This window comes from Aequorivita lipolytica (genome assembly GCF_007997135.1).
Classification (GTDB): Bacteria; Bacteroidota; Bacteroidia; order Flavobacteriales; family Flavobacteriaceae; genus Aequorivita; species Aequorivita lipolytica.
Window position 1 is genome coordinate 1 of record NZ_VORU01000009.1, and the last position, 56,429, is coordinate 56,429.

Here is a 56,429-nt window from a genome sequence, read left to right on the forward strand (position 1 = left end):
AGACAAACCTTCGCACAATGCAGGGTGAGAAAGCAGTGGATGTATCGTCCCTTGCCGCTGGAGTTTATGTAGTTCAGATTATTGGTGAAAACGCAAGCACTGTAAAGCGCTTGATTAAAGAGTAATCACCAAATAACCAACCAAAGAAGGAAACCCCTTCAGCTTTTGCTGAGGGGGTTTTTGATTTTAGAAGATTCAGATAAAATCTTCACTAATTCTATACCTTTACATTTCAATAAATAAATCAACAAATGAATAAAGCAATTCCCTTTTTGGCACTCGCCTTAATCATTGCCGCTTGTAATGATTCCAAAGAAAAAGAAAAAACAAACTTAAGTGAAGAACAGATGGACAATACCGAAAATCCGCTACTTTCAGAAAGTACTTTGCCCTACGGAGCACCGAACTTTTCAAAAATAAAAGATGAAAACTTTAAGCCTGCAATGCTTGAAGGAATAGAACAACAAAAGAACGCGGTAGAGACAATAGCTAATTCTGAAGAGGAACCTACATTTGACAATACGGTACTCGCCCTTGAAAAAAGTGGTGAGCTTTTAAATAGGTCATCAGAAATATTTTATACCCTCGCTGGTGCCAATACTAATGAAACCCTACAGTCAGTAGAGGAAGAAATGGCTCCAAAATTTGCAGCCCAAAACGATATGATTTATTTAAACGAGAAATTGTTTAAACGTTTTAAAACTTTACACGATAAAAAGGAAACTCTAAATCTGGAAGCCGAATCCTTAAAACTTCTTGAGGAATATTATGAAGATTTTGAAATAGCAGGCGCTAATCTTTCTTCAGAAGACAAAGAAAAACTTAAAGTATATAACGAGAAGATTGCAACCCTTACTACTAAATTCGGGAAAACATTGTTAGACGCCAACAATGCTGGTGCAGTAACATTTATGAATAAAGAAGACTTGGCAGGTGTAGATGAAGATTTTTTGAAATCTAAAGAAAACAAAGACGGTAAAGGCTGGACCATTCCGTTGCAAAACACTACCCAACAACCTTTGTTGCAATCTATGGAGAATAGGGCAAGTCGCGAAAAACTGTATAAAGCCGCTTGGCATAGGGCAGATCAAGGCGCTAACGATACCAGAGAACTAATTAAAGAGCTAGTGGAAGTACGCGCCCAAAAAGCAAAACTATTAGGATTTAATAATTATGCTGAATGGAGCCTTCAAAAAACAATGGCCAAAACGCCCGAAAATGTAAACAAATTCTTTAGCGGACTTATTCCAGCTGCAACCACAAAGGCACAAGCTGAATCTGATGAAATTCAAAAAATGATAAAATCCAAAGGACAGGATTTCAAATTGGAGCCTTGGGACTGGAACTATTATGCCGAAATGGTTCGGAAAGAGAAATACGACTTGGATGAAAATCAAATAAAGCCCTATTTTGAATTAAAGAATGTATTGGAAAAAGGCGTGTTTTACGCTGCAAACAAACTTTACGGCATCACCTATAAACCCAGAACCGATATTCCAACCTATCATGAAGATGTATTTGTTTATGAATTGTTTGAAGAAAACGGAGACGCCCTTGGCCTATTTTATGCAGATTTCTTTGCGCGCCCTAGCAAGAGTGGAGGCGCTTGGATGAGCAACTTTGTTACCCAATCTAAATTGTACAATAAGAAGCCAGTAATATATAATGTACTTAATATTCCAAAACCAGCTGGTAATGAACCTGCTTTATTGACCTATGACGAAGTATCTACTATGTTCCACGAGTTCGGACATGCACTTCACGGCTTTTTTGCCGATCAACAATATCCTTCATTATCCGGAACGGCTGTGGCACGCGATTTCGTAGAATTCCCTTCACAGTTTAATGAAAACTGGGCGCTATACCCAGAAATACTTAAAAACTATGCGCTTCATTATAAAACTGGAGAACAAATTCCACAACAATTGATTGATAAAATTAAAAACTCTGGTACTTTCAACCAAGGTTATAGTTTAACGGAAAATTTGGCTGGCTCAAACCTGGATATGCAATGGCATACCATTTCACCAGATAAAAAGATAGAAGATGTAAATGCTTTTGAAAAACAAGCGTTAAGCAATACCAAACTTGATTTGGTTCATGCCGTACCACCAAGATACCGTTCCACCTATTTCTCCCATATTTTTGCTGGTGGATATGCTGCGGGATATTATTCGTATTCATGGACTGAAATGCTGCATCACGATGCATACAATTGGTTTGAAAACAATGGAGGTTTAACGCGTGAAAACGGACAGCGTTTCCGCGATATGGTTTTATCAAAAGGAAATACTTTGAACCTCGAAAAAATGTACAAAGACTGGCGCGGAAGCGATCCCAAAATTCAGCCAATGCTTAAGGCACGAGGGTTGAAGTAGAGAGAAAAAAAATAAGCCACGAATTCACGAATGATTATTTAAAACTATTCGTGAATTCGTGGCTTTTAATAGGTACGCTTTTTGAATAAACTAAGAATACCTATTGAAATTCCTAGTGTCACCCTGAGCTTGTCGAAGGGTTGAATCAATTCAGGGAATTAACTTTGGATTAATATCTAATATATTTTCAGTTAAATATTTTGAAACAAAGCCTTCGGAAAAGTACTCGTTGCCAAGTATCTTTTCTTCTGAAAGCATTTTTTTCACATCAATTTTTTCTTTGTATTCTTTTAGCATTGGGATAGAAACGGGCGCGTAGCTAAAATGCCACGGCTCATATTTAAAGCCTTTTCGGTTGCCGTTGTCTGTATAAACTTCGTAAAAGTCAAATTTTTCAGCATTATCATCTAGCCACATTTTCAATTTGCAGAAAGGTCCGTTTCCGTGAAAATTCTCAGGCATTAGCACATTTGCAGGTCGCGGAGCGTTGGCGTCAATTATATCGATATCGGTTCCCCAATGATGGCGCGAAGTGCCGGGAATGGTGGAATATTCAATAATTTTTTCAATCGCTTTTTCAGGGGGAAGACCTTCATTAGTGAATCTTTTATATTTCCCTTCAAAAATTTCCTTTTGCCGCTGAAAGCTTCGGTAGGCTGAAACCACTTCAATATTTATATTTTCTTTTGCTGCTGCGGCCTTCATTTTATTGAATGCTTCTTTCGCAGTTTTGTGCATTTTTGAGGTATAGCTATCACCCACAATATCTGGGTTTCCCTTTCCTATCAATTGGTTTCGGGTAAATCCTTCTGAAAAATTACTGAAAGAAAACTGCGGAAAAATTGCCAAACTTAGTCCTGCTATACCTGAAATTTTAATAAATTCGTTGCGCTTCATTTTATAGTTTAGTGAAGTTTTAAAATTACCATTATTTTGAAAGATAACGCCTTTTACATTCGTATTATTGATTCAAACGAAATTTTCAGCATTATTCCTCTTTTGCAAAAATTAGGAAATTATTCCGTTTCCGAAGCACTGTTAAAAGAACGTTTGCAGGAAATGACGCAGCAGAATTACGAATGTCTCGGAATTTTTGATGCTGAAAAATTAATTGGTACTTGCGGTTTGTGGTTTCAAACCCGTCATTATGCTGGCAAAAGTGTAGAGATGGATCATGTGATAATTGACGATGCATACCGAAGCCACGGTATTGGCAAAATGCTTATTGAATTTATAAGCGATTACGCCAAGAAAAAATCATGCAATTGGGTAGAGCTTAATAGCTATGTTCACAATTTTCCTTCCCATAAATTCTTTTATAATCAAGGTTTTGTGGCTAAGGGGTATCATTTTGTGAAGGAGCTTTGAAAAGATTTGAGACCGCTACGCTATAAGACTTAAGATGTAAGACACATTCTGGTTAGAAATTTGAACACTTAGTTCCAGTTTCAACTTCATAAGGTTCTTTCCCTTGTTCAAAAACACGCGCTTTCAATTCTCCTTTCAAAATAATTTCATCTCCTTTTACTTGTAGCCAACTGCCTTCTCGCAAGCCAACTACCGGAACTGTATTTTGGGTATGAAATTCTGCAATACGCGTTTCGCGAGTTTCGCCCATATGTTTGCTGCCGAGATCGGGATCTAAATAGTGTGGATTTAAATTGAAGGGAATTACGCCTAAAGTTTTAAATGAAGGTGGATACACTATCGGCATATCGTTAGTAGTCTGCATAGAAACGCCGCAAATATTACTTCCGGCGCTGGTTCCCAAATACGGCAGACCTTTAAAAATAGCTTCGCGTAGCGGTTGCATAAGTTCCAATCGGTAAAGTGCGCTCACTAAAACAAAAGTATTTCCGCCACCCGTAAATGCTCCTTTTGCATTTTTCAAAGCTTCCGCAGGATTTTTAAATGTGTGCAGCCCAACCAGTTTTTTGCCAATTTTTTGAAATGCTTTTGCTGCTTTTTCAGTGTATTCATCGTGGCTGATGCCGCCGGGGCGGGCGTAAGGAATGAAGATTACTTCTTCAGTATCCTTAAATAGATCGGACATTTCACTAGTGAGATAATCTAAATATTCGCCACCGTAAACGGTGCTGGTACTTGCTATTACCAGTTCCCGCGAAGGCGGGAATCTCTTTGTTTCAGAATTGTTCATGATTGACTAATTTTTCAGAGTTGTAAATTTAGCTATTGCAATTGTAAACTTTAAGTTTTCACTAACAAAACAAATATGTACTTTTAGTGAATGACAAAAAACCTACTCCTACTTCTATTTATTGTTGCCGCACCCGTGCTTTTTGCGCAGGACATAGACCGCACAAAAGTTTCCGGCAAAATACACGTTCCGCAGGGTGAAGATTCTGAAGGGATTTCTGTATATAATATTTCTTCACAGAAAGGAACAATTACCAGTGCCGATGGTACTTTTGAAATTGAACTAGCCGAAAACGATCGCATTCAGATTACTGCACTGCAATATCAGTCGTTCACAGTAGTTGTAGACAGAGGTATTATACAAAGAAAAGTTATAAATATTTTTCTGAATCCCGCAGTTAATCAACTCGAAGAGGTTGTTGTGAGACCGTACGATCTTACGGGAAACATAAATGTGGACGTAAAAAAAATCCCAACGTATAACGTTACAAAGAACTGGGATTTGAGTTACAAAAATTTGGAATACGGCTATACTTTTGAACAGGATGATAAAACTGCTATTGCGGGAAATGCCGCAGAGGAAGCACTTCACGGCAACGCCTTAAAGAATGGTGCAAATGTTTTAGCACTTTTGGGTGGGGTAGCACAATTGCTTTTTCCGAAAGGAGATAAAATTTCACCAGCCCAGGAACAGGAAGATTTAAGCACTATTAGCAACAATATACAGCAGCGTTTTAGTAAAGATTTTATTGCGGCAAACTTTGCTATTCCTGAAGATAAAGCAGTTGATTTTTTATTTTTTGCCCAAGAAAATGGTTTGAATAAAGATTTGCTCAAACCTGAAAACGAAATGCAATTAATGGAATTTCTCTTCAAAAAAAGCAATGAATACAAAAAGCGTAGTGAGTAAAAATAACTTTTACAGCATAATTATAGTATAAATCAAAATTTTAAACCTGTCCTACTTCAGAAGAAAGTAAAACTTAGAAAATTGTAACATCTCAAAATTGAAACCGTCTAATGTTTCATTATTTCCCAATTTTTATATGAAGTATTTTAAAACTCTCCTTTTAGTTCTGGTTTTTCCGCTTGTTTCAGCAACTTCTGCACATAAATTTTACGTTAGCATCACAAAAATTGAATACGTAAAAGAGAAAAAATCACTTCAGATAATCACTAAAATCTTTACTGATGATATTGAAGATGCGCTTCAGCAACGTTACGACGCCTCAATTTCACTAGACACAAATAAGGAAACCGAAGTCGCAGATGAAGATTTAAAAAAATACATTCTTCAGAAACTGAAGATAAAGGTGAATGGAAAACCAGTTAAACTTACTTATATTGGGAAAGAGTATGATACAGATATGCTAATTGCCTACCTAGAAGTTACTGATGTAGCAAACCTTAAATCCATTGAAATAGAAAATAAAGTATTGCTGGAAATGTTTCCCGACCAACAAAACATAATCCATCTTAAAACTCCCAATAGCCGAAAAAGTTTAATTCTCGACAGCGACGAATCAAGCGGTAAATTGGAATTTAATTAATAAATTGCCAATCCAAAAAATATCATTAAAACTTTCTAATTAGTATGAGATTATTTAATTCACTTCTGTTTACTGCGCTTTTTCTTGTTGCGGGTACAATTTCAGCACAAGATGAAACCGAAACCCAAAAGCGTGACCCCGGTCATTATAATACAAATCGTTTTAAACAACTTTACGAAGAGTTTTCAACTCCAAATATGTTCCGAACTGCAAGCGGTGCTCCTGGCCCAAACTACTACCAACAGCAGGCAGACTACGTTATGGATATAGAACTTGATGATAAAAACAAAAAAATCTCTGGTTTCGAAACCATTACTTATAGCAATAATTCACCAGACCCGCTGGAATTTCTTTGGGTTCAATTGGATCAAAACAAACGGGCAAAAGATTCTAAATCACCTTTAATTGAATCATCAGCTTCGTTGCCTGGTGATATGGCCGGAAATTTCGTGAAAAATTATATGGGAGCTCCATTTGATGGAGGTTTCAACATTTTGGAAGTCAAGGACGCCAAAGGCAATCCTTTAAAGTACATCATCAATCAAACGATGATGCGTATTGATATGGCTAAAGTTTTAAAGCCAGGAGAAAAATATGTATTCTCCATAAAGTGGTGGTATAACGTAAATGATCATGTTATAGATCGTGCGCGGAGTGGTTATGAAGTTTTTGAGGATGGCAACCGTGGTTACGTGATTGCACAGTTTTACCCGCGTATGGCGGTATATAATGATGTGGAAGGTTGGCAAAACAGCCAATTTTGGGGAAGGGATGAATTTGCGCTTCCCTTCGGAAATTTTGAAGTGAACATTACCGTTCCGGCAGATCATATTCTCGATGCAACGGGAGAACTTCAGAATAGAAAAGATATTTTCAGCAAAGAAATGATGAGCCGTTATGAAGCTGCTCAAAAATCGTATGATAAACCTGTTATAATTGTAACTCAAGCTGAAGCGGAAACTGCTTCAAAAAGTTTTTCATCGGCAAAGAAAACGTGGAAATTTAAGGCTGAAAATGTACGTGATTATGCATTTGCTACTTCACGTCGCTACATTTGGGATATGATGGCTGTAAAGATGGGCAATCGTAGTGTAATGGCTGTTTCAATGTATCCGCCAGAAGGAAACCCATTGTGGGAAGATTGGTCAACGCGGGCTGTTGCTAGTACCTTGAAAACATATTCGCGAATGACGTTTGATTATCCATACCCCAAAGCAATTTCAGTAAACGCAAAAAACCAAGGGATGGAATACCCAATGATTTGCTGGAATTACGGTAGACCGGATAAAGATGGAAGCATCAGCGACCGCACAAAATACGGAATGATTAGCGTGATTATTCACGAAGTGGGGCACAACTATTTCCCGATGATTGTGAATAGCGACGAACGCCAATGGACCTGGATGGATGAAGGGTTAAATACTTTTTCACAATATGTAGCAGAGCAGGATTTTGCCGAAGCTTATCCTGAAGCCATAGCACCAAATAAACAATATCCGTCCCGTCGCGGTCCTGCAAATAAAATTGTAGATTATATGGCTGGAGACCAAAGCCAGTTGGCACCTATTATGACCAAAGGTTTAAACACCTACAATTTTGGTGCAAATGCCTACGCAAAGCCAGCCACGGCGCTGAACATTTTGCGTGAAACTATTATGGGTCGCGAGCTTTTTGACTTCGCATTTAAAACCTACGCAAACCGCTGGATGTTCAAGCATCCCACACCCGAAGATTTTTTCAGAACTATGGAAGATGCCTCTGCAGTTGATTTAGATTGGTATTGGAGGTCTTGGTTTTATACTACAGACTATGTGGATATTGGGTTGAAAGAAGTTAAAAAATTCTATGTTACTTCAAAAATGAATAAAGAAGCTAGAGAAATGATGGAGACCAACGGTATAAAGGAGAGTGATTTGCCACCTTTGGTATATTTTGTAAAAGAAGAAAGTGAAGATTTTGAAGAAAGCATGCGTGATGTAAAAATTGAGGATGTGAAAAGTTTGAATGAATACATAATGGATAACTTTTCTGCAGAAGAGCGCGCCAGTCTGAAAAAGCCCACATTTTTCTACGAGATAACTTTTGAAAAGTCAGGAGGAATACCTATGCCTATTATAGCTCAATACACGTACAGCGATGGAACTTCTGAAAAAGTTACCTATCCTGCTGAAATATGGAGAAAAAATGACACCTCCGTAGGAAAATTTATAGCTTCAGAAAAGGAAATTACCAAAATAGAAGTTGACCCAGACGAAGAAACCGCTGATATTGATACGAGCAATAACACTTGGCCAGAACGCAAAAAACTAGGCGCTTTTGACCAATTTAAAAATAAAACAAAGACAGATTAATTAGTGATTATTTTGAGATTCCCTTCTTCAATATTTATTGTGGAAGGGTTTTTTGATTATATCATTTTCAGAAAAACTCTTCGTCAAACACCTATAACTCATAACTCATTAGTATATTTGCAACATGATTTTACAGGCAATTTTTCTTTTCATTAGCGGTGCCGAAATAGGTTTTATCCTCTTCATCGTACTTTTGGTTTTTGGCGCAGATAAAGTACCAGACATTGCCCGCGGCATAGGAAAAGCGATGCGACAGGTAAAGGACGCAACGAACGATATTAAATCTGAAATTTCAAAAGGTGCCCAAAAACAGGGGATAGATATAGATATCACCAAAGACGTCCAAAAGCAAATAGACAAAGTAAAAGAAAACGTAGACGAAGTTACAGGGCCTATTAAGAGAAAATTTTAATTGTTTTACTAATTCACAACACGTGAAATAGTAAGGCCATCGCGAATGGGAAGCAACACCGTTTCAAGTCTTGGGTGCTCGTTTAATAATTTATTATAATGAAGAAGCGCTTTCGTATCTTCATCATCATCTTTTAAATCTTCAACTACTTTTCCGCTCCACAACACATTATCGCTCAATATTACAGCTCCTTTTTTTAGCTTCGGAAGAATTATTTCGAGATAATTGGGATAATTATTTTTATCGGCATCAATAAATACCAAATCAAACGTTTTATCGAGCTTTGGAATTATTTCCAAAGCATTTCCCAGATGCTGAAAGATCTGTTTTCCAAAAGGTGACTCATCAAAATATTTTCGTTGGAAATCAATTAATTCTTCGTTAATATCTATGGTGTGCAATTCACCATTATGCTGCATTCCTTCAGCTAAACACAAAGCGGAATAACCTGTATAAGTCCCTATTTCCAAAATGTTTATCGGCTGGATCAATTTCGAAATCATACTCAAAACCCGACCTTGCAAATGTCCGCTCAACATTCTTGGTACTAGCACTTTTTGCCATGTTTCACGATTTAGTTTTTGGAGTAATTCTGGCTCAGGTTGGGAATGTTTCTCAACGTAATCGTTTAATTTTTCAGAAAGAAAATCCATTTTTTTAGTAATCAGTTATAAATAGTTAGTGATGTTGGAATTGCATTTAACTTTCACCAAGAATTCTTTTTATTAGTTTCTGCTTTGCGGCCTCATCATCACCACATAACCATTGAATTACGTTGTCTTCCCACATTGCGTCGGATTGCTTTTCGGTAATTATTTTTCGCTCAACCGCTAAATCCAAAATTTTCCCGGGGTAAGAGGACTGTGGTGCGCTTTCCATTTCGCCAAGTGGATATGGATCGTCCAGTCCAACTAAAACTTGTTTTGCGCCCTGGTTTTTCACAACCAATTCAAGGGAACCTGTATCGTGTACTAAAGTATCAAAGAAAATATTTTTGTGTCCAACAGATTTCCGAGGATGGGTTTTCCCTTCAAAAAGGTCTGGCCGGCCATCAAAACCTTGAATTCTTCTGCCTAAATTAATCTGCGCCAATTGTCCACCGTGAGCGAAGCAAGTTCGCATTCCAGGATATTTGTCAGCGTAGCCATTCAGAGTCAGAAAGTGATAAGCATCGGCACATTGTGCAAGCATCCAAATAAGGTGAAACCGCCAAGCCGTGTTTTCAAGTTTTATGAACTTTTCACCATCGTAAGGGTGTATTTCAACTGCCAAATTATACTTTGAGGCAAGTTCGAAAATAGGTTCGTTTTCTTCATCAAAAATGCACCGCCAAGTACCAATAGTATCCATATAATGTGTTGGCAAACAAAGCAGTTGCATACCAAGCTCTTCTACACAGCGTTCCATTTCCCATTGTGCACCACGCACAAAACCGGGATGCACCACAAAGCCACAAGTAAATTTTGAAGGATGCTCTCGTTGTACTTTTGCGTTGAAATCATTCTGAAAACGAAGTGCTTGCTTCATTTCTTCCACGCGCAGCCCATTTCCGTAAAGCTGTGAAAGGTTCAAAACTACCGCGTGGTCTATTTTGAAACGCTCCATCCATTCCAGTTTTTCATCCAAAAAGAAACTGGAATCTGTAACTGGGCGACTCCAATCTTTTTGAAGCATAAATTTTCGGTCTTTATCTACCCAAAAAATCCCCTTATCCTGCATAAACTGTGGAATTTCCTCAGGATAGGGAAGTAAGTGTGAATGGCCGTTAATGCGGAGTTTTCGTTTCATAAGAAAATTTAAAGAATGTTAAAGTTACAAACTTTTGGTTCGTCCACCATCAACTGGAAGGTTTATTCCGTTGATGTAACTTGCGGCTTCACTAGCAAGGAATGCAACCGCATTGGCTATTTCTCCCGGTTGAGCAAAACGTTTTGCAGGAACAAGACTTTTCATAAATTCGCTGGCTCCTTTTTCGGTTTTATCCATTCGTTTTGCAGCGTTGCCTACAATATCATCTAACCTGTCAGTAGCGGTAAAACCTGGCAAAACGTTATTTACTGTAATTCCGAATTGGCCCAATTCATTTGCAAGCGTTTTGCTCCAACTGGCAACTGCGCCACGAATGGTATTACTAACGCCAAGTCCGTCAATGGGTTGCTTTACAGAAGTTGAAATTATATTTATAATGCGTCCGTAATCAGCTTCTTTCATTCCAGGAACAACTGCTTGTACCAAAATCTGGTTACAAATTACGTGCATAGAAAATGCTTTTTCAAACTCCTCCGTTGCCGCAGAAAATATGGGGCCGCCTTTTGGACCTCCAGTATTATTTAGCAAAATGTGAAAAATTTTGTTGGAAACCGCAACTTCCACTTTGTCTTTCAACTGTTGTGGATTTGTAAAATCTGCCACAAAATAATTATGTTTCTGTCCTTTATCGTATGCGAGTTCAATTAAAGTTTCTTTTAATTTTTCTTCATCGCGGGCAACCAAAGTTACGGTCGCTCCAAGTTTTGCCAATAGAATGGCGGTTGCTTTTCCAATGCCGGCGGTACTTCCGCAGACTAAGGCGTTTTTATCTGTTAAGTCTAGATTCATATTTTCAGTATTGAGTATTGAGTATTGAGTATTGAGTATTGAGTATTGGGTATTGAGTATTAGTGTTCGGTGCTCAGTTCAACTTCAATTTCAACTTCGATTTTAATTTCAATTCAATGTTCCCCCTTCGGGGGTTAGGGGGTCTCTTCATATTTAATACACACATTCTTTGTCTCCGTAAAAAATCTTAATGCTTCAAATCCACCTTCGCGGCCTACGCCACTGTCTTTCATTCCGCCGAAAGGAGTTCTTAAATCTCTATTTAGCCAAGTGTTTACCCAAACTATTCCTGCTTCAATTTCTTTAGAAATGCGCATTGTGCGGTTTAAATCTGAAGTCCAAAGGGTAGCGGATAGGCCGTATTTTACGGAATTTGCCATTTGCAATGCTTCTTCTTCGGTTTCAAAAGGCATAATGGTGACAACCGGTCCGAAAATTTCTTCCTGGTTCACCCGGCATTGATCGTCAAAAACTTCAATAACCGTGGGCTCTAAATAATACCCATTTTCAAAGTCTTTTACTGTTACCCGATTTCCACCACAAAGTATTTTTCCGCCTTCTTTTTCTGCGATTTTAATGTAAGACTCTACTTTTTCTAAATGTGGTTTTGAAACCAATGCCCCTAAATTTGATTCAGCATCAAACGGATTACCAACTTTTAATTGTTTTACTTTTTCGACGAAGTCTTTTTTGAATTTTTCATAGATGGGCTTTTCAACAAAAATTCTACTTCCGCAAAGGCAAATCTGACCTTGGTTTGCGAATGAAGAGCGCACTGTTACTTCCAACATTTTCTCATAATCGCAATCGGCAAATATGAGGTTTGGGTTTTTTCCGCCGAGTTCCAAAGAGAGTTTTTTGAACATTGGCGCAGCGGTTCGGGCAATGTGTTCACCCGTTTTTGTTCCGCCGGTAAAAGATATTGCTTTAATGTTTTTATGCTCCACAATGGCTTGCCCTGCGGAAGGCCCCGTGCCATGGACGATATTCAAAACGCCTTTTGGCAGTCCCGCTTCGGTGCAGATTTCGCCTAAAAGAAAAGCGGTTAATGGCGTTATTTCGCTTGGTTTGGCAACCACCGTATTTCCAGCAGCGATTGCTGGAGCTATTTTCCAAGTGAATAAATACAAAGGAAGATTCCAAGGTGAAATGCAACCAACCACGCCAAGAGGTTGACGCAGAGTAAAATTCATTGTGTTCAAACCCACACTTTCGTGTGCTTCGCTTGAAAATTGAGTAATAGCATTTCCGAAAAACCTAAAGTTTGAAGAGGCTCTCGGAATATCAACAGCCAAAGCTAAAGTTAGCGGTTTGCCATTGTCCTTTGCTTCAGCTTCGGCTAAGGCGAATAGCTTTTCTTCAATTAAATCTGCAATTTTTAAAAGAATTCGGCTGCGTTCGTCAATGGTTGTGTTGCTCCATTTTGGGAAAGCTTCTTTCGCAGCTTGGTATGCGTTTTCAATATCTTCTGTATTTGAATCTGCAATCTGTGAATACACTTCGCCATTGGAAGGATTGTAGTTATCCAACCATTTTTTCGAAAGCGGTTCAATGTATTCGCCGTTTATGTAGTTTAGGATTTTTTGCATCTCTCTCATAACTCTGCACTCTTAACTCTTAACTTTTAACTGGAGAATAAGCCATCGCCTTTATCTCCACCACCAAATGCGGATGCGGCAATTGATGTACCGCAACTGTAGTACGGGCTGGCCCAGTTTCTTTGTTGAAATATTCTGCATAAACTTCGTTGTAGCCTGCAAAGTCATTCATATTCACCAAAAAACTGGTCACGTCAACCACATCGGCCATTGTGGCGCCTTCGGTGGCTAAGTAATCCTTTATGTTTTCCAGCACCGCGCGGGTTTGTTCTTTTATGTCGAAATGCATCGTGCCCATTTCGTCAATTTTATGAACGCCGGCAAAGGTATTGTCGGGTAAACGTGAACTTGTTCCGCTAATAAATATGAAATCACCCACGCGTTTTACGTGAGGATATGCGCCTCTTGGTGTTGCTTTGCCTTCTACTAATCTGCTTTTGTTACTCATTATGTACTATGTTTATTGTTATTGCTTTTACCCCTTCCGTCCCCGACGAAAAAGTCGGGGCCACCTTCCCCTAAAAAAGGGGAAGGAGCCAATTGCTTTTTATTTAAATGAGTTCTATCCAAATGCTACTTCATCATTGTGAAGGATGGTTTCGGTTTCTTTTTTTACTAGTTCTAACTTTTCTTTTAAAGACATTTCTTCGGTTATTTTTCCGTCATCCAAAAGATTTAAAATGGCTTTGTCCTGCGCCCTTCCACGTTTCATTGCTTCGGAATAGGTTATTGATTCCTTAAAGGTAACCAAAGAATATTTGCTGTAATAATCTTGGGGGAATTCAGCTTCAAATGCAGTTTCCAGTTTTCTTTTTCTTTGGAAAATTTCCATCGCGGTATGCTCTTTCATTTCGTGGAAATTATCTACGGCTAAATCTGCAATGGCATCGGTATCTTTTTTCCGAACGGCTTCGTATTCCTTGAAAATTGTGTTCCAACTTATCTTTTCATCTGAATTGAATTTCTCAAGTACTTCATCAAAAACCACTACATCTTCAAAACTAGCGTTCATTCCCTGACCATAAAAAGGAACGATGGCGTGTGCGGCATCGCCCAATAAAAGCACTTTTCCGAAGCTATTCCACGGTGAACATTTTACGGTTCCGAGCGGTCCCGTTGGGTTGTTGAAAAACTCTTCGGAAAGGTTTGGGATCATTTCCACCACATCTGGAAATTCTTTGTTGAAATATTCATTGACCATTTCTGGAGTCGTCAAATTAGCGAAACAATAATCGCTGTTTTCATAGGGAAGGAATAGTGTAACCGTAAAACTTCCGTCCAGATTTGGTAACGCAATTAGCATATCTTCGCCTCGTGGCCAAATGTGCAGTGAATTTTTATACGTTCGGTAACCATCGTTTTTTGAAGTTTTTTCTGCTGTTGGCAAAGCGGGAATTTCAAGTTCTTTGTAACCGTGACTTAGCCATTGCTGCGAAAAGCTAAAAAGAAATTTACGGCTCTCAAACATATTTTTACGAACTACCGAGCCTGCGCCGTCAGTTGCCAAAATCACGTCTGCAGTTATTTTAGTTTCTTCTTTTGAATTGAAATCCCTAAAAGTAGCCGAAGCATTTTCTAAATCCACTTCTTCGCAAGCTTGATTAAAAATGATTTTTACGTTAGTCATTTTTTCGGCTTCATCCAGCAACAGCATATTTAGTCCCGGGCGGGAAATTGAGTTTATATATTCATCATTTCTGCCGCTGTACGGACTTAAAAAAGTATTTCCAGCTTTATCGTGAATCATCCTTCCGTTCATTGGGATACAGAGTTTTTTAGCCTCTTCTTCAACTCCAGCCAAGCGTAGTCCTCGCAAACCGCGATCGCTCAGCGCTAAGTTTATGGAGCGCCCGGCATCTTGTGTAGTTTTTCTTAAATCGGGGCGTTTTTCAACTAAGGTTACTTGATAGCCGCGTTGTGCCATTCTTAGTGCTAGCAAGCTTCCGCAGAGTCCCGCGCCGATGATTAGTATATTGTTCATTTTTTATTTTTATTATTATTTCAGTCCTAACAATTTTTTGAATGCACCTTCCGCTGAAAAAGGTTGGAGGAGCTTCTAACTATTTCAAAACTTCCTTAATTTTTTTTGAAAACCTAAAAACATCTTCAAAACTGTTATAAAGTGGGGCTGGAGCAACGCGTATTACATCTGGCTCGCGCCAATCGCTTACTACGCCAGCTTGCGTTAATTTTGTGTGTAAATTTTTGTCAGCTTTTTTTACCTGTATTGAAAGTTGGCAGCCACGTTCTTCAGGATTTCTGGGTGTTATAATTTTTATAGAATCATTCTTCATTTCATCCAGCAAAAACTCTAAATAACAAGTAAGTTTTTCAGATTTCTTTCTAATATTTTCAAAACCTGCTTCTGCAAAAGTGTCTAGTGAGGCACGAATTGCAGCCATTGATAAAATTGGAGGATTGCTCAATTGCCAACCTTCGGCGCCGGGCAAAGCATCAAACTCGTGGCGCATATTAAAACGCGTTTTTTTGTTGTGACCCCACCATCCTGCAAAACGATTTAGGTTTTCATTGTTAGCGTGGCGTTCATGAACAAAACAGCCGCCCAAACTTCCGGGACCGCTATTTAAATATTTATAGGTACACCAAACAGCAAAGTCTGCGCCTGTTTCGTGAAGATTTGGTTGAATATTTCCAGCGCCGTGCGCTAAATCAAAACCTACCATGCAGTCGTATTTATGCCCTAATTCGGTAATTTTTTTCAGCGGAAAAGATTGTCCCGTGTAATAATTGGTGCTGCCAATCATTACCAAAGCAATTTCATTTCCGTGATTTTTCATTATTTCTTCCAAATCCTCAAAACGGCAGAGTTCTTCATCTTTTCTGGGTTTCCAAAGTATTAAACCATCTTTTGGATCTATCCCGTGGAATTTCAGCTGGCTTTCAACAGCATATTTATCACTTGGAAAAGCGTCACTTTCAACCACAATTTTATATTTGGTTTTTGTGGGTTGGTAAAATGAGACCATCATTAAATGGAGGTTCGTTGTCAAAGTGTTCATCACAACAACTTCCGAAGGTTTTGCGCCAACAATTTTCGCCATGTTTTCTGCCAAAAACTCGTGGTATGGGAGCCAAGCGCGTTTTGCTTCGGTATGGCCTTCAACGCCATATTTTGCCCAATCTTTCAAAACATCATCTATATATTCCGAAGTAATTTTTGGTTGTAGGCCTAACGAATTTCCGCAGAGATAGATAAGTTTTTCTCCAGAAGTATTTTTTGGAATGTGGAATTTATTTCTGAAAGGAGCCAAAGCATCTTCAGCGTCTTGTTTTTTTGCGTATTCTAAAGAGTTCTGAAACATTCGGCTCGTTGAATTTTATGGGCTTTTCACAAAAATAGGAATTAATATTTGTTTAATTTGCAGTACCATTCAAAAGTCTTGTGACTATTGGCAATACCATATAAAATGCTTCGGAAATTACTTTTATATTTCTTTTTAATTCTTTGCGGACAGACTTTTTCGCAGTCTATTGCGAGGCAGTGGAACGAGGAAATGCTGCATGGTATTCGGAATGATTATGCGCGGCCGGTTGTTCACGCCCGAAATTTATTTCACGCTTCTGTTATAATGTATGATGCGTGGGCCGTTCTTAATAAACAGGCCGACACGTATTTTTTGGGAAAAGATGTTGGGGGATTTCAATGTCCTTTTAGTGGTTTCAAAACAGACGAACCTATTTTGGAAGCTCAGAAAAAGGCAATTAGCTACGGTATTTACAGATTGATGAGACATCGTTTTGCAAATTCGCCCGAAAGTGAAGAGATATCGCAATCGATCAACAATTTAATGGATGCTTTAGGTTATGATAAAAGTTTTACTGATACCAATTATCAGAATGGAAACTCTGCGGCTTTAGGCAATTACATTGCCGAGAAAATGATTGAGTTCGGATTGCAGGACGGTGCAAATGAAGCAAACGATTATGCCAATCAGTTTTACGAACCGCTCAATGAACCTCTTAATATGGATATTTCTGGAAACCTTGATATGCAATTTCCAAACCATTGGCAACCATTGAAAATAGAGGCTTACGTAGATCAGAGCGGCCATACTATTCCTGGAGGTCAGCCACCATTTCTGGGTCCAGAGTGGGGAAGGGTAGTTCCATTTTCATTAACTGAAGAGAATAGGAATATACATGCTATTTCAGGATATGATTTTTGGGTTTATTACGATCCGGGTTCCCCATGTTATATTCAAGAAGGTTTGGGTGCTGAAGATGCTTATAAATGGAATTTTTCACTAGTAGCCGCTTGGGGTGCACATTTAGATCCTTCAGACGGTGTACTGTTAGATATTTCTCCAAAGAGTTTGGGTAATTTGAATATGAGCGAATATCCAGAAACACTTTCAGAGTATAAAGCATTTTACAATTTCGAAAATGGCGGTGACCCCAGTGAAGGTAGAGAAATAAACCCGATTAGTGGACAATCGTACCAGCCCCAAATGGTTTATAGAGGTGATTATGTTAGAGCATTGGCTGAATTTTGGGCAGACGGCCCCAATAGCGAGACCCCGCCGGGACATTGGTTTGTGTTGCTCAATTATGTTAGCGATAATCCATCCACCATTAAAAAATTTAAAGGCACCGGTCCGGTTTTATCAGATTTGGAATGGGACGTAAAGAGCTACTTTATTTTAGGAGGAACATTGCACGATGTGGCAATTTCGGCTTGGGGAATAAAAGGATATTATGATTTTGTCCGTCCCGTTAGTGCTATTCGGTATATGGGAGATCACGGTCAGTCAAGCGATCCGAACTTGCCAAGTTACGATCCACACGGGTTGCCCATCATTCCCGGAAGGATAGAATTGATAAAGGAAGGAGATTCCTTGGCTGGGAATTTCAATGAAAATGTGGATAAAATGAAACTTTACACTTGGCGTGGCCCTGACTATATAGTCAATCCAAACATTGACGAGGCGGGTGTTGGGTGGATAATATCTTCGGAATGGTGGCCATACCAAAGACCGTCGTTCGTTACGCCACCATTCGCAGGTTACGTTTCCGGACATTCCACTTTTTCACGTGCTGCGGCTGAAGTTTTAACTATGCTTACGGGAAGCGAATATTTTCCAGACGGAATGGGAACTTTCGATATTCAGAAAAACGAATTTTTAGTTTTTGAAGAGGGGCCGAGCCAGGACTTTCAATTGCAATGGGCAACGTACCGAGATGCATCGGATCAATGCAGTCTTTCAAGAATTTGGGGAGGAATCCATCCTCCGGTTGACGACATTGCTGGAAGAAAAATTGGTTATGAGATAGGGATCGAGGCTTTCAATTTTGCAGAAAAATATTTCACTGGTGAAATTGCCGAAAAAGGCGTGATTTTTCCAAATCCTGCGAATGAAAAAGTAACGGTACTCTATAAAACCAATAGAAACTTAGAAGCTGTAATCTTTGATGTTTCTGGAAGAAAAGTGCTTCAGAACGTTACAAATTTCAATACAAATAATGAATTTGAAATAGACGTTTCCAATCTGCTTCCAGGCTTGTATTTCTTCAGCTTACGTGATGGAGAGAAAAATATGTGGACGCAAAAACTTCTAAAAAATTAGTTGTCACCTTCTTTTTTCACGCTAATATTCGTGAAATACAATTTAAAATTTCCGGTGCTGTCCTTGTGGGTTTTCGCAATTTCAATACCGTTAAAATTTTCGTAGTTTTCCCAAGTTGTGGACATGGAAGGTTTCTCCGAATTTCCCTTTCTGTAGTTCCATTCCCTGATTTTAAAATCCTTATCGTAGAAAAAATCATACGCATCGCCCGGTGTGTATCCTCCTTCGTTTCCATACACAATAGTAAGTTGGTTTAGCGTATCTTTTGAAATGGGCGCCACGGCATCCTCCTTTTCTGAAATAGTAGTACCCTCGTCCCAAACAATTTGATAAGGAGCCAATAGCCAATATTTATCGTTAATAAACGCTCCGTCAGTCTTCATAATCAGGCTATCCATTTGCGAACGATTGTATTTTAAACTGTCCGTTGCAGACATCATGCTCACATCTCCCGTAATTCTATTCCAAACCCAAGAGCGTTCAAAATGATTGTCACCGCGATCTACATTAAATGTAAAGGCAATTTCCGAAACATCTTTCCAACTTTCAAAGCCGTTGGCATTTGCAATTCGCTGTGCGATATCTGAATTTTCGGTGGAATCTTTCTCTTTTAATAATTTATCAGTAGTAGGACTATTTAGTGACTTTTGGTTGTTGTTGCAGCCTATAAGAGCTAAGAGTAATAATAATACGGCAGAAATATTTTTCATAAAACAATATTTTTCTGTAAAAGTAAGGAATACTTTTGGCTTTCATATTTTTCGTATTTTTAATGTATTGAAACTATAAAACTCCCAATTGAAAATGCGTGTGATTGATAACAAAGAAAAGAATCGGTTTGAAGCCGAAGTTGATGGCAATACAGCCATTGTTGAGTATTCCGTAAAACCCGGAATTTTATCGATAAACCATACCGAAGTTCCTAAAGCACTCGAGGGGCAAGGTGTGGCTAGTGAGATGACCGAAAAAGTTTTATTGCAGATAGAGCAAAGAGGACTTAAGGTAGTACCCGTTTGTCCTTTCACTAAAAAATATATTGAAAAACATTCCGAGTGGAAATCTATAGTGGCATCAGATGATAAAAATAAAAAGCCCTCTCAGGATAATTGAAAGGGCGTTTCAGTACAAATTTTAGGATTGGATTAATCTACAGCGTCTTCAATATCGTCTGCTACATCGTCTGCAACGTCTTCAATTTCCTCTCCAGCTGTTTTATTTTCGCGACAGCTTGTGAAGCTTGTAGCCATTAAACCTGCAGCAAATAAAATTAGAAATACTTTTCTCATATCGGTTTGGTATTTAAGGGTTAATAATTAATTTTTAATATCGTTTATGGTCTGCGACCTGTTGCCAATCGGTACAGAATGCCAATAATTGCCAAGACTAATAAAATGTGAATCAGGCTACCCACGGCTTCGCTGAAACCGAAATAACCTACTAGCCATCCTATAATAAGAAGTACTACAATTAACCAGATGATATCACCCATAATAATAATTTTTTTAAAGTTAGTGTTTTTAAAACTACGACAAAACATTTCAGATTAAAATTAATTTAACCGATGTTTAACGAAAAATGTAAATAAATTTGAAAAACGTTAGTGAATGTATTTTTTGAGTTAATTCTTTATTTTTATAAAAAAAATGATAGATGAATAATACTGAAAAGTTTGAAACCAATAGAAAAACGTGGAATAATAAAGTTGCCATTCACGCAAGGAGTGATTTTTATGATTTAGCCAATTTTAGAAAAGGAAGAACTTCACTGAATAAATATGAGTTAGAAGCTCTGGGTGATGTCTCAGGCAAAAGTATTTTGCATCTTCAGTGCCATTTTGGCCAAGATACGTTAAGTTTTGCGCGAATGGGGGCCAAGTGTACTGGGGTTGATATTTCTGATGAAGGAATTAATGTAGCGAAGCAATTGAATAGAGAACTGAAGCTGGACGCAAATTTTGTTTGCTGCAACGTTTTGGACACTTCGGAGAATATTTCGGAAAAATTCGATATTGTTTTTACAAGTTACGGAACTATAGGTTGGCTGCCAGATTTAAAACCTTGGGCCAAAATGATTTCAGAAAAATTAAAACAGGGAGGCTTCTTTTATATTGTTGAATTCCATCCCATTGCTTGGATGTTTGATTATACAGTTTCACCACCTGCAATGAAATATGGCTACCAACAAGATGAAGCAATTTATGAAGAATATGAGGGGACTTACGCTGATGCTAATTCAAAAATAATAAGTAAAGAATACGGTTGGAATCATAGTTTGGGTGAAGTAATTACTTCGCTTTGTGAAGCGGGACTTAAAATTGAATTTTTAAAGGAACACGATGCTTCGCCGTATGATATTTTCCCCGGTTTGGTTAAAAATACGGAAGGAATGTTTGAGCTTGCTAATAAAATGTATCCTCTAATCTTTGAAGTGAAGGCAATAAAAAATTCCACAGAATAAACCTGTGGAATTTTTTATTGAATTATTACAATCTTAATGACCGCTATCTTTCTTTAAAAGTTTCGGAAATTTTTCCTTAAACTTATTTAAGCGTGGAATGGAAACATTCTGAATGTATGGATTTCCGGGATTGTTTCGCTCGTAATTTTGGTGGTAGTTTTCTGCATCCCAAAACTTTTGGAAAGGTAAAACCTGGGCGGCTACTTTATCTCCGTCAAGTTGTTTGTTTAAAGCAGCGATTTTTTCATCAATAATTTTCTTTTCAGAATCGTTTTGATAAAAAGCAATAGAACGGTAAGATTTACCATGATCAGGCCCTTGTCCGTTTACTTGTGTTATATTTTGAGAGCCGAAATACACATCAACCAACTGAGTGAAAGATACAATTTCGGGGTCATAAATTACTTCTACAGCTTCGGCGTGGTCTGCGTGGTTTTCATAAGTTGGGTTTTCCGTCTGTCCACCACTGTAACCCGAAATAGCTTCTTTAACTCCGTTTATGCTTTCGTAAACAGCTTCAACACACCAAAAGCAACCGCTTGCAAAATAGGCCTTTTTTAAACCGTTTATTGGGTCGGTTTGAACCGGATTCTGTTCTTTCTGAGCAATGGCTTCTGCTTCTTTATTATTATCGTTGGAAGGTTTACAAGCGCCTTGAAGAGAAAACAGAAAAATACTGAATACAAAAATTGTGATTTTTTTCATTTTGTGTCTTTTTAAAAAGTTGGTCTTCATAAACTGAAAAACCTTGCATTTAAAGTACAAAAAAAGCCCTCACTAAATGTGAAGGCTTTGTTATAATTAATTGTGAATGTTTATTTAAGCTTGGTGAACATCGCTTGCATTTTCTCACGTTCTTCGTTGGCCAAGTCTGGATCAACTAAGATACGACCACTATGCTCGTCTGTAATAATTTTTTTGCGACCTGCAATTTCCATTTGCACTTGTGGTGGAATAGTAAAGAAAGAACCTCCAGATGCTCCGCGTTCAACAGGAACTACTGCCAAACCATTCTTCACGTTTGTACGTATTCTTTTGTAGGCTTTTATAAGACGCTGCTCTATTTGAGATTCAAATTTTTCAGATTCCTTGATTAAGGTTTTTTCTTCTTTTTCAGTTTCCTTTAGGATTTCGTCAAGCTCATTTTGTTTGTGCTTCAAGTGCTCAGAGCGCTCGTCAAAACGTGACTTCGTCTCTTCTACAACTTGGCTTTTTTGCTCAATCTGTGCACGGTATTCTTTAATATTCTTTTCTGCAAGTTGTATTTCAAGTTCCTGAAATTCAACTTCCTTACTTAAAGAGTTGTACTCGCGGTTGTTGCGAACATTGTCCTGCTGTGTAGAATATTTTTTGATAAGTGTTTTAGACTCTTCAATGTTGTTCTTTTTTTCCTTGATTTGGTCTTCAATTACTTCAAGATCTGCTTTAAGTTTTTCAAGACGAGTGTTCATTCCTGCCACTTCATCTTCAAGATCTTCAACTTCCAAAGGAAGTTCGCCACGAACGCTTCTTATTTCGTCAATTCTGGAATCTATAAGTTGCAGATCGTACAGTGCTCTTAACTTCTCTTCAACAGTAACTTCGGTTTTTGTTGCCATAAATTATAAATAGCTAATAGGATTGGTGTTTATTTGTGATAAAAGGACTGCAAAATTAGTGATTTTTTTCTTAAGGAAAGAATGTAAAAGGTCTTTTGTGTACTGTTCGCTTTCATAATGACCAATATCTGCCAAAAGCACAGTGTTTTCAGCCTTAAAGAAATCATGGTATTTGAAATCTGCCGAAATAAATGCATCAGCTCCTGCATTTTTTGCCGCATCTATGGCAAAACTTCCACTTCCGCCAAGTACTGCAATCTTCTTAATTGGTCTTTGGAGCATCGCAGAATGACGTACGCAATCTGTTTTCATTGTTTCTTTTAGAAATTTCAGAAATTCTTCCTCATCCATCGCTTTATCGAGTTCACCTATCATTCCCATCCCTAAATGTTGGTTTTGGTTTTCCAGGGTTGTTATTTCGTATGCTACTTCTTCGTAGGGATGCGTTTCAAAAAGTGCTTTCAAAATAGTTGTTTGAAGATGTTTTGAAAAAGTAATCCCAATTTGGATTTCTTCTTCAAAACGAATTTCACCTTTCTTTCCAATCACGGGATTTGAATCTTTATTTCCTTTAAAACTTCCTCTTCCCTCAATATTGAAACTGCAATTTTCATAATTGCCAATATCTCCACCACCTGCCGCAAACAGGGCGTTTCTTACTTTTTCAGCGTCTTTTGAAGGAACGAAAGTAATTAGTTTTTTAATAGTTTCATTTTGAGGAATTAAAACACTTCGATTTTTAAGTCCAAGTTTTTCACAAATCATTGCATTCACTCCATTCCACGAATTATCTAGCGCAGAGTGGTTGGAAAATATAGCAATGTCGTGCTTTATCGCTTTTTGAACCACACGTTCCACATAGGTTTTTCCAGTGATTTTTTTCAATCCCGAAAAGATAATCGGATGAAAGCTTACAATAAGGTTGCATTTTTTTTCAATAGCTTCATCCACCACGTTTTCCAAAGTATCCAGCGTTACCAATATTCCAGAAACGTTTGCATTTTGATCACCCAAGAGCAATCCGGTATTATCAAAATCTTCGGAATAGGGGAGTGGTGCGAGTTCTTCAAGTAGCGCAATGACTTCTTTTATCTTCATTTTTTACATTTTGAGTAAAGATAGCAGTTTACCTAATTTTTATGGACTTCTAATTTTATTTTAAAGTAATCCCAGTTTTCTTCGGAATTAGTACTTTCGTTAAATGAAATTGCTTCGAAAACTTCTCTTTCCTTTTTCGCTCTTATACGGCGGTGTTACGGCGCTTCGTAATTTGCTTTACAATAAAGGTCTGCTGAAAAGCAAAGCTTATAAATTTCCTGTTATTTGTGTGGGAAACCTTTCTACGGGCGGAACGGGTAAGTCGCCAATGATAGAACTATTGGTTTCTTTCTTAAAGGATGAAAATAGAATTGCCGTTTTGAGTCGCGGTTACAAAAGAAAAACTACGGGTTTTCGTGAAGTTTTGTCAAACAGTTCTGTGGAAGAAGTTGGCGACGAACCACTTCAGTTTAAAAGGAAATTTCCTGAAATCACTGTTGCCGTTTGTGAGGATCGCCAAACGGGGATTGAAAAACTTCAAAATACTGCAGATGTAATTTTGCTGGATGATGCTTTTCAGCATAGAAAAGTAGCGGCTTCAATAAATATTTTGCTCACGCCTTTTGATAAACTGTATGTGAACGATTGCATGCTTCCAACGGGTAATCTTCGGGAGCCGAAGTTTGGGGCGAAACGTGCTCATATTATTATTGTAACAAAATGTCCAGAAAACATCAGTAATTCTACTATTGAAACAATAAAACGAAAGCTGAAACCAAAAGCACATCAGGAAATTTATTTTTCAAAAATTAGCTACAGTGCTGAAATTATAAATCATGATGAAAGGAAGCCTATTTCGTATTTAAAAAATAAAGAATTTCTTTTGGTTACGGGTATTGCCAATCCAAGACCATTGGTTTCACATTTGAAAAATGACGGTTTAATTTTTGAAGAAAAAGCATTTGCAGACCATCATAATTTTAGTGCTTCTGAAATTGAGGAATTGAAAAAACATCCCTTTATTCTTACAACAGAAAAAGATTTTATGCGGTTGCCGGACCTTTCAGACTCAACTGAAACCTATTACTTGCCAATAAAAACAGTTATTTTGAATGGAGAAGAAGCAAACTTCAAAAATAGAATTCAAAAAGTAATAACCGAGAAGCGATAGTTACTTTAGTAAAAAATCATTGCTACGCAGTACTCGGTTTATCTTTTCGAAGAAATCTTCAGCATTGAAAGGTTTGGGTATAAATTCATTGAAACCTGCCTTGTAAAAGTCTTCCAAATTCTCTTCTATAGTTATTGCAGTCAATGCTATAATTGGTACGGTTTTGTTGAATTCACGAATTTTTTTAGTGGCTTCAATTCCACTTATTCCTGGCATGTGTATGTCCATTAGTATCACATCAAAATTTTCTTTCCTCGCGTGTTTTATTGCGTCCATCCCATTATCAACTACGGTGCACGTCATTTTCTTTTTCTCTAGAATTTTTTTGGTAATCATTTGATTGATTTTGTTATCCTCAACAATCATTACCGTTTTATTTTCAAAGATATCATCTTCAAAAACGACCTCCATATTTTTGAGCTCGGTTGCCTTATTTCTGGATTCGGCAATGTCATAACCTATGTTGAACCAGAATTTAGAACCTTCACCCAACTTACTTTCCAAGAATATTTTACTTCCCATAAGCTCCAAGAGATTTTTCACAATGGAAAGCCCTAGTCCAGTTCCGCCATATTTTCTGTTTATTTGAAGCGAACCTTGTGAAAATGATTCAAAAATGGTGTTCTGTTTTTTCTTTGAAATACCGTCTCCAGTATCTTCCACCTCAAAGTGAATAACCACTTTCTTTGTTGTTCTTTCAGCACTTTTTATGCGAACCCAAATATCTCCATTTTCTGTAAACTTTATAGAATTACTAATGAGGTTAATAAGAATCTGCGATATTTTTAGGGAATCGCCAATCACTTCATTTGGTAAAGTGGGATCGTATTCATAATGTACGTTGTTGTTTTTTGCCTCTGCAGATTTTTTTAGCGCAATTAAAACACCATCCACTCTTTTCTTAAGATTGAAAGGAGCTTTTTCAATTTCTACTTTGTTAGCCTCTAGTTTGTTTAGATCAAGAATGTTGTTGATTAACGAGAGCAGATATTCTCCCGAAAATTTAAGCGAATTTAGGTGTTCTTTTTGTTCTGGTTTTGGGTCTTCTTCTAGCAAAAGGTGCGTTAAGCCGGTAACGGTGTACATTGGGGTTCGCAACTCGTGGGTAATAGTAGAAAGAAACTGGGCTTTTGCCTGTGAAGCCTTTTCTGCATCTTCCTTTGCTTCTTGAAGCTCAGTGTTTTTATCCTGTAAAAGTTCGTTTGCCTTCGCTCTTAAATTATTGTTTTTATAAAGGGAAAGCGTCAAAAGTGAAAGAATCAAAATAAGCGCGATGCTTAGCCATCCTGTAAGTTTTCCAAAAAAGAGTGACTTTTCTTGTTTGCTGAGATCATCTTGCTGGGTGGCAATAATTTCATTCAAGTCACCAATAGCTGATTCCGCTTGTATTCCTCGCTCAATTGCTTTCAGGTGAATCTGCCGTAGCGAGTCTTTTTGGGTAAGGTAATATTTAAGTTCCTCCTCTGCTTCAGAGCCCATTCTCTCTGCAATCAAAACTTGTGAATTTATACGGTGGTTTTCTACCAAGTATTTCGAAAACCCTTGTGAATATGAAATTTCAGAAACAATTTGCATTAATACTCTTGCCTCTGCCAATGGGCTTTTATAAATTGTTGGGTCTATAAGTGAGAGTGCATCTGCAAGATAACTATAGGCACTAACTTCTTGATAAAGCAGGCCTTGGTTTTTAAAGCTTTCTGCCGCTGGTTTTAAATATGAAATGGATTTTTCGTAATTGCCAACGCGAAGTGCTAATAATCCTTTTCCATAAAGAACGTAGGCTTTGCTGTTTTCATCTTTAAGTTCTGTGAAAACTGAGTCGGCCTTGTTTAAGTATATTTCCGCTTTTTCAGATTTTCCTTTTGAAACTAATATTACACCATATAAATAGTAAGCTTTTCCCAGCTTGTAAAAATTTTTGTAGGTCTCTCCACTTTCTATTGCTTTTTCTGTTTCTTCAAGGGCTTTGTCAAAATACTCTAAATAAAAAAGTTCAGCTATGCCAAGTTCTATATTTGGTTTATAACTTCTATATTTTGGTAGCATTGCCAGTTTGCTGGCATCATTTAGATTTTTCACCGCCTCCATAAAATTTTCAGTTTCCAGTGCCTTAGCAGCTGAATATTGCAACTGTTTTATGGCAACAATAGTGTCTTGGATTTGTGTTGAAAAGGATTTAACCGAAATGAGTAAACACAAAATAAGGGGCAAGAAAATCTTATATTCTGAAGTTGGTTGGCGCATTGGTTAGTTTAAAAGGGGCATTAAATATAGTTATTTCACAGATATTCTTTCAATTAAATCTATGATTCTGGATGAATAGCCAATTTCGTTATCATACCAGCCAATTATTTTTACCATTTTACCAACCACTGAGGTCATGCCCGCATCAAAAATGCAGGAATGTGGGTTGCCTATAATATCTATGGAAACAATTGGATCTTCAGTATATTCTAGAATACCGATCAGCGAAGTTTCTGAAGCTTTTTTAAAGGCCTTATTTATTTCTTCAATGGTAACTTCGTTTTTCACATTTAAAGTTACATCGGTCAAAGATCCATTTGGCACTGGAACGCGAATACCACAACCACCGATTACATCTGAAAGTTCTGGAAAAATTTTAGTCAATGCCTTTGCAGCTCCTGTGGTTGTCGGAACAATAGATTGTCCGGCGGCACGGGCCCTGCGAAGATCGCGATGCGGTTGGTCGTGTAAGCTTTGATCTGTGGTGTAACTGTGAATAGTGGTTATATACGCCTGCTCGATGCCACAAAGCTCATTGATTATTTTCAGCATGGGCGCTGCATTGTTGGTGGTGCAGGAAGCATTTGAGATTATTAAATCTTCAGAATTTAAAATGTGGTCGTTTACACCGAGCACAACCGTTTTAATATCGTCCTCCAAAGGTGGCACGGAAAGAATTACTTTTTTTGCACCGTTTTTTAAATGATTTTCTAGTTGGTCTTTGCTTTTGAACTTACCAGTGCTTTCAACTACAACGTCAAGGTTTCCCCATGAAATATCTTCTATATTTTTTTCCGAAGAAAATTTAACTTTTTTTCCGGCAACGGTTATTGTGTTTTCCGAATGTGAAATTTCTTCCTTCAAAACACCGTGAATACTGTCGTACTTCAAAAGATGGTTCAGGGTTTTTGTGTCGGCCAAATCATTCACAGCAACAACATCAATAGATGGATGGTTTAGCAATAATCTAAAAACATTGCGACCAATACGGCCAAAACCATTAATGCCAACAGTTATCTTTTTTCCCATTTCAGAAATACTAGTTTAGGTAAGATGCTTTTGTGCTTTGTAAGAAGACCGCACCAATGCACCGCTTTCCACGTGGCGGAAACCCATTTCCAAACCTACGGTTTCATATTTTTTGAACTGTTCTGGCGTAATGAATTCTTTTACAGGAAGATGCTTTTTTGAAGGCTGCAGATATTGGCCTATGGTTAAAATATTCAACCCAACGCCGCGCAAATCTTCCATAGTTTGAAAAACTTCTTCTTCCATTTCACCTAAGCCGAGCATTATTCCGCTTTTGGTTCGTGAAATTCCAGATTGTTTCAAATAATTTAAAACTTCAAGGCTGCGTTCGTATTTCGCCTGAATTCTCACTTCTCTCGTCAAGCGTTTTACGGTTTCCATATTATGGCTAACCACTTCAGGTTGTACTGCAATAATTCGGTCTATATTTCTAGTATTTCCCTGGAAATCTGGAATCAAGGTTTCCAAGGTTGTTTCAGAATTCATTCTGCGGATTGCCTTTACGGTTTCCGCCCACATTATTGAACCCATATCCTTCAAGTCATCGCGATCTACAGATGTTACAACGGCATGCTTAATGTTCATGATTTTTATGGAGCGCGCCACTTTTTCGGGCTCGTCCCAATCCACTGTTCCAGGTCTTCCAGTTTTTACGCCACAAAAACCGCATGATCGGGTACAAATATTTCCTAAAATCATAAAGGTGGCTGTGCCTTCACCCCAACATTCGCCCATATTTGGGCAGCTACCCGAGGCGCAAATGGTGTTCAGCTTGTATTTATCTACTAAGCTGCGGAGTTCGGTGTATTTTTTTCCGGTGGGAAGTTTAACGCGTAACCATTTTGGTTTTGGCGCGGGCTTTTGAATATCCAAAGTTTCTATGCTCATAAGGGAAACAAAAGTACGAAAATGAAAGTCGAAATAGGAAATGCAGAATATGAAATTTGGAATTTGTTTCTATTAACTTAATCTTTCCGTGTAATAATCTCGGCAAGTAGCTTTCGGGCACGAAGTAGTCGCACTTTTACATTATTTAGTGGCTCTTCCAAAGTTTCAGAGATTTCATTATAGCTCATTTCCTGAAAATAGCGGAGATTAATTACCTCTTGATAATGTGGCTTTAATTGTTTGATGTACCTTAAAAGTTCTGCGAGGTTTTGCTCCCGAATCAATTTGTCCTCGGGAGTTGGCGAGTGGTCCGGAATTTTTTGAACCTGTTCGTTGGAGGTATCTGTGGTATTTGAGTAGATAGAGGCATTTTTTTTCCTCGTTTTGTCTATTTGGATGTTTTTTGAAATCGTAATGAGCCACGTTGAAAAGGTGTAGTTTTCATCAAAGGTTTCAATTTTATCAAAGGCCTTTGCAAAAGTCTCTATTGTAATGTCTTCAGCTTCGTGCTCATTTCGAACTCTTTTTAGCTGAAAACCATAGACTTCGTTCCAGTAATAATCCAACAAAAACTTGAAAGCGCCCTGCTTTCCTTTTTTCGCTTTATCTATTTGGTGATTTATTTCTTCTGAAATTATTTCCATCGCGAGTTTTTTTCGCTGCTGTTGGAAATAAAGATACTCAATTGTGTTAAAACCAAAAACAATTCATAAAAAGGAATGAATGGAACCAAATCCTGTTCTTTCAATTTTTTGGCTGCATAACCAATAATTATATACTGAAAAACGAGGCGAATAAAAATTATACTCAATCCAAAATACCAAAACTTAGTAAACATAGTGGCAATGGCAAGTGGCCAAAATAATAGATTGGCCAAGTAGTAAACTCCTAAAAACAAGCGATGTTTTGGCTTATAAAGTTTTGCGGTAGAATAATGTCTCTTTTTCTGAACGAGCCAATTCTCTTTCTTTTTCTTCGGAAGGGAATACGTAAATGCCTCCGGTTCTATACATATTGAAACATTTTTTGCAGTCGCGGCTTCGTTCACAAAAAGATCATCATCGCCAGAAGGAATTTTAATATGGCTCATAAAGCCATTGTTTTCATAATAAAGATTACTGGTATAAGCTAAATTTCTACCTACGCCCATATATGGATTGCCAGCTTTGGCATATGAAAAATATTGAACAGCGGTCATCAAGGTTTCAAAGCGGATCATTTTATTTAGAAAGCCGGTTCTTTTTTCATAGGCACCATAGCCTAAAACCAATTGCTTTTCATTTGAAAAATTGGAAGCCATTGTTGCAAGCCATTCTTCGGAAGCCGGGTAACAGTCGGCATCGGTGAAAACCAATCGGGTATTTTTTGAACGTTTAATGCCTAGCGTAAGTGCATATTTTTTATTCGCCCAAAAAGCTTCGTTGTTCTTTACATTTACAATCTGGATTCTAGGATCACTCTCGGCGAAAGATTCCATAACTTCAAGTGTTTGGTCCACAGAAGCATCGTTTATTAGAATAAGATCAAAGTTGTAATAGTTCTGCTTTTGCCAAAGCGGAATGTGTTTTTTTAGATTTTCAGCTTCGTTTTTGGCGCATACTATTAGAGAAATGGGATATTTTTCTGAAGAAATCTTTTCAGTAGGTTTTAAAAAGGAAAATTTCGAAAAGAGAAGATAATAAGAACAGTTAATCAATGCAACAGCACCGAAAACGTAAAGTAGCACCATAAAAATTTACGATTGTATATTAACAATATTTGATTGCGTGATAATCCCGAACTTACAGTATCTCTAAACTATAGAGTTTATTTGTTGCTGGGTGTTTCCAATTTGTGGCTTTCCTCTGCACAATTTTCAAATTGGTCTGGTGTTTTTCCGCAGAAACCACAGGCTTCACCATCTTTGTTCAAAAACGGACTTTGGCTAGCGCAAGTTCCCGCAAATTTTCCATCTTTTTTGGCCCAGATTTTTATTGCGATTCCCGCAACGCCAAGTAATAAAAGTATAAATGTGATAAGTAAAAGTTTCATCCTTAAGAGATTATTTGGTAAATAAGAAGAAGTAATGCCCAAAAAATAGTCTTCTCCCGGTTCAAATTTATGCAGGACATTTCCATGCTTTAAAATAGACCACAAAAATACAATCTTTCTTGCTGTTATGCTCGGAATTTAAGTATTTTTAGCCTCTATTTTAAATATTTTAAAGATGCTGAAACCTATCACTTTTTTATTCATTTCAATGTTTGCGCTGTCAATTGTTTCTTGCAAAAATGACGCAGAGGATTCAAAAAAAATAAAAACTGAAACTGCTGAAATAAATACTGTGCAAAAAAAACCAGTGAAACGTGCTGCCAAAAGAGATTTGACTACCGAAGACCAAGCAATGCTTAAAAGCGTGATGTCTCGTGTAATGACCGAGCCACAATTGAAAAAATTTGCCAGCTATATTGTTAGCGCAGAATTGGCGACACAGCTTTTAAACGAGGCGGGTCCGTTTACAGTTTTTGGCCCATCAAATGCTGCAATTGAATCTTTAACTGCTGAAAACAAGAAATTTTACTCAAATCCTGAGAATAGGGAAAAGCTGATTGAAATGTTGAAATCGCACATTGTTTCAGGCAAAATTGATAAGGAAACTTTGTTGCAAACCATCAACAAAAACGGAAATGCGAAGCTCAAAACTTTATCGGGAATAACTATTACCGTTACAAAATCTGGAGAAGATATGGTTATTTCTGGCGGAAAAGGTGCAAAGGCAACTATTGTTAAAGGCAGTATTGAGGGTTCAAATGGAATGGTTTATATTGTTGATAATTTATTGAACGCGAACTAGAAAACGTTCACTTCCGGTTCAATAAAAATTCCGGTCATTTCCTTTACCTTTTTTTGGATGTCCATTGCAAGTTGCCATATTTCTTTGCCGCTCGCATTGCCATGATTCACTAAAACTAATGCTTGGTTTTTATGTACTCCGGCATCACCAAATCGTTGTCCTTTAAATCCTGCTTTTTCAATGAGCCAGCCTGCTGGGATTTTAAATTCGGTAGGTGAGATTTCGTAAAAAGGAGCATCAGGAAAATTTCTTCTAAATTCTTGAAACGTTTCAGCATCCACCATAGGGTTTTTAAAGAAACTACCGCTATTTCCCAGTAATTTAGGATCTGGAAGTTTGGATTGACGAATTGCGATTACTGCTTCCGAAATATCTTTGATGGTTGGAGTTAAAATGTGTCTTTCAACTAAATTCTTTTGAATATCGCCGTACGCAACACTCGTTTTGTGATCTTTTTTCGTCAGTCGAAAAGTTACGCTAGTAATAATGTATTTTCCCTTTGCTTCATTTTTGAAAATAGAATTTCTGTATTCAAATGTACATTCCGCTTTGCTGAACTCCCTTTCCTTTAAAGTTTCAATTTCGAGCGTGTCGCAACTTTCAAAAGTATCTTTCAGCTCTACGCCATAGGCTCCAATATTTTGAATTGGTGCAGTGCCGATGTTTCCTGGAATTAATGAAAGGTTTTCCAAACCACCAAAATCCTTTGTAATACAATACTGAACAAATTCGTGCCAGTTTTCGCCAGCCATTGCTTTTACAAGAACTTCAGTTTCGGTTTCTTTCAGGATTTCGATTCCCTTTAAATTTATGTGAAGTACAAACACATCCAAATCTCCAGTAAGCAACATATTGCTGCCGCCGCCAAGAATAAAAAGTTCTTCAGAAGGTTTTTCTAAAAGAGCTTGTTTAAGTTCTTCAATAGTTTCAACCGAAACAAAATAGCGCGCATTGCAGGCTATGCCAAAAGTATTGTGATGTTTAAGCGATTTGTTTTCTTCAATCCGCATCAATCTTTATATTTTTGAAGCGCAATTTTTAGGATTTCAACTGCTCTGATAAGGCTTTCTTTCTTTAAAACATAAGCAATTCTCACTTGGTTCAAACCTACGCCTGGGCTGGAATAAAAACCTCCTGCGGGGGCAACCATTATAGTTTCGCCGTTGTCTTCAAATTCTTCTAAAAGCCACTGTGCAAAGGCATCGCTGTTTTTTATGGGTAATTGTACGATGCAGTAAAAAGCACCTTTCGGCTCACCCACTTGAACGCCGGGAATAGCCTTTAGGGCCGCTACAAGCGTGTTTCTTCTATCTTGGTATTCAACGATCACTTCGTCAAAATAACTTTGTGGGGTTTGCAGCGCTGCTTCACTTGCAATCTGTGCGAAAGTTGGAGGACTTAATCGAGCCTGTGCAAATTTTAAAGCAGTGGCAATAACTTGTTTGTTTTTTGAAACCAAACAGCCAATGCGTGCGCCGCACATACTATATCTTTTTGAAACTGAATCTATGATTATTCCGTTCTCGGCCAAACTTTCTTCCTCAAGAATAGAGTAATGCTGGTAACCATCATAGGTAAATTCACGATACACTTCATCCGCAACCAAAAACAAATCATGTTTTTTCACAATTTTTGCCAAGGTTTGTATTTCTTTTTTTGAATAGAGGTAGCCTGTTGGGTTACCAGGATTGCAAATTAGGATTGCCTTTGTTCGCGGGGTAATAAGTTTTTCAAATTCTGAAATAGGAGGAAGTGCGAAATTGTCTTCAATTTTTGAAATAACCGGAACAATCTTGACATCCGAAGCTGTAGCGAAACCATTGTAATTTGCATAAAACGGCTCTGGGATTATAATTTCATCGCCGGCATCTGCAATAGTTCCCATAGCGAATAGCAGCGCTTCGCTACCACCGGTTGTAACTATAATATCAGCTGCTTCAACGGGAATATTATTTTTATGGTAATAACCTGCAATTTTTTCACGGTACTCCTGCGAACCTTCAGAACGAGTATAGGCAAGAATTTCCAAATGGTGATTTGCTACGGCTTCCATCGCTATTTCTGGCGACTTTATATCGGGCTGGCCAATGTTTAGGTGGTAGACGGTTTTGTTTGCTTTGTAAGCTTTTTCGGCGAAAGGAACCAGCTTGCGGATTGGACTTTCCGGCATGTGCTTCCCTTTATTTGAAACTGAAGGCATAATGTGATTATTTAACACAAAGTTGCAAAATATATTTTATAAATCCGTTACGCCTAGAGCAACATTCCTCTTTTTTTTATATCTTCAAATCAATTCAAAATAATTCTTAAAACTTTGCACAAATCCTGTATTCTGTGGCTTTTAATTCTCTTTTCTGCTTCATTGGCGGCGCAATCGGGATTTTTTCTGAAACACAACAAAAAAAAAGATCGAATTCCTTTTAAGGTGGTGAACAATCTGCCCATTATTGACGTGGAAATTAACGGCACGCCACTTTCTTTTATTCTTGATACGGGTGTTAGATCCACCATTCTTTTCAGTTTGGAAGCAGCGGACAGCGTGCAGCTTCGCAATACTTCTTCGGTTAAGTTACAAGGTTTGGGCGCTGGAGGATCGGTGGATGCGTTAAAAAGTTTAAATAATAGAGTGCGAGTTGGTGATGTTTTGGATAACGATCATGATCTCTATATAATTTTCGATAGTACTCTTAATTTTTCACCAAGAATGGGGATTCCAATCCACGGTATTTTAGGAAATGAATTTTTCCAGAATTTCATTGTAAAAATTAAGTATTCGTCCAAAATTATTACTGTTTACGATTCTCAGAAATATTCACTGAAACCATGTAAAAAATGTGAGGATTTAGCGTTGAATTTTGTGGGAAGCAAACCTTATATTTCTTTAACAGTTGCTTCAGAAGAAAAACAGGAAGAGGTGAAATTACTTGTTGATTCTGGGTCCAGCGATGTAATTTGGCTTTTTGATGATTATGATTTTATTGAAGAATCTCCGAAAAATTATTTTAAAGATTTTCTAGGACTTGGACTTAGCGGGAATATTTTTGGCAAGCGCGCAAGAATACCCCTGTTGTCGATGGGTGATTTCCAACTAAAAAACGTTAATACTTCTTTTCCTGAGGAAGATGCAATCCTGAAAGCACGTTATTATGAAGATCGCGACGGCAGTTTAGGCGGTGGGTTTTTAAGCAGATTTACCGTCACCTTTGATTATGGAAACAAAAAAGTTCGATTCAAGAAAAACAATAAGTTTAATGATCCCTTCAATTACAATATGAGTGGGTTAACTTTAGAACACGCGGGAATGGAACTTGTGAAAGAGGAACGACAGGCCGCAGTAAATACGAACAGAGCAAATCAAAACGAAAGTTTAACATTTAACAGTATTTCGGTAACAACTGAAGTTAATTTTTCACTGGTTCCAAAATATGTTGTGGCAGATGTGCGTGATAATTCTCCGGCTGCTTTGGCTGGAATTCAAAAAGGGGATGAAGTTATAACAATTAATGGAAAACCTTGCTATCATTACAAGCTTTACGAATTAATTGAAATGTTTTCAACAGATGAAGGCAAAAGAATAACAATGGAAGTAAAAAGGGAGGGGTATATGAACAAAGTGAAATTCTACCTTAAAAGTGTATTCTAAAAAAAAATCCGATTGAAGAATTTGTCTTCAACCGGATTTCTTTCTAAAACAGTAAAGTTATCTAGCTCTTTTCTAGAACACTGGCAGAGTCGCCCATCACTTCTCCTTTAATTTTTAGAGCTAACATAGGTTCACTCGCATTTGAATAAACAGTAACAGTTTTTCTAATTGGACCAACGCGGTTTGTATCGTATTTAACCTCAATAGTACTACTTGCGCCAGGAGCGATAGGACCATTTGGTTTTTTCGGTACAGTGCAGCCGCAGCTGGACTTTACATCACTAATAATAAGCGGGGCATCGCCAGTATTGGTGAATTCAAATACACGAACGCCGTCACTACCTTTTGCAATAGTGCCGTAGTCCACAGTGTCTTCCTTGAAACTGATTTTTGCTTGTTGCGCTTGAGCGGCAAAACCGATAAAGGCAACAAGAGCCATAAGAGCTAATTTTTTCATGATTTTGTGTTTTTTAATATTGCTAAAGTATATAACTTTTGAACAACGAGCAAAATAACTTATTCACTTTTATTATCCTCTAGTTATAATTACTTTTGCAACTCATTACACAAATACCAGACCAAAGTATGGCTTTAGAAGCAAAATATAATGCAAAAGAGATTGAGAATAAGTGGTATAGCTACTGGATGGAAAACAAATATTTCCACTCAGAGGTTGATGAAAGAACACCATATACAATCGTCATTCCACCGCCAAACGTAACTGGAGTATTGCACATGGGCCACATGCTAAACAACACATTGCAGGATGTTTTGATTCGTCGCGCACGTTTGCAGGGTTTTAACGCTTGTTGGGTGCCGGGAACGGATCACGCTTCTATTGCTACGGAAGCCAAAGTTGTTGCGAAATTGAAAGCTGAAGGAATTGACAAAGCAAAGCTCTCACGTGAAGAATTTTTAGAGCATGCTTGGGAATGGACCCACAAACACGGCGGAATAATTTTGGAACAACTTAAGAAACTTGGCGCTTCCTGTGATTGGGATCGAACTAAGTTCACGATGGATGAAGATATGTCAGCCTCCGTGATAAAAGTTTTTGTGGATTTATACCGAAAAGGAAATATTTATCGTGGCTACCGAATGGTAAATTGGGACCCACAGGCAAAGACTACCCTTTCTGATGAAGAAGTAATTTATGAAGAAAAACAGGGTAACCTCTATTATATAAACTATAAAATTGAAGGTAGGGATGACGTTTTAACCATCGCCACCACACGTCCCGAAACCATTTTGGGAGATACTGCCATTTGCGTCAACCCAAATGATGAGCGTTTTGCACACCTTCGTGGCAAGAAAGCAATCGTTCCCGTTTGCAACCGAGTAATTCCAATTATTGAAGACGAATATGTAGATGTAGAATTCGGTACAGGTTGTTTGAAAGTTACACCTGCACACGATGAGAACGATAAAATACTGGGCGATAAGCACAATCTTGAAATAGTAGATATTCTGAATGATGACGGAACCTTGAACAGCTTCGGTCTTCATTACGAAGGAAAAGACCGTTTTGTGGTTCGCAAGGAAATTGTAAAGGAACTTGAAAGCATGGGTGTAGTTTCAAAAATAGAAACCCATATGCATAAAGTTGGAACTAGCGAACGTACCGGCGCGGTTATAGAACCAAAACTCAGTGATCAATGGTTCCTTAAAATGAAGGAGCTTGCGCAACCTGCTTTGGATGCAGTGCTTGAAAAGGAAGTTCATCTGGTTCCCGAGAAATTCATAAACACCTACCGCCACTGGATGGAAAACGTACGCGATTGGAACATTTCCCGCCAACTTTGGTGGGGACAACAAATTCCCGCATATTTTTATGGCGACGGAAAAGAGGATTTTGTAGTTGCCGAAAATATTGAAGAGGCACTAAAGCTTGCAAAAGAAAAGACCAACAACCAACAGCTATCAACAAACAACCTAAAACAAGACCCAGATGCTCTAGACACTTGGTTCTCTTCGTGGCTATGGCCCATCAGCGTTTTCAACGGAATCTTAGAACCGGACAACAAGGAAATAAACTATTACTACCCAACCAACGACCTCGTTACTGCTCCCGAAATACTATTTTTTTGGGTAGCGAGAATGATTATTGCGGGTTACGAATATAGAAACGAAAAGCCATTCACAAATGTTTATCTAACAGGCATTGTACGCGACAAACAGCGCAGAAAAATGAGCAAATCGCTAGGTAATTCGCCAGATCCTATAGATTTAATGGAAACCTACGGCGCAGATGGCGTGCGTGTGGGGATGCTTTTGAGTTCGCCTGCGGGTAACGATTTAATGTTCGAAGAAGATCTCTGCAAACAGGGGAGTGGTTTCGTAAATAAAATCTGGAATGCTTATAGATTAATTGACGGCTGGGAAGTTTCCCTGGAAATGGAACAATCAGAGAGCGACATTATTGCTCTAAAATGGTATCACAGTAAATTCCAAAAAACATTGGCTGAAATAGAAGACCATTACAGCAAATATCGCATTAGCGATGCTTTGATGTCAACCTATAAGTTGGTGTGGGACGATTTCTGTTCGTGGCTGCTTGAAATGGTAAAACCACCTTTTGGCGAAAAAATTTCAGAAAAAACCTATTTAGAAGTTATCTCCGTTTTGGAAGATAACCTAAAAGTATTGCATCCTTTCGTTCCCTTTATTTCTGAGGAAATATGGCAGCACATTACCCAACGCGACATTTCAAAAGCCCTAATAATTTCTGAATGGCCAAAGGCTGAAGTTTTTGACGAAAAAATAATCAAAGATTTCGAATTCGCTTCCGAAGTAATCTCTGGAATTAGAACTGTTCGTAAAGAAAAGAACATTTCTTTTAAAGATACTATACAGCTTGCTGTGCTGAATAACGACAATGCTTCAAAAGAATTTGATGCAGTAATTTGCAAGCTGGGTAATATTTCAGAATTAAATTATATAACCGAAAAGATTGACGGCGCATTGACTTTCCGCGCAAAAAGCAACGAATATTTCATCCCAATCGCAGGCGCCATAAATGTGGAAGAAGAAATAGCAAAGCTTTCTGAAGAACTCAAGTACACCGAAGGTTTCCTTAAAAGTGTTCAAGGCAAACTTAAAAACGAACGTTTCGTAAGCGGCGCCCCTGAACAGGTGGTAACACTAGAAAAGCAGAAGGAAGCGGATGCACTGGCCAAGATTGAGACTTTGAAGGCAAGCTTGTCGGGCTTGAAATAGAATCTAAAAGCCGTTAAAAACTCTTAATTTCTTTTAAAACATGGTTAATTAATACATTTTGAAAACCATTTGCCCGTACCTTGTCCAAAATAAAAAAATCATGGACCAATCAAAGTACAATGAAATGGAAGCGATGCTTCATAAACTGGAAGACATTAAGAATAGTCAAAAAAGTATAATTGACAAAATTAATCATGTAATTACAGACCTATTTCAGCACCCAGACAAAGATCTTGAAAAAGCGATGGAAGCCGCGCACGAGAAGGCTTCAGAAAATGTTGATAAAATTAGGGAAGCAATAGAGGAGTATGAAATAAAATTCAACAAGGCGCAGCAGGAATAATTATTTACGATATAAAAAGTATTGATTTACGGCCTCAATATATAATTGTTTGGCCTCGTCAGTTGTAAGTCCGCGCGTTTGGAAAAGGGCGTTAGTTTTAAAAGCCGATATGTGTGGGTTTCCTCCTCTTATCGTATCTGCGTCGTTTGTAGCTCGTTTGTAATATGCGTATAGGCGCAATAACACATCTGCCGGGAAAGGTTCAGTATGATCGTTTATACTGTTTACAGCGTTTTTAAAAGCTATATCTAGCTCCTGTGAAGTCATTCTTTTTCAGCAATTATTGAGACACCTCCTTTTACTTTTTGGTTAAGAACCACTTTTATTTTAGCATCCAGAGGAAGGTAAATATCTACACGAGAGCCAAATTTTATGAAACCACTGTCTGAAGCTTGGTCCACTTCTTGGTTTACTTCGGCATAGTTCACAATGCGCTTTGCCATTGCCCCAGCAATCTGTCTGAACATTACGTCACCGAAAGCATCATTATTTATAACCACCGTAGTACGTTCATTTTCTTCGGATGACTTTGGGTGCCAAGCAACTAAATATTTCCCTGGGTGGTATTTACTGTACACCACTTTTCCGCCTACCGGATAGCGTGTTACGTGTACATTAATTGGGCTCATAAACACAGAAATCTGTAGCCTTTTATCATTGAAATATTCCTTTTCAAAAACTTCTTCAATAACAACAACCTTTCCGTCAACAGACGAAAGTATCTGGTTTGGATGCACTAAAAAGTTTCGTTTGGGATTCCTGAAAAATTGTAAAACCAATAGCAGAAGGATTATTAGCGATATAATAACGCCGCCACGAATGGTTGGGTTTTCCACAAACAAATTCGCCAAAAGGCTAAGACCGATAACGATTATCAGCGCTATAAAAATAATTTTAAATCCTTCTTTATGAAACATTGTCAACAATTAATAAAAATGCATAAACAAATGGGCTGGTGTAAATAATACTGTCTAGCCTATCATACAATCCGCCGTGTCCCGGCATAATAATGCCGCTGTCCTTAACGCCAGCCTGTCTTTTAAACTTTGATTGGATCAAATCGCCAATTGTTCCAAATATAGACACAATTATTGCCATCACTATCCAAACCCACAACGGGTATTTCTCAGCATCCAAGGGGCTGTAATTTTCCAGCACCTTAAAGATAATGAATCCTGCCAAAAGAGCACCCAGCATTCCGCCTACAAAACCTTCGATAGTTTTTTTTGGTGAAATACGCTCCAACAGCTTATGTTTTCCAAAGTTTTTACCAATAAGATATGCGAAAGTATCATTACTCCAAACCAGAATAAAAACCGCAACAATTATTTCGGGCATAAACTTGCCGTCTATATTCATAATAGGAATTAGGGTAAGAAATACGAAACCGCTTATGATATAAAATATGACAGTAATGTATTTTTTCTTTTCAAACATGGGGATTTTGCTGGTCCAGAGTACATCTTTCAGCAAATAGAGATCTACGAAAACGGTCAAAATCAAAAAAAGATAAACGGCGTTGTCGGCAAAAACTTTATAGCTCAAAAAGTAAAAAGCCGCCGCAAGCAGAATGTAGGCAAGATAACTGGTAAGGTGCACCAGTTTTAAATATTCACTGAGAGTGACTATTCCGAGTGCAAAGAAAAGCCCCATAAACCATTCGCGCGAGGTGAACATTGCAAAAATGATGATCGAAATGTATAATACGCCCGAGAGGGTCCGTACGAGAATTTCCTTCATATTATAAGTCTTCCAGTAGCAACAAATATAGGTTTTTTGTGCTACTTCCATAACTCATAAAATCCTTTTCTTTTTCGGTTTCAAAGTCTTGAATGGTAGTAATGTTACTGGGAATGTAACTTGAACTCTGATTTTTTATAATTCGCAGTCCTTCGCTAATTGTGTCAACAATCTGGCTGGTGGTGGCGAAAATGATAAAATTTGAAGGAAGTTCATTCAACTTCTTCTCTTTTATTTGGTTTGAGGAAAGCAAAATGGAACCATTATTAGAAACCAATGATTCACAAGTGGAGAGGAAGAATTTTGAATCTGTATTCTTTACGAAGTTGAGGTTAAAGCCTTCAAATTTTTTAGAAAGCATTTCGTTCACACAAAATACGTCCTGCTCGTACCAATCATTTTCAAGCATTACATTGTCAAAAGCCTCTGTAACCTCTTCCCAATTTTCACAGTAGATGAATTTCCCGCCATTATTTTTGAAATTATAGGTAAATTTTTCATCAATGGGAAGTTTTTGCTCTGGGTAATAGCTGCTATGGTCGGCTTTGTCGGCTCTCTTAGCCTTCTCTTCCGACTTGTAATTTGGGTTTAAAAGTCTTTTGAATAGACTCATTAATAATGAATTGAGGAGTTCCTATATATGTTAAACTTCAAATATATAAAATCTATGTTGAAGTTGTGTTACCTATAATCAAAGTTTCAAGACGAAACCAAAATTGGCAACATTTAGGTCGTTGCCGGTCTTGGTGCTTCTTCTGATTTTACAAATGGTCTGTCTCCAAATATTTTTTGAAGATTGTCCTTAAATATTACTTCTTTTTCAAGAAGAACGTTAGCCAATTCCGTCAATTTATCTTTATTGTCTTCTAAAAGTTTCACAGCACGTTGGTACTGACTTTCAATAAGGATTGAGATTTCCTTATCAATCAATTCCGCAGTTTTCTCGCTGTAAGGTTTTGAGAAATTATATTCAGACTGCCCACTGCTATCGTAATAAGTGAGATTGCCTATTTTATCGTTTAGACCATAAATGGTCACCATTGCACGAGCCTGTTTTGTTACTTTTTCAAGATCGCTCAAAGCTCCGGTAGATATACGGTTAAACATTACTTTTTCTGCAGCGCGACCGCCAAGGGCTGCACACATTTCGTCTAGCATTTGCTCTGGATGAACAATCAACCTCTCTTCTGGCAGGTACCATGCAGCTCCTAGGGATTGTCCACGGGGTACAATAGTCACTTTTACTAATGGTGCTGCGTGTTCAAGCATCCAGCTAACTGTGGCGTGACCAGCTTCGTGAAAGGCAATGGCGCGTTTTTCATCCACTGTCATTATTTTATTTTTCTTTTCAAGACCGCCAACAATCCTATCCACGGCATCAAGGAAATCTTGTTTACCAACGGATTTTTTACCGTTTCTCGCTGCAATCAAAGCTGCTTCGTTACAAACATTTGCAATATCTGCTCCTGAGAAGCCAGGGGTTTGTTTTGAAAGAAAATCGGTATCTAAATTGTCGTCCTTCTTGATTGGGCGCAAGTGTACTTCAAAAATTTCTTTGCGTTCGCGAACGTCTGGAAGATCCACATATATCTGTCTGTCAAAACGCCCGGCACGCATCAAGGCCTTGTCCAAAACGTCTGCTCTGTTTGTTGCGGCAAGTACAATTACGTTTGTATTTGTTCCAAAACCGTCCATTTCGGTAAGTAGCTGGTTCAAGGTGTTTTCGCGCTCATCGTTGCTTCCGGAGAAGTTATTCTTCCCACGGGCTCGGCCAATGGCATCAATTTCATCAATAAAAATAATAGCTGGAGATTTGTCTTTCGCTTGTTTGAAAAGATCACGAACACGAGATGCACCCACCCCCACAAACATTTCCACAAAATCTGAACCTGAAAGTGAGAAGAATGGTACTTTAGCCTCACCAGCTACAGCTTTTGCCAATAAAGTTTTACCGGTTCCAGGAGGTCCCACGAGCAGTGCTCCCTTAGGAATTTTACCTCCCAAAGAGGTGTATTTTTCAGGTTGTTTCAGGAAATCTACAATTTCCTGTACTTCTTCCTTAGCACCTTCAAGGCCTGCAACATCTTTGAAGGAGGTTTTTACATCGGTCTTTTCGTCAAAAAGTTTTGCTTTAGATTTTCCGATGTTAAACAATTGCCCTCCAGCACCGCCGCCGGCTCCTGAAGACATTCTTCGCATAATGAAGATCCAAATAGCAATAATGATTACGAATGGTAAAATACCCATCAAAACATCACCCCAAACGTTACTGTCTGTTTCAAAATTTAGTGAGGTAGTTAAATTGTTCTCTGCCTTAATATCTTGGAAATCTTTTTGAAAAATTTGAAGATCACCGAATTCAAACTGGTAATCTGGATCATTCGGTCCAGGCGCTAAAAATGAAGGAGTATTTTCTTTTTTAGCATGAACTTCTTTTTCTTTTGCAGCATCGCTAAGATAGACTTTGGCGATTTTTTTATTGATGACGTCTACTTTTTCAACATCGCCACTTCTCAAAAATTCTTCAAATTTAGCTTGATTTGTTTTTTCGGGCTGTGACCAACTGCCGCCGCCAAAAATTTGGATACCAAAAAAGAGCAGGATTATTGCTGCATAGACCCAGTAATACGAAGCCTTTGGCTTTTTTGAATCGTTCTTTTTATTTTTATTTTTATTTTCTTCAGCCATAAGGCAATTATCTTTTAGTGTGTTGTTTCTATTTTAACCGATTTTGCATCTCCCCAAAGTCCTTCAATATCATAAAATTCACGAATATGCTTTTGAAAAACATGTACTACTACGTGCACATAATCCATAAGAACCCATTCCGAGTTATCGCTGCCTTCAACGTGCCACGGTTTTTCTTTTAAAGCTTTACTTACGGATTTTTGAACGGAATTAACAATAGCGTTAACTTGGGTGTTGGAGGTACCATTGCAGATTATAAAATAGTCACAAACGGTATTTTCTATATCTCGTAGGTCAAGAATCTCTATGTCTTGGCCTTTTACATCTTCAATCCCTCGTATTATTTGAGTAATAAGTTGATCTGTTCCTGCTTGTTTTTTCTGCATTAATTATTTTTCTTTTCTTTTGCGCAAAGTTATTACTTTTTTGTTTCTTGAAGCGCCTTAAAGGCGTAATACTAAACTTAATTATCGTTTTGAACATAATCAAACTTAGTGCCATCGATTCCACTAATACCTACCTGAAGCAGTTGGCAAAGGAAACGCAGTTGCCGGATGAAACCGTAGTGACAACTCAAAAACAACTTTCTGGTCGTGGACAAATGGGTAATGGTTGGCTTTCACGAGAAGGTCAAAGCCTTACTTTCAGTATCTTAAAAGAGTTTAAAGGCCTATTGGCAGAACGGCAGTTTATGGTTTCAATGGCAGTTTCATTGGCTATTTTGGATGCCTTGCATAACCAACATGTCCCGAATATTTCAATAAAGTGGCCAAACGACATATTGTCAGCAAAAAAGAAAGTTGGCGGTATCTTAATTGAAAATGTACTGGAGCGAAGTTGTGTGAAATATTCCGTAATTGGTGTCGGGTTAAATGTGAATGAAACCGATTTTCCGAATTTACCACAAGCAAGCTCTTTAAAACTTGAAACGGGGAAGACTTTTGATTTGGACGAAATATTCGAAAAAACCACGAATTCGATCTTTAAGAACTTGCGAAATCTTTCAGAAAAGGACTTTTCAGAAATGATGCAACGTTACGAAAGCAACCTATTCCAAAAAGGAGTAATCTCAGTTTTTGAAAGTCCCGAAGGCTTACGCTTTAATGGAATAATTAAAGGCGTTTCAGAAATTGGCGAACTGTACGTTGAAACTGAAAATACCTCAGTTAAAAAATTTCAGTTGAAAGATGTAAGATTAATTTATTAGACTTTCAATTAAAGCCGCTCTAAGTTTGTGGCAAGCGTTTCAATAAATTTTGAAATTGGTCCTTTTACCATCATCGCCATCATAGTGTTGAATTCACCTTCAAAAAGTAATTCTACGGTTGAAGTATTTTCAGAAACTTCTTCAATATTTCCAGTTAATGAAAATGGAATTTTATCACTGATTGCTCCCAAAACAACCTTGTTTGGTTTTTCAACTTCTTTAACTTCCAATGCAATTTCCGGCATTCCCTTTAATGCAAAAACAAAGGCATTATTTCTTATGACCTCAAATTTGCTGATGTTCTCTGGCATTAATGTTTCAAAATTCTTTACATCGGTCAAAAAATCACATAGTTCTGCTGCAGATTTTTGAACGGTTACTTTTTTGCTGTTTAATCTCATTTTGGAAGTTTATGTGTTTAAATGCTTATGCGTTTAGAGAAAAAAAATCTAATTTTCTCTTTGATATCAATCCCTCAATATATTTTCTGATAACTGATAACTGATAACTGATAACTGATAACTGATAACTGATAACTGAAATCACCCCCAAGTTTCAGGATTCTCCCGCCATTCAGAAAGTAACGCAGCTTCTTCAGAATTTATATATCTTGATTTTTCGGCTTCTTCCAGCAACATTTCATAATTGCTCAAAGTGTTCAAAGTAACGTGGGCATTCCTAAAATTTTCTTCCGCAGTTTTAAAGCCGTAGCTGAAAATTGCCAACATTCCTTTCACATTTGCATCTGCTTCCTTTAAAGCTTCAACAGCCAGCAAGCTACTCTTTCCGGTGCTTATTAGGTCTTCCACAACTATTACGCTGGTGTTTGGTTCCAAATGGCCCTCAATTTTATTTTGGCGTCCGTGGCCTTTTGCTTCGGGACGAACGTAACAAAAAGGAACGTTCAAATAATCGGCTACCAAAGCGCCCATCCCAATTGCTCCAGTAGCTACACCGGCAATCATTTCGGGCTTTCCGTAAAGTTCCTCAATTTGTTTGGCGAGGTTTTCACGAATGTAATTTCGTATCATTGGATAGGAAAGTGTGATGCGATTATCGCAATAGATAGGAGATTTCCATCCCGATGCCCATGTAAAAGGGTTTTGTGGTTGTAATTTTATTGCATTAATTTGCAATAGCAACGCAGCGGTTTTTTGTGCCGTTTCTTTGTTTAATATCATCGTGCAAATGTATAAAGTTTTTGTAAAAGAAATTCCTATTATTCTTTCCACTGAGAAAAATATTGGGGAGCATTATACTACCATCCCTTTAAAACAAGCTCGTTTTAAGAAGTTGATAAAAAAAATAAACAATGGTGAACTGCTCTACGTGAACCTTTATCACAAAAATGCAGAAAAGTTGGAACGCTTTCTTCGGAAAAAAATAAAAGTTGTGGAAGCCGCCGGAGGAATGGTCTATAACAGTAAAAAAGAAATTCTTTTTATCCGAAGAAACAAGAAATGGGATCTTCCCAAAGGTAAAATTGAAAAAGGAGAAACCCATCGCGAAGCAGCTGTGAGAGAAGTTATTGAGGAAACTGGTGTGAAAGATCTGGAAATTCGAGATTTTATAATGACCACCTACCACGTTTTTACCCGCAACGATAAATTCCGACTCAAAATAACGTATTGGTACGAAATGTTTAGCGATTACGATGGTCCGCTGGTTCCTGAACCCCAAGAGGGAATTAAAAAGGTAAAGTGGAAGAATTTTGAAAAATCCCAAAAAGCGTTGTTGGATTCTTACGAAAATATAAAACTGCTCTTTCCGAAGGAATATCTAACCACCCACCCGAACGATAGGATAACGTAAGTGCGATTTTTCGTAATTGGGCGATTGTTTGTGGATCCAATCTAATTGGGCGTACCAGTTTTGTGCAAACTCTGGTTCAGTGTCTTTTTTAGCTTCGAATTCTTTTTTGATTTCAGGATTTTCATTTAAAAATTTTTCAGCCATATCTTCCCAAACGTAGGGCGAAAAACCTTCTTTTTGTGGAAGTATTGCGTCAAAAAAATTCCAGTTAAAAAACGAATCGGGGGCGGATGGTTCTAGTGTTTCCAACAAATAGCGTACGCCCGGCTGTTGGGTATTTACCAAAATATCACCTGCTTTAATGGAAACAATTTGTGCAGTTTTTGATACTTCGGTTTTGTAATGCAGATAATGTCCTTCAAAAGGATTTTTCACAGTTTCAAAACTTTTAATTTTATAAACTTCAGCGGAAATAATCGAATCATTTTTAATTTCCGAAAAAGAGATACCGTTCAATTTCAGAAGTTCGATAATGTTCCAATATCCTTTGGGAACAATGTATGCCGAAGGAATTTTAACTGAATCCGCCACTTTAAAATAATTATAATAAGTTACATTTTTGGTAAAAGGTTTGTCAGGAAAATACTTCAAACGATCTGCACCCGTAATTTTACTCGGAATCATTTTTCCCTCATAACCTTTAAATGAAAGAGTAGAAGTTTTGGAAGAATCCACTTCCCAGGAAATAGGGTAGTAGCTTCCTGCTTTGTATTTTTCAAATGAATTTTTCCGCAGTGTTTTAATTTTTTCTGCATCCGTGTCAGCAATATTTATAAAAGATTTCACTAGTTCATAAGTACCTTCAACTCTTTGTTTATAAGGTTTCAGCATATGCGTTTCCACCATCATTCCAAAGGTATTAAACAATGCTGCGTAACCAGTGGAATAACGCGGCGAATCTAAAAACTGTTCAAAACCAATTTCGGGAACTTGGTTAAAAACGTTTATATAGGGTGTGATATCCCATTTTTTTTGATGGAGAGAATCCTCCAATTGGGGCATCAGCGAGCTGTGCAAATAATTTCCCAATTCGCCGCCCAATTTGTTGTGCTGCGTAAAAAGATGCGTAAGCACATATTGATAATCGGCGCCGTTGCTTACGTGATTATCAATGAATAAATCTGGGTTTAACCAATGGAATATTTCGGCGAAAGCGTGCGCATTTTTAGTGTCAGATTTGATGAAATCCCGGTTCAAATCGTAATTTCTTGCGTTGCCGCGAAAACCGTATTCTTCGGGTCCGTTTTGATTGGTTCTGCTGGTACTGTTTCTGTTTAAAGCCCCGCCAATGTTGTAAATAGGGATTGCTGCAATTATAGTGTTCTTAGGAACGGGAATTTTATTTTCGGCAAAATCACGAAAAAGAAGCATAGTGGCGTCAATGCCGTCAGGCTCTCCCGGATGGATTCCGTTATTGATTAGCAATAGGTTTTTGCCATTTTTTGAGAAGGCTTCTTTTGAATTCTTATTAGTTTTATTTTCGGAATCAAAAATAACCACATGCAGCGGAAAACCGCTATCGGTCTGTCCCATTTCAAAAACTGTTATTGATGGAAATTTCTTTTCCAGAGTTAAATAGTAGGCTATGACTTCTTCATATGTTTCGGTTTGATTGCCATTTGAAGTTTCAAAAACGGTTTGGGAATGTTGTGCGATTATGGTATTGAAAATGAAAAATATAAAAATTTTGAGGAAAGACTTCATTGGTTAATTCATTTAATTATTCTCTTAGAGTTTGTCTGAACACAATATTACGCAAGTTGCTAATAAGTAAATAGAAAAACTTAAAAATATAAGTTGTGTCTTTTTTCTTGCGGATTTTTTTTTGTTTAACTTGCTTACTCACTGTTTATTGTATTTTTATGAAAACAATTACTTTACTTCACGCAACATTCCTACTTATTTTCTTTTTGGGCATAAAATCACACGCTCAAACTCCAGAAAATGAAATTATTCTTTCACAAAACATTAGTCAAATTTTATTGCTCAATGGTGGCTTGGCTTGTGCTGGTGGCGATAACCAATGGTATCGGGCATATAGACTTATTGACAAAGGCATAAATACCTCTGTGGCACTAACAGGGGTTGAGTTTGGCGTTCAGGCTATTGATGCTTCAACAGAACTGGAAGTTTTTGCTTATGATTATGAAGAATTTCCTGATGGTTTTGACATCAGTAATCCACCCACACCCTTAGCATCTGGAACTGTTACTGTGGGCACCGGAGATGTGGGGGTTTTTATAAGGGCATATTTTGATACCCCTGCGGTGGTTTTGCCCAGTACAACTGTTGTTGTGAGTGTCGTACAACCTACTGTAGATGGTGTTAATTTCTTTCTGGGGATTACGGAAAGCGAAACAAAACCAAGTTTTAAATCTAGTGCACAATGTGGGCCCTCAACACCTATTTCTATGATTGATTTAGGGTTTCCCGATTCCCGCCATTTGGTTAACTTAATCCTTGAAGATGAACTATCCGTACCTGCGCGAACTATTGAAAACTTTACGGTATATCCAAACCCTGCGAAAGAGGTACTAAACCTATTCCTTGCTTCTTTAACTATTAAAGATATTGAACTATACGATATTGTTGGAAAGAAATTAAACTGCAATTACAGTGATTCGACCATTGACGTTTCGGGTCTTTCCGAAGGAACTTACTTTTCAAAAATAAGTACAGACACTACCGTTTTTACCCGAAAGTTTGTGAAAGAATAGTTTTCAATTAATAAAATCGAAATGAATTTATTAAAAAGCCCCGCAAAACTTTTGCGGGGCTTGATATTTTCAGTTTAAAGAATTTTAACCGTTCATCGAAATCAAAAACTCTTCGTTGTTTTTGGTTTTTTTAATTCGGTCGTTGATGAATTCCATTGCTTCCACAGGGTTCATATCTGCAAGGTATTTGCGCAATACCCACATACGTTGGAGTGTGTTTTCATCAAGCAGCAAATCGTCGCGACGTGTGCTGGAAGAAGTAAGGTCTATGGCTGGGAAAATTCTTCGGTTGGAAATTTTTCTATCCAATTGAAGTTCCATGTTGCCGGTTCCTTTAAATTCCTCAAAAATAACCTCGTCCATTTTAGAACCCGTTTCAGTCAGAGCAGTTGCAATGATAGTTAAAGAACCACCGTTTTCAATATTACGGGCAGCACCAAAGAAACGTTTTGGTTTGTGAAGCGCATTTGCATCCACACCACCACTTAATATTTTACCGCTCGCTGGCTGAACTGTGTTATAAGCTCTCGCCAAACGCGTAATGGAATCCAAAAGAATTACTACATCGTGACCACATTCTACCAATCGTTTTGCTTTATCTATAACTAGATTTGCTACACGCACATGTTCCGTAGCTTCTTTATCAAAAGTTGAAGCAACCACTTCACCACGAACATTTCGTTGCATATCGGTAACTTCCTCCGGGCGTTCGTCAATTAAAAGAATAATTTGGTAAACTTCCGGATGGTTTGCGGCTATTGCATTTGCAATATCTTTCAACAACATAGTTTTACCCGTTTTTGGCTGGGAAACAATCATTCCACGCTGTCCTTTTCCGATAGGTGCAAAAAGATCTATAATCCTTGTTGAAATAGTACTTTGCTTATCGGCAAGGTTGAATTTTTCTTGTGGGAAAAGCGGCGTTAAATGCTCAAAAGAAACTCGGTCGCGAACCACATTAGGGTTTAGACCATTTATTTTGTTCACCTTAATTAAAGGAAAATATTTTTCACCTTCCTTTGGCGGACGCACTTCGCCTAAAACAGTATCTCCAGTTTTTAAACCGAAAAGACGAATCTGTGATTGCGAAACGTAAATATCATCGGGAGATGACAGATAATTGTAATCGCTGGAACGCAAAAATCCATAGCCATCCTGCATTAGATCAAGCACACCTTCGCTTTCAATTATTCCATCAAACTCATAATCTGGCTCGCGATAACGGTTTCGGGAATCTTTGTTTCCGTTACTTCTATTATCCTGCACATTGCCGTCCTTTTGTTTTTGGTTTTGATGTTTTGGGCGGTTGTCTGAGTTGTTATTGTCGTTGCGCTGGTTTTTCTGCCTGTTGTCAGTATCGTTAGAAACTGGCCGCGGATTAGGCTTTTTGTGTTGCGGCTTTTTGTCGCTTTCCTTTTTATCCTTTTTATCGTTGCTCGAACGCTTGTCGTCAGCAGTTTTTTTATCATCATCACTTTTTTTATCGTGATGTGGTTTATTTGGCTGCGGCTTTTTGTTTCTGTTGTCGTTCTTCTGCGGGCGCGGTTTTGAATCTTTCTCGCGATTATCACTAGAAGAAGCGGTTTTTTCCTCCTTTTTTGTTTCTGAAGAAGACTCTTCCGCTTTAATGACTGCTTTTACCGCCTTTGGATTGGCAGCTTGGTAATCGAGGATTTGATATACCAAGTCTAATTTTTTTTGTGTGCGATATTTCGGCACATTGAGGTCTTTGGCTATATCCTGAAGCTCAGGTAGCTTTTTACTTTTTAAATCTGAAATTTCAAACATGTAGAAAATACTGTAGTTTAAGTTTATACTGTTATGTTCCTTTTGAGAAGGTAAGTACGTTGAAAAAATTTTCGAAGACTAAGTAACCTTGATTGAGTTGGTTACAAATTGTTACTGCAATAATACAACAATAAATTAAAAAGCAGCGTTATTTTTTTTAAAAAGAAACAGTATTTTTGCTGCTTAATTGAGTTTTTGTAAAATGATACAACGCATTCAGACCATTTATTTAATTGTTTCCGCCCTTGTTATGGGAGCCTTGTTTATGTGGTTTCCAGTTGTATTGGGAGCAGATGGTTCGGTAATTATGGACCGTAATGAGCCTTTGCTTTTTGGACTCATATTTGTTTCAATCGCGCTGGCGATTCTTTCAATCTTAAATTTCAAAAAACGGCAGACACAGTTTGTGATAAACCGTTTAAATATAATATCAAACTTTGTATTACTGGGAGTTTTCGTTTACAGGTTGCTAACTTTATCCGGAGAAACTATTGTTTCAGAGAAGGGTATTGGGGTGCTTTTTCCCATCATTTCTATCGTATTTTTAGTGCTGGCCAATAAGGCTATAAAAAGGGATGAGGACCTCGTAAAATCTGTTGATCGTTTACGATAAACCGATCTTAGTATATTAGTGCAGAACCCCTGAAGTATGCCAACTTCGGGGGTTTTTTGTTTTTTGTTAAGTTCAAAGTTCAAGTTTTAAGCTGAATTTTCACTAATTCCTCTTCGCTATTCGCTCTTCGTTAAAACTTATTTCCCAAACTCAATAACTTCCAAATTCTGGATTTTCTCCCCATCAATTTCAAAACGGAGCATGGTGCGCACTTTCTGAAAACCGTGTTTGCCAGCGGCGCCAGGATTCATATGTAGCAGTCCCGTTTTTTTATCTGGTATCACTTTTAAAATATGCGAGTGGCCAGAGATGAAAATTTTTGGAGGGTTGGAATAAATTTCCTGCCTAATAGAAGGATTGTACTTTCCGGGATAGCCACCAATGTGGGTTATCCAAACGTCAACCCCTTCGCACATAAAACGATTGTTCAGTGGAAACTCCATGCGTGCTTCGGTATTATCTATATTTCCATAAACAGCTCGCAAAGGCTTGAGTTTTTTTATGGCATCTGTAACAGAAAGATCGCCAATATCGCCAGCATGCCACACTTCATCGGCCTGTTTTACATATTGCAGAATTTTTTCATCTATATAACTGTGGGTATCGCTTAGCAGGAGAATTTTTTTCAATTTGGATGGAATTTTTGTTTTGCGAAGGTATTAAGTTTTTCAAATTTATAACAGAATTGCTGGCTTGTAAATCGTAATTTTGTCAATTCTGAAAAAAATCCAATTGCGATACTTTATTGAAATAGCCTATAATGGGAAAAACTATTTTGGATGGCAGCGCCAGCCCGAACAGATTAGCGTGCAGCAGGTTTTGGAAGAGACGCTTTCAACATTGCTTCGGAAGGAAATAAAACTTATGGGAGCGGGCAGAACGGATGCAGGTGTTCATGCAAAACAACTGTTTGCACATTTTGATTTTGATGAATTGGACAATAAAGATGAATTTCTTTTCAGAATAAATTCTTTTCTTCCAAAGGATATTTCTGTAAAAAATATTTTTGAAGTAAAGGGAGATGCCCACGCACGTTTTGATGCTATTGAAAGGGAATATGAATATTTAATTTCACTTGGGAAAGATCCTTTTTCCCAGGATTTTGCGTTTCAAATAAACAACAAACCCGATGTGGATTTGATGAACAAAGCCGCAGAATTGTTATTGCACCATAAAAATTTCCAATGCTTTTCGCGCTCCAAAACTGATGTAAAAACGTACAATTGCACAATTGTAAAAGCACGTTGGGAAGCTAAAAATAATAGACTTATTTTTACCATCGCCGCAGATCGTTTTCTTCGGAATATGGTCCGTGCAATCGTTGGAACGCTATTGGATGTGGGTCACGGAAAGACTACTTTGGAAGATTTTAAAGCAATATTGAACAGTAAAAGTAGGGAAGAAGCTGGTGCCTCAGCTCCAGCGCATGGTCTGTATTTAACGAAAGTTGTTTATCCGGAAGTTTTATTAATTTAGAAAAAAGCAACATTGATAAAAAGATATAGAAATCAAAAGATTGTTCAATTGACAATTGGAATAATATGGTTATTCGGAATTTACTTTTTTGTAGATTATGACTTCATTCGAATTGGAATGCTAGCCTTTATTTTTTTTATAGGAATAATATATAACACGAAATTATTGACAAATATTAAAATGAACAATGGATTTTACTTTCTTGAGACATACTCAATTATAACTCAAAAGGAAGAAATTAAAATTTCGGAATCACAAATTGTTCAAATAATTTATAAAGCTAATTCATTATTTAATTCTCATAACTTGGTTTTAAAATATAATGGTACAAATGGTATTATAATCAAAAAGCTTTATCTGAATGCAGCACCTTGGAGTGAACTGACTTTTGAGCTAAGCCAAATAAAAAAAAGTATAGCCAAAAATGTATAATAGCCCTCTTATAAAGGGAATAGTTGGAATAAATTTATTACTTATTAACGAATTTACAAATTAACAGTTTAAAGTGTCAGAATCTACAGGAAACGCATTTGATTTTAAGCTTTTTAAGCGATTGTTAGCTTTTACGAAGCCATATCGTGGCGTGTTTTATTTTGTAGCTTTTGCGGCAATTATAATGTCGGGACTTGCTGTTTTGCGGCCCTATCTTTTGCAATTGGCCATAGATAATTCTATGGTTCCCAAAGATGGTGACGGTTTTATGGAGTACATCATTTTGATGGTGATAGTTCTTTTTCTTGAGGTGATTTTTCAGTTCGCTTTTATTTTTTGCACCAACTGGCTCGGACAAAGTGTAATCCGTGATATGCGTCAAAAGCTCTTTCGGCTAATGATGAGTTTCAAAATGAAATATTTTGATAAGAGCGCCGTGGGAAGATTGACAACCCGAGCTGTGAACGATGTGGAAACCATCTCAAGTATTTTTAGCGAAGGGCTTTTTATGATTATTAGTGATCTTTTAAAAATGCTTGTCATCGCGGGATTTATGCTTTATCAAAGCTGGCGATTGTCTTTAATAGTATTTATTATTCTGCCTTTTATATTATATGCAACGCGTGTTTTTCAAAAAGCAATGAAAGTAGCTTTTGAAGACGTTCGTAACCAAGTTGCAAATCTAAATACCTTTGTACAGGAACGAATCACAGGGATGAAAATAGTACAGATTTTCACTCGTGAGAAAACGGAATACCAGCATTTTCAGGAAATAAATAAAGACCATCGAAAGGCTTGGATAAAAACCGTTTGGTACAACTCCATTTTTTTTCCAATCGCTGAAACCGCGGGAGCTGTGGCTACTGGTTTAGTAGTTTGGTACGGTGGCCTGAACGTTATTGGCGGCGGCTTTGTTACTTTGGGTATTATTACTGCCTTTATACAATATTCCGAAATGCTTTTTAGGCCACTTCGGCAAATTGCAGATAAATTTAATACCCTACAAATGGGAATGGTAGCTGCAAACCGTGTGTTTGGAATTCTCGATACCAAAGCACACATTGCCGATACGGGAACGGTTGATTATACAAGTACGAAAGGCGATATTGAATTCAGGAATGTATACTTTGGTTATAATGAAGACGAAGAAGTAATTAAAGGAATTTCGTTTAAGGCGAATCCGGGCGAAACTGTGGCAATTGTCGGCGCTACGGGTGCTGGAAAAAGTACAATCGTTAATCTACTAAATCGTTTTTATGAAATAAACCGTGGCGAAATTTTAATTGACGCAATTTCTATAAAAGATTACAAATTAGCTTCGCTTCGCAACCAGATAGCTGTTGTTTTGCAGGATGTTTTCCTTTTTGCAGATTCTATTTTGAACAATATTACGCTCAACAATCCCAATATTTCCGAAGAAGAAGTTATTGCAGCAGCAAAGGAAATTGGCGTCCACAAATTTATTGAATCGCTTCCGGGCGGCTATCATTATAACGTAAAGGAACGTGGCAGTATGCTTTCTTCCGGGCAGCGACAGCTCATTTCATTCTTGCGCGCCTACGTAAGTAAACCAAGTATTTTGATACTGGACGAGGCCACTTCTTCCGTAGATACCTATTCTGAAGAATTAATACAAACGGCAACAGATAAAATAACTAAAGGCCGAACTTCAATAGTGATTGCCCACCGTTTGGCAACTATTAAAAAAGCTGATAAAATTATAGTGATGGATGCTGGAAAGATCATGGAGGAGGGAACGCACAAAGAATTGCTGAAACTTGAAAACGGTTTTTACAGAAATCTTTACGAGGTACAGTTTATGGCAGAAGAAGCAATCTAAGCTTAGCTTAAATCTTTCTTCAAAATTTTCATAAGCTCGTCTGTATTTTCAAACAGCACAAAATTGCCATCTTTTAGATAAGAAATTGTCCCATTTTCTTCGGAAACAACTAAACAAACAGCGTCAGTTTTTTCAGTAATACCAACGGCAGCACGATGCCGAAGTCCGAATCGTAATGGAATTTTTCGGTCATTTGAAACTGGAAGAATAACACGGGTAGCTGTAATTCGGTTTTCTTCAATAATCATTGCGCCGTCGTGCAACGGACTGTTTTTGAAAAAGACACTTTCAATAATGGGCTGGTTTACTTCAAGATTCATTTCATCTCCTGTATTTTTTACAAAATCAAGACTATTGTTGCGTTGAAGTACAATTAAAGCACCTGTATTTGTGCTCGACATTTTTTTGCAGGCCGCCATTATTCCGTCCACGTTCATTTTAAGAATTCTATCATTTCCCGAAAATTTAAAATTCTTTAAAAATCTTCGGCGTGCATTGAAATTTGTAGAACCCAACATTAAAAGAAATTTTCGTATTTCAGGCTGAAAAACAACCACCAAAGCGAACATTCCCACCCCCAAAAAGCCACCGAGAATCTTGCTTAGCAGTTCCATTTCTAAAAGTTCGGTGAAAACGTAAATGGCGTAAACAATTATAATGCCTACCAAAATATTTATGGCCACGGTGCCTTTTACCAAATTATAGAGATAGTATAGCAGGAATGCCACTAGCACGATGTCTACAATATCTAGAATCCGAATGTCGAGAAAATCCAAGTATGTGCGTTTTTTTGTAAAAGTACTTTAAAAATTGATTCTATTGAAACTGTTGTTTTTATTGATACTATTGTTCGTTTTTTATTTCGTGATATTTTTTAGGCTTTCAAACAATTTCACACATTCCACAGCTTCTTTTACATCGTGTACTCTTAAGATTGATGCACCTTTTAAAAGTGAAATTGTGTTGAGCGCTGTTGTTCCGTTTAATGCATCTTCTGAGGAAATCTCCAAGGTTGTGTAAATCATCG

59 protein-coding genes (1 of these 59 running past the window's edge) are annotated in these 56,429 nt (G+C 37.7%); 22 read left to right on the forward strand and 37 right to left on the reverse strand.

The features are described from left to right. Positions 1-17 precede the first annotated feature (17 nt). Both ESV24_RS15675 and ESV24_RS10670 read left to right on the forward strand, forming a co-directional pair. Complete coding sequence (locus ESV24_RS15675) at positions 18-125, forward strand: T9SS type A sorting domain-containing protein (RefSeq protein WP_146951074.1); 108 nt, start codon at positions 18-20, stop codon at positions 123-125. Between the two features lie 126 nt (positions 126-251). Further along, positions 252-2,378, forward strand: coding sequence for a M3 family metallopeptidase (locus tag ESV24_RS10670; protein ID WP_111816560.1), 2,127 nt, complete (start codon positions 252-254; stop codon positions 2,376-2,378). A 150-nt stretch (positions 2,379-2,528) separates the two neighbouring features. Here the strand turns inward: ESV24_RS10670 and ESV24_RS10675 are convergent, their stop codons facing one another. Further along, complete coding sequence (locus ESV24_RS10675) at positions 2,529-3,275, reverse strand: M15 family metallopeptidase (protein WP_111816559.1); 747 nt, start codon at positions 3,273-3,275, stop codon at positions 2,529-2,531. A 36-nt stretch (positions 3,276-3,311) separates the two neighbouring features. Here ESV24_RS10675 and ESV24_RS10680 point away from each other — a divergent pair, with 36 nt between their 5' ends. Continuing rightward, the gene (locus tag ESV24_RS10680; RefSeq protein WP_235004044.1) at positions 3,312-3,746 is read left to right on the forward strand and encodes a GNAT family N-acetyltransferase; all 435 of its coding nucleotides are present in this window, start codon (positions 3,312-3,314) and stop codon (positions 3,744-3,746) included. Positions 3,747-3,798: 52 nt separating this feature from the next. Here ESV24_RS10680 and pepE read toward each other — a convergent pair whose 3' ends face one another. Further along, positions 3,799-4,536: a dipeptidase PepE gene (gene pepE / locus ESV24_RS10685; protein ID WP_111816557.1), complete on the reverse strand. Its 738-nt coding sequence runs from the start codon at positions 4,534-4,536 to the stop codon at positions 3,799-3,801. 90 nt (positions 4,537-4,626) lie between these two features. On the opposite strand from pepE, the gene ESV24_RS10690 reads away from it, so the two are divergent. The 4 genes from ESV24_RS10690 (at position 4,627) to ESV24_RS10705 (ending at position 8,848) form a co-directional block, all read left to right on the forward strand. Further along, positions 4,627-5,445, forward strand: coding sequence for a carboxypeptidase-like regulatory domain-containing protein (locus ESV24_RS10690; protein ID WP_111816556.1), 819 nt, complete (start codon positions 4,627-4,629; stop codon positions 5,443-5,445). 136 nt (positions 5,446-5,581) lie between these two features. Beyond that, complete coding sequence (locus tag ESV24_RS10695) at positions 5,582-6,085, forward strand: DUF6702 family protein (RefSeq protein ID WP_111816555.1); 504 nt, start codon at positions 5,582-5,584, stop codon at positions 6,083-6,085. Between the two features lie 44 nt (positions 6,086-6,129). Next, positions 6,130-8,436 (forward strand): M1 family metallopeptidase, encoded by a 2,307-nt coding sequence (locus ESV24_RS10700; RefSeq protein WP_111816554.1) that lies wholly within the window; start codon positions 6,130-6,132, stop codon positions 8,434-8,436. Positions 8,437-8,560: 124 nt separating this feature from the next. After that, complete coding sequence (locus tag ESV24_RS10705) at positions 8,561-8,848, forward strand: Sec-independent protein translocase subunit TatA/TatB (RefSeq protein ID WP_111816553.1); 288 nt, start codon at positions 8,561-8,563, stop codon at positions 8,846-8,848. An 8-nt stretch (positions 8,849-8,856) separates the two neighbouring features. Here ESV24_RS10705 and ESV24_RS10710 read toward each other — a convergent pair whose 3' ends face one another. The 7 genes from ESV24_RS10710 to kynU form a co-directional block, all read right to left on the reverse strand. Beyond that, a complete protein-coding gene (locus tag ESV24_RS10710; protein ID WP_111816552.1) occupies positions 8,857-9,501 on the reverse strand; it encodes an O-methyltransferase in 645 nt (214 codons plus the stop codon). A 46-nt stretch (positions 9,502-9,547) separates the two neighbouring features. Beyond that, entirely contained in the window at positions 9,548-10,636 is a 1,089-nt protein-coding gene (locus ESV24_RS10715; RefSeq protein ID WP_111816551.1) for an amidohydrolase family protein, read from the reverse strand. A 24-nt stretch (positions 10,637-10,660) separates the two neighbouring features. After that, on the reverse strand, positions 10,661-11,446 hold the full coding sequence (locus ESV24_RS10720) for an SDR family oxidoreductase (protein ID WP_111816550.1): 786 nt from the start codon (positions 11,444-11,446) through the stop codon (positions 10,661-10,663). A gap of 134 nt (positions 11,447-11,580) precedes the next feature. Further along, positions 11,581-13,035, reverse strand: a complete 1,455-nt coding sequence (locus tag ESV24_RS10725) for an aldehyde dehydrogenase (protein ID WP_111816571.1) — start codon at positions 13,033-13,035, stop codon at positions 11,581-11,583. 28 nt (positions 13,036-13,063) lie between these two features. Then, a complete protein-coding gene (locus tag ESV24_RS10730) occupies positions 13,064-13,492 on the reverse strand; it encodes a RidA family protein (protein WP_111816549.1) in 429 nt (142 codons plus the stop codon). 114 nt (positions 13,493-13,606) lie between these two features. Further along, entirely contained in the window at positions 13,607-15,025 is a 1,419-nt protein-coding gene (locus ESV24_RS10735; protein WP_111816548.1) for an FAD-dependent oxidoreductase, read from the reverse strand. Between the two features lie 79 nt (positions 15,026-15,104). After that, on the reverse strand, positions 15,105-16,367 hold the full coding sequence (gene kynU / locus ESV24_RS10740) for a kynureninase (RefSeq protein ID WP_111816547.1): 1,263 nt from the start codon (positions 16,365-16,367) through the stop codon (positions 15,105-15,107). Between the two features lie 87 nt (positions 16,368-16,454). Here kynU and ESV24_RS10745 point away from each other — a divergent pair, with 87 nt between their 5' ends. Beyond that, on the forward strand, positions 16,455-18,629 hold the full coding sequence (locus ESV24_RS10745; protein ID WP_111816546.1) for a T9SS type A sorting domain-containing protein: 2,175 nt from the start codon (positions 16,455-16,457) through the stop codon (positions 18,627-18,629). On the opposite strand, the gene ESV24_RS10750 is transcribed toward ESV24_RS10745, so the two are convergent. Next, entirely contained in the window at positions 18,626-19,339 is a 714-nt protein-coding gene (locus tag ESV24_RS10750; protein WP_111816545.1) for a hypothetical protein, read from the reverse strand. The genes ESV24_RS10745 and ESV24_RS10750 overlap by 4 nt on opposite strands. A gap of 94 nt (positions 19,340-19,433) precedes the next feature. Here ESV24_RS10750 and ESV24_RS10755 point away from each other — a divergent pair, with 94 nt between their 5' ends. Then, on the forward strand, positions 19,434-19,739 hold the full coding sequence (locus ESV24_RS10755) for a GNAT family N-acetyltransferase (protein ID WP_111816544.1): 306 nt from the start codon (positions 19,434-19,436) through the stop codon (positions 19,737-19,739). A 32-nt stretch (positions 19,740-19,771) separates the two neighbouring features. Here ESV24_RS10755 and ESV24_RS15340 read toward each other — a convergent pair whose 3' ends face one another. Together ESV24_RS15340 and ESV24_RS10760 are read right to left on the reverse strand one after the other, a co-directional pair. Beyond that, complete coding sequence (locus ESV24_RS15340) at positions 19,772-19,915, reverse strand: hypothetical protein (RefSeq protein ID WP_170227886.1); 144 nt, start codon at positions 19,913-19,915, stop codon at positions 19,772-19,774. A 44-nt stretch (positions 19,916-19,959) separates the two neighbouring features. Continuing rightward, positions 19,960-20,118, reverse strand: a complete 159-nt coding sequence (locus ESV24_RS10760; RefSeq protein ID WP_111816570.1) for a lmo0937 family membrane protein — start codon at positions 20,116-20,118, stop codon at positions 19,960-19,962. 161 nt (positions 20,119-20,279) lie between these two features. Here ESV24_RS10760 and ESV24_RS10765 point away from each other — a divergent pair, with 161 nt between their 5' ends. Then, positions 20,280-21,086, forward strand: coding sequence for a class I SAM-dependent methyltransferase (locus ESV24_RS10765; RefSeq protein WP_111816543.1), 807 nt, complete (start codon positions 20,280-20,282; stop codon positions 21,084-21,086). 33 nt (positions 21,087-21,119) lie between these two features. On the opposite strand, the gene msrA is transcribed toward ESV24_RS10765, so the two are convergent. The 3 genes from msrA to ESV24_RS10780 form a co-directional block, all read right to left on the reverse strand. After that, positions 21,120-21,791: a peptide-methionine (S)-S-oxide reductase MsrA gene (gene msrA / locus ESV24_RS10770; protein ID WP_111816569.1), complete on the reverse strand. Its 672-nt coding sequence runs from the start codon at positions 21,789-21,791 to the stop codon at positions 21,120-21,122. Positions 21,792-21,901: 110 nt separating this feature from the next. Next, positions 21,902-22,684, reverse strand: coding sequence for a zinc ribbon domain-containing protein (locus tag ESV24_RS10775; protein WP_111816542.1), 783 nt, complete (start codon positions 22,682-22,684; stop codon positions 21,902-21,904). A 3-nt stretch (positions 22,685-22,687) separates the two neighbouring features. After that, positions 22,688-23,782, reverse strand: a complete 1,095-nt coding sequence (locus ESV24_RS10780) for a Nif3-like dinuclear metal center hexameric protein (protein WP_111816541.1) — start codon at positions 23,780-23,782, stop codon at positions 22,688-22,690. Between the two features lie 103 nt (positions 23,783-23,885). On the opposite strand from ESV24_RS10780, the gene lpxK reads away from it, so the two are divergent. Further along, positions 23,886-24,893: a tetraacyldisaccharide 4'-kinase gene (gene lpxK, locus ESV24_RS10785; RefSeq protein ID WP_111816540.1), complete on the forward strand. Its 1,008-nt coding sequence runs from the start codon at positions 23,886-23,888 to the stop codon at positions 24,891-24,893. Here lpxK and ESV24_RS10790 read toward each other — a convergent pair whose 3' ends face one another. The 6 genes from ESV24_RS10790 to ESV24_RS10815 all read right to left on the reverse strand — a co-directional run bounded on the left by ESV24_RS10790 (position 24,894) and on the right by ESV24_RS10815 (position 31,085). Next, on the reverse strand, positions 24,894-27,137 hold the full coding sequence (locus tag ESV24_RS10790; protein WP_111816539.1) for a tetratricopeptide repeat-containing hybrid sensor histidine kinase/response regulator: 2,244 nt from the start codon (positions 27,135-27,137) through the stop codon (positions 24,894-24,896). It abuts the gene before it with no gap. Between the two features lie 30 nt (positions 27,138-27,167). Next, positions 27,168-28,166, reverse strand: coding sequence for a type I glyceraldehyde-3-phosphate dehydrogenase (gene gap / locus ESV24_RS10795; RefSeq protein ID WP_111816538.1), 999 nt, complete (start codon positions 28,164-28,166; stop codon positions 27,168-27,170). Between the two features lie 15 nt (positions 28,167-28,181). Further along, positions 28,182-29,054 (reverse strand): lipoyl synthase, encoded by an 873-nt coding sequence (gene lipA / locus ESV24_RS10800; protein WP_111816537.1) that lies wholly within the window; start codon positions 29,052-29,054, stop codon positions 28,182-28,184. Between the two features lie 77 nt (positions 29,055-29,131). Next, positions 29,132-29,698 carry an RNA polymerase sigma factor gene (locus ESV24_RS10805; RefSeq protein WP_111816536.1) on the reverse strand — a complete coding sequence of 189 codons (567 nt, stop codon included), beginning with the start codon at positions 29,696-29,698 and terminating at the stop codon, positions 29,132-29,134. Further along, positions 29,689-30,783: a glycosyltransferase gene (locus ESV24_RS10810; protein WP_111816535.1), complete on the reverse strand. Its 1,095-nt coding sequence runs from the start codon at positions 30,781-30,783 to the stop codon at positions 29,689-29,691. Before ESV24_RS10810 ends, ESV24_RS10805 begins: the two co-directional genes overlap by 10 nt. Before the next feature lie 77 nt (positions 30,784-30,860). Continuing rightward, a complete protein-coding gene (locus tag ESV24_RS10815) occupies positions 30,861-31,085 on the reverse strand; it encodes a membrane or secreted protein (protein WP_111816567.1) in 225 nt (74 codons plus the stop codon). 175 nt (positions 31,086-31,260) lie between these two features. Between ESV24_RS10815 and ESV24_RS10820 the strand changes: the two genes are divergently transcribed. Continuing rightward, positions 31,261-31,887 (forward strand): fasciclin domain-containing protein, encoded by a 627-nt coding sequence (locus ESV24_RS10820; protein ID WP_111816534.1) that lies wholly within the window; start codon positions 31,261-31,263, stop codon positions 31,885-31,887. On the opposite strand, the gene murB is transcribed toward ESV24_RS10820, so the two are convergent. Continuing rightward, positions 31,884-32,897, reverse strand: a complete 1,014-nt coding sequence (murB, locus tag ESV24_RS10825) for a UDP-N-acetylmuramate dehydrogenase (protein ID WP_111816533.1) — start codon at positions 32,895-32,897, stop codon at positions 31,884-31,886. The genes ESV24_RS10820 and murB overlap by 4 nt on opposite strands. Further along, complete coding sequence (locus tag ESV24_RS10830; RefSeq protein WP_111816532.1) at positions 32,897-34,087, reverse strand: pyridoxal phosphate-dependent aminotransferase; 1,191 nt, start codon at positions 34,085-34,087, stop codon at positions 32,897-32,899. Before ESV24_RS10830 ends, murB begins: the two co-directional genes overlap by 1 nt. A gap of 114 nt (positions 34,088-34,201) precedes the next feature. Here ESV24_RS10830 and ESV24_RS10835 point away from each other — a divergent pair, with 114 nt between their 5' ends. Further along, positions 34,202-35,530 (forward strand): aspartyl protease family protein, encoded by a 1,329-nt coding sequence (locus ESV24_RS10835; RefSeq protein ID WP_111816531.1) that lies wholly within the window; start codon positions 34,202-34,204, stop codon positions 35,528-35,530. A gap of 61 nt (positions 35,531-35,591) precedes the next feature. On the opposite strand, the gene ESV24_RS10840 is transcribed toward ESV24_RS10835, so the two are convergent. Beyond that, the gene (locus ESV24_RS10840; protein WP_111816530.1) at positions 35,592-35,987 is read right to left on the reverse strand and encodes a DUF1573 domain-containing protein; all 396 of its coding nucleotides are present in this window, start codon (positions 35,985-35,987) and stop codon (positions 35,592-35,594) included. A 128-nt stretch (positions 35,988-36,115) separates the two neighbouring features. Here ESV24_RS10840 and ESV24_RS10845 point away from each other — a divergent pair, with 128 nt between their 5' ends. Then, on the forward strand, positions 36,116-38,746 hold the full coding sequence (locus ESV24_RS10845) for a valine--tRNA ligase (protein WP_111816529.1): 2,631 nt from the start codon (positions 36,116-36,118) through the stop codon (positions 38,744-38,746). A gap of 100 nt (positions 38,747-38,846) precedes the next feature. Next, positions 38,847-39,089, forward strand: coding sequence for a hypothetical protein (locus ESV24_RS10850; RefSeq protein WP_111816528.1), 243 nt, complete (start codon positions 38,847-38,849; stop codon positions 39,087-39,089). Here the strand turns inward: ESV24_RS10850 and ESV24_RS10855 are convergent, their stop codons facing one another. From ESV24_RS10855 to rsfS, 6 genes are all read right to left on the reverse strand, one after another. Then, positions 39,090-39,356 carry an acyl-CoA-binding protein gene (locus ESV24_RS10855; protein ID WP_111816527.1) on the reverse strand — a complete coding sequence of 89 codons (267 nt, stop codon included), beginning with the start codon at positions 39,354-39,356 and terminating at the stop codon, positions 39,090-39,092. Next, complete coding sequence (locus ESV24_RS10860; RefSeq protein ID WP_111816526.1) at positions 39,353-40,006, reverse strand: phosphatidylserine decarboxylase family protein; 654 nt, start codon at positions 40,004-40,006, stop codon at positions 39,353-39,355. Before ESV24_RS10860 ends, ESV24_RS10855 begins: the two co-directional genes overlap by 4 nt. Further along, entirely contained in the window at positions 39,996-40,829 is an 834-nt protein-coding gene (locus tag ESV24_RS10865) for a phosphatidate cytidylyltransferase (protein WP_235004043.1), read from the reverse strand. The genes ESV24_RS10860 and ESV24_RS10865 overlap by 11 nt, the downstream gene beginning before the upstream one ends. Position 40,830: 1 nt before the next feature. Continuing rightward, positions 40,831-41,442, reverse strand: coding sequence for an LUD domain-containing protein (locus ESV24_RS10870; protein WP_111816524.1), 612 nt, complete (start codon positions 41,440-41,442; stop codon positions 40,831-40,833). 113 nt (positions 41,443-41,555) lie between these two features. After that, positions 41,556-43,517, reverse strand: a complete 1,962-nt coding sequence (ftsH, locus tag ESV24_RS10875) for an ATP-dependent zinc metalloprotease FtsH (protein ID WP_111816523.1) — start codon at positions 43,515-43,517, stop codon at positions 41,556-41,558. A 14-nt stretch (positions 43,518-43,531) separates the two neighbouring features. Next, the gene (rsfS, locus tag ESV24_RS10880; RefSeq protein ID WP_111816522.1) at positions 43,532-43,903 is read right to left on the reverse strand and encodes a ribosome silencing factor; all 372 of its coding nucleotides are present in this window, start codon (positions 43,901-43,903) and stop codon (positions 43,532-43,534) included. A gap of 89 nt (positions 43,904-43,992) precedes the next feature. Here rsfS and ESV24_RS10885 point away from each other — a divergent pair, with 89 nt between their 5' ends. Then, complete coding sequence (locus ESV24_RS10885) at positions 43,993-44,724, forward strand: biotin--[acetyl-CoA-carboxylase] ligase (RefSeq protein ID WP_160110625.1); 732 nt, start codon at positions 43,993-43,995, stop codon at positions 44,722-44,724. An 8-nt stretch (positions 44,725-44,732) separates the two neighbouring features. Here the strand turns inward: ESV24_RS10885 and ESV24_RS10890 are convergent, their stop codons facing one another. Together ESV24_RS10890 and pyrE are read right to left on the reverse strand one after the other, a co-directional pair. Beyond that, the gene (locus ESV24_RS10890) at positions 44,733-45,125 is read right to left on the reverse strand and encodes an SRPBCC family protein (protein WP_111816520.1); all 393 of its coding nucleotides are present in this window, start codon (positions 45,123-45,125) and stop codon (positions 44,733-44,735) included. Positions 45,126-45,266: 141 nt separating this feature from the next. Then, positions 45,267-45,905, reverse strand: coding sequence for an orotate phosphoribosyltransferase (pyrE, locus tag ESV24_RS10895; protein WP_111816519.1), 639 nt, complete (start codon positions 45,903-45,905; stop codon positions 45,267-45,269). A 7-nt stretch (positions 45,906-45,912) separates the two neighbouring features. Here pyrE and ESV24_RS10900 point away from each other — a divergent pair, with 7 nt between their 5' ends. Beyond that, positions 45,913-46,536 (forward strand): NUDIX hydrolase, encoded by a 624-nt coding sequence (locus ESV24_RS10900; RefSeq protein ID WP_111816518.1) that lies wholly within the window; start codon positions 45,913-45,915, stop codon positions 46,534-46,536. Here ESV24_RS10900 and ESV24_RS10905 read toward each other — a convergent pair. After that, on the reverse strand, positions 46,504-48,240 hold the full coding sequence (locus ESV24_RS10905; protein WP_111816517.1) for a M14 family metallopeptidase: 1,737 nt from the start codon (positions 48,238-48,240) through the stop codon (positions 46,504-46,506). The genes ESV24_RS10900 and ESV24_RS10905 overlap by 33 nt on opposite strands. 158 nt (positions 48,241-48,398) lie before the next feature. On the opposite strand from ESV24_RS10905, the gene ESV24_RS10910 reads away from it, so the two are divergent. Continuing rightward, complete coding sequence (locus ESV24_RS10910) at positions 48,399-49,253, forward strand: T9SS type A sorting domain-containing protein (protein WP_111816516.1); 855 nt, start codon at positions 48,399-48,401, stop codon at positions 49,251-49,253. 84 nt (positions 49,254-49,337) lie between these two features. Here ESV24_RS10910 and rho read toward each other — a convergent pair whose 3' ends face one another. Beyond that, the gene (rho, locus tag ESV24_RS10915) at positions 49,338-51,041 is read right to left on the reverse strand and encodes a transcription termination factor Rho (protein ID WP_111816515.1); all 1,704 of its coding nucleotides are present in this window, start codon (positions 51,039-51,041) and stop codon (positions 49,338-49,340) included. 202 nt (positions 51,042-51,243) lie between these two features. On the opposite strand from rho, the gene ESV24_RS10920 reads away from it, so the two are divergent. Continuing rightward, positions 51,244-51,654 (forward strand): DUF4293 domain-containing protein, encoded by a 411-nt coding sequence (locus ESV24_RS10920; RefSeq protein WP_111816514.1) that lies wholly within the window; start codon positions 51,244-51,246, stop codon positions 51,652-51,654. Positions 51,655-51,791: 137 nt separating this feature from the next. Here ESV24_RS10920 and ESV24_RS10925 read toward each other — a convergent pair whose 3' ends face one another. Continuing rightward, positions 51,792-52,283 carry a metallophosphoesterase family protein gene (locus ESV24_RS10925; RefSeq protein WP_111816513.1) on the reverse strand — a complete coding sequence of 164 codons (492 nt, stop codon included), beginning with the start codon at positions 52,281-52,283 and terminating at the stop codon, positions 51,792-51,794. Between the two features lie 103 nt (positions 52,284-52,386). Here ESV24_RS10925 and truA point away from each other — a divergent pair, with 103 nt between their 5' ends. The 3 genes from truA to ESV24_RS10940 all read left to right on the forward strand — a co-directional run bounded on the left by truA (position 52,387) and on the right by ESV24_RS10940 (position 55,402). Next, entirely contained in the window at positions 52,387-53,130 is a 744-nt protein-coding gene (truA, locus tag ESV24_RS10930; RefSeq protein WP_170227887.1) for a tRNA pseudouridine(38-40) synthase TruA, read from the forward strand. A gap of 12 nt (positions 53,131-53,142) precedes the next feature. Further along, the gene (locus tag ESV24_RS10935; protein ID WP_146743174.1) at positions 53,143-53,562 is read left to right on the forward strand and encodes a hypothetical protein; all 420 of its coding nucleotides are present in this window, start codon (positions 53,143-53,145) and stop codon (positions 53,560-53,562) included. A gap of 73 nt (positions 53,563-53,635) precedes the next feature. After that, on the forward strand, positions 53,636-55,402 hold the full coding sequence (locus tag ESV24_RS10940; protein WP_111816510.1) for an ABC transporter ATP-binding protein: 1,767 nt from the start codon (positions 53,636-53,638) through the stop codon (positions 55,400-55,402). Between the two features lie 2 nt (positions 55,403-55,404). Here the strand turns inward: ESV24_RS10940 and ESV24_RS10945 are convergent, their stop codons facing one another. Together ESV24_RS10945 and folP are read right to left on the reverse strand one after the other, a co-directional pair. After that, positions 55,405-56,178 (reverse strand): diadenylate cyclase, encoded by a 774-nt coding sequence (locus tag ESV24_RS10945; RefSeq protein WP_111816509.1) that lies wholly within the window; start codon positions 56,176-56,178, stop codon positions 55,405-55,407. A gap of 81 nt (positions 56,179-56,259) precedes the next feature. Next, positions 56,260-56,429 carry the end of a dihydropteroate synthase gene (gene folP / locus ESV24_RS10950; RefSeq protein ID WP_111816508.1) on the reverse strand. The gene runs 667 nt beyond the window's last position, so 170 of the gene's 837 nt are visible here — the last part of the coding sequence; its start codon lies off the right edge, out of view; its stop codon occupies positions 56,260-56,262.

What these genes read in the sequence shown, in the direction of transcription:
- ESV24_RS15675 (WP_146951074.1), top strand. Translation starts at nt 18, where the DNA reads ATGCAGGGTGAGAAAGCAGTGGATGTATCGTCCCTTGCCGCTGGAGTT.
- ESV24_RS10670 (WP_111816560.1), top strand. Translation starts at nt 252, where the DNA reads ATGAATAAAGCAATTCCCTTTTTGGCACTCGCCTTAATCATTGCCGCT.
- ESV24_RS10675 (WP_111816559.1), bottom strand. Translation starts at nt 3,275, where the DNA reads ATGAAGCGCAACGAATTTATTAAAATTTCAGGTATAGCAGGACTAAGT.
- pepE (WP_111816557.1), bottom strand. Translation starts at nt 4,536, where the DNA reads ATGAACAATTCTGAAACAAAGAGATTCCCGCCTTCGCGGGAACTGGTA.
- ESV24_RS10690 (WP_111816556.1), top strand. Translation starts at nt 4,627, where the DNA reads ATGACAAAAAACCTACTCCTACTTCTATTTATTGTTGCCGCACCCGTG.
- ESV24_RS10695 (WP_111816555.1), top strand. Translation starts at nt 5,582, where the DNA reads ATGAAGTATTTTAAAACTCTCCTTTTAGTTCTGGTTTTTCCGCTTGTT.
- ESV24_RS10700 (WP_111816554.1), top strand. Translation starts at nt 6,130, where the DNA reads ATGAGATTATTTAATTCACTTCTGTTTACTGCGCTTTTTCTTGTTGCG.
- ESV24_RS10705 (WP_111816553.1), top strand. Translation starts at nt 8,561, where the DNA reads ATGATTTTACAGGCAATTTTTCTTTTCATTAGCGGTGCCGAAATAGGT.
- ESV24_RS10710 (WP_111816552.1), bottom strand. Translation starts at nt 9,501, where the DNA reads ATGGATTTTCTTTCTGAAAAATTAAACGATTACGTTGAGAAACATTCC.
- ESV24_RS10715 (WP_111816551.1), bottom strand. Translation starts at nt 10,636, where the DNA reads ATGAAACGAAAACTCCGCATTAACGGCCATTCACACTTACTTCCCTAT.
- ESV24_RS10720 (WP_111816550.1), bottom strand. Translation starts at nt 11,446, where the DNA reads ATGAATCTAGACTTAACAGATAAAAACGCCTTAGTCTGCGGAAGTACC.
- ESV24_RS10725 (WP_111816571.1), bottom strand. Translation starts at nt 13,035, where the DNA reads ATGCAAAAAATCCTAAACTACATAAACGGCGAATACATTGAACCGCTT.
- ESV24_RS10730 (WP_111816549.1), bottom strand. Translation starts at nt 13,492, where the DNA reads ATGAGTAACAAAAGCAGATTAGTAGAAGGCAAAGCAACACCAAGAGGC.
- ESV24_RS10735 (WP_111816548.1), bottom strand. Translation starts at nt 15,025, where the DNA reads ATGAACAATATACTAATCATCGGCGCGGGACTCTGCGGAAGCTTGCTA.
- kynU (WP_111816547.1), bottom strand. Translation starts at nt 16,367, where the DNA reads ATGTTTCAGAACTCTTTAGAATACGCAAAAAAACAAGACGCTGAAGAT.
- ESV24_RS10750 (WP_111816545.1), bottom strand. Translation starts at nt 19,339, where the DNA reads ATGAAAAATATTTCTGCCGTATTATTATTACTCTTAGCTCTTATAGGC.
- ESV24_RS10755 (WP_111816544.1), top strand. Translation starts at nt 19,434, where the DNA reads ATGCGTGTGATTGATAACAAAGAAAAGAATCGGTTTGAAGCCGAAGTT.
- ESV24_RS15340 (WP_170227886.1), bottom strand. Translation starts at nt 19,915, where the DNA reads ATGAGAAAAGTATTTCTAATTTTATTTGCTGCAGGTTTAATGGCTACA.
- ESV24_RS10760 (WP_111816570.1), bottom strand. Translation starts at nt 20,118, where the DNA reads ATGGGTGATATCATCTGGTTAATTGTAGTACTTCTTATTATAGGATGG.
- ESV24_RS10765 (WP_111816543.1), top strand. Translation starts at nt 20,280, where the DNA reads ATGAATAATACTGAAAAGTTTGAAACCAATAGAAAAACGTGGAATAAT.
- msrA (WP_111816569.1), bottom strand. Translation starts at nt 21,791, where the DNA reads ATGAAAAAAATCACAATTTTTGTATTCAGTATTTTTCTGTTTTCTCTT.
- ESV24_RS10775 (WP_111816542.1), bottom strand. Translation starts at nt 22,684, where the DNA reads ATGGCAACAAAAACCGAAGTTACTGTTGAAGAGAAGTTAAGAGCACTG.
- ESV24_RS10780 (WP_111816541.1), bottom strand. Translation starts at nt 23,782, where the DNA reads ATGAAGATAAAAGAAGTCATTGCGCTACTTGAAGAACTCGCACCACTC.
- lpxK (WP_111816540.1), top strand. Translation starts at nt 23,886, where the DNA reads ATGAAATTGCTTCGAAAACTTCTCTTTCCTTTTTCGCTCTTATACGGC.
- ESV24_RS10790 (WP_111816539.1), bottom strand. Translation starts at nt 27,137, where the DNA reads ATGCGCCAACCAACTTCAGAATATAAGATTTTCTTGCCCCTTATTTTG.
- gap (WP_111816538.1), bottom strand. Translation starts at nt 28,166, where the DNA reads ATGGGAAAAAAGATAACTGTTGGCATTAATGGTTTTGGCCGTATTGGT.
- lipA (WP_111816537.1), bottom strand. Translation starts at nt 29,054, where the DNA reads ATGAGCATAGAAACTTTGGATATTCAAAAGCCCGCGCCAAAACCAAAA.
- ESV24_RS10805 (WP_111816536.1), bottom strand. Translation starts at nt 29,698, where the DNA reads ATGGAAATAATTTCAGAAGAAATAAATCACCAAATAGATAAAGCGAAA.
- ESV24_RS10810 (WP_111816535.1), bottom strand. Translation starts at nt 30,783, where the DNA reads ATGGTGCTACTTTACGTTTTCGGTGCTGTTGCATTGATTAACTGTTCT.
- ESV24_RS10815 (WP_111816567.1), bottom strand. Translation starts at nt 31,085, where the DNA reads ATGAAACTTTTACTTATCACATTTATACTTTTATTACTTGGCGTTGCG.
- ESV24_RS10820 (WP_111816534.1), top strand. Translation starts at nt 31,261, where the DNA reads ATGCTGAAACCTATCACTTTTTTATTCATTTCAATGTTTGCGCTGTCA.
- murB (WP_111816533.1), bottom strand. Translation starts at nt 32,897, where the DNA reads ATGCGGATTGAAGAAAACAAATCGCTTAAACATCACAATACTTTTGGC.
- ESV24_RS10830 (WP_111816532.1), bottom strand. Translation starts at nt 34,087, where the DNA reads ATGCCTTCAGTTTCAAATAAAGGGAAGCACATGCCGGAAAGTCCAATC.
- ESV24_RS10840 (WP_111816530.1), bottom strand. Translation starts at nt 35,987, where the DNA reads ATGAAAAAATTAGCTCTTATGGCTCTTGTTGCCTTTATCGGTTTTGCC.
- ESV24_RS10845 (WP_111816529.1), top strand. Translation starts at nt 36,116, where the DNA reads ATGGCTTTAGAAGCAAAATATAATGCAAAAGAGATTGAGAATAAGTGG.
- ESV24_RS10850 (WP_111816528.1), top strand. Translation starts at nt 38,847, where the DNA reads ATGGACCAATCAAAGTACAATGAAATGGAAGCGATGCTTCATAAACTG.
- ESV24_RS10855 (WP_111816527.1), bottom strand. Translation starts at nt 39,356, where the DNA reads ATGACTTCACAGGAGCTAGATATAGCTTTTAAAAACGCTGTAAACAGT.
- ESV24_RS10860 (WP_111816526.1), bottom strand. Translation starts at nt 40,006, where the DNA reads ATGTTTCATAAAGAAGGATTTAAAATTATTTTTATAGCGCTGATAATC.
- ESV24_RS10865 (WP_235004043.1), bottom strand. Translation starts at nt 40,829, where the DNA reads ATGAAGGAAATTCTCGTACGGACCCTCTCGGGCGTATTATACATTTCG.
- ESV24_RS10870 (WP_111816524.1), bottom strand. Translation starts at nt 41,442, where the DNA reads ATGAGTCTATTCAAAAGACTTTTAAACCCAAATTACAAGTCGGAAGAG.
- ftsH (WP_111816523.1), bottom strand. Translation starts at nt 43,517, where the DNA reads ATGGCTGAAGAAAATAAAAATAAAAATAAAAAGAACGATTCAAAAAAG.
- rsfS (WP_111816522.1), bottom strand. Translation starts at nt 43,903, where the DNA reads ATGCAGAAAAAACAAGCAGGAACAGATCAACTTATTACTCAAATAATA.
- ESV24_RS10890 (WP_111816520.1), bottom strand. Translation starts at nt 45,125, where the DNA reads ATGAGATTAAACAGCAAAAAAGTAACCGTTCAAAAATCTGCAGCAGAA.
- pyrE (WP_111816519.1), bottom strand. Translation starts at nt 45,905, where the DNA reads ATGATATTAAACAAAGAAACGGCACAAAAAACCGCTGCGTTGCTATTG.
- ESV24_RS10900 (WP_111816518.1), top strand. Translation starts at nt 45,913, where the DNA reads ATGTATAAAGTTTTTGTAAAAGAAATTCCTATTATTCTTTCCACTGAG.
- ESV24_RS10905 (WP_111816517.1), bottom strand. Translation starts at nt 48,240, where the DNA reads ATGAAGTCTTTCCTCAAAATTTTTATATTTTTCATTTTCAATACCATA.
- ESV24_RS10910 (WP_111816516.1), top strand. Translation starts at nt 48,399, where the DNA reads ATGAAAACAATTACTTTACTTCACGCAACATTCCTACTTATTTTCTTT.
- rho (WP_111816515.1), bottom strand. Translation starts at nt 51,041, where the DNA reads ATGTTTGAAATTTCAGATTTAAAAAGTAAAAAGCTACCTGAGCTTCAG.
- ESV24_RS10920 (WP_111816514.1), top strand. Translation starts at nt 51,244, where the DNA reads ATGATACAACGCATTCAGACCATTTATTTAATTGTTTCCGCCCTTGTT.